We start from the raw sequence: 56252 nt of genomic DNA, 5'->3' as shown, positions 1-56252 counted from the left end.
GACAAAAGGAACGAAGTTGCATTCCCTTTTGCAACATCCTGCATGACAGTGCAAAAACTGAAAAATAATCGTTCATTTTTCTTTCAAATTCTTGCAGATCAGTAAACCGGCAGAAGGAGGGCGGAAGGCCCTGGAAGCGTATGCCTGATCATGTTGTAAGGTTTTGAAATGATATTTGAAAGTATTTGTTTCAAAATTTGAACGCTTCACCATTCTATTAAAAGTCCGGGTGCAAGTTCATGTTTTTTGTCAATTGTTTTTCAGCGCGGCCAGTCACTATAATGAAGGCAAGCTCGTATTGCGCACGGCCGGGGACCGGCCAAAAAATCTGAAAATAGCACCGCTATTTTTGCAAGAGGAGGAAGTACCTATGGCCCAGCCTGCAACCAAGGCAAAACAAAAGCGCAAGTTTGCGCTGCCGAATACCTTCGTTTTGATTTTCGGCTTCATCGTGCTTGCGGCGATCCTGACTTACGTCCTGCCCGCGGGCAGCTACCAGCCCGACCCGAACAATCCCGACCTGATCGACCCGAACTCCTTCACCTTCGTGGAGAGCTCGCCGGTCAGCCTGATGGATTTCGCGGGCTCGATCTACGGGGGGCTGGCGCGCGCCTCGTCCACCGCGTTTCTGATCCTGCTCGCCGGCGGCTTCGTGCAGGTCATCACCGACACCGGCACCTTCGACGCGGCCATCTTCGCCATCCTGCGCCGCAGCAAGGGCAAGGAGCTGATCGCCCCGGTGCTCTTCTTCATCCTGCTCTTCGTGCTGGGCGCGCTGCAGGTCATTGACAACGAGGTGGTCGTCTTCATCCCACTGGTGATGATGCTCTGTAAACGCCTCAAGCTGGACGCGATCTGCGTTTTGATGCTCACCCTCGTGGCCAACATGGCGGGCTTCTCGCCGACCCCGGTGGGGTACTGGAGCGTCGGTATTTTCCAGATCATCGCCGGGCTGCCCATCTTCTCGGGCTTCACCTTGCGCTTCGTGGTCTGCATGCTCATCGGGATCGTGACCCTCGTCTTCATGGTGCGGTATATGCGCAAGATCCGGCGCGACCCCGCGGCCTCGGTCACCGGGATCCTCAAGGAGGACGTGGCGATAGACGGCGTGCCCGAGGAGAAGGAGTTCACCCTGCGCCACGGGATCACCCTGGTGGGCTTCCTGGTGCCGTTCGGCTTCTACGTCTGGGCGGTCAACGCCTTCGACTGGGGGGTGGCCGAGCTGTCGGGGATCCTGTTCCTGCAGGCGATCTTCGCCGGACTCATCAGCCGCATGTCCCCCAACGAGATGGCCCAGTCCTTCACCCGGGGGGCCGAGGCCGTGGTCATCCCGACCATGATGGTCGGCTTCGCCAGCGCCATCTCGGTGGTGCTCGCCAAGGGGAACATCATCCATACCATCGTCTACTACCTGACCAAGCCTCTTATGGGGGTGCACGGCACCGTGTCCGCGGTCGGGATGTTCATCTTCAACTTCTTCTTTAACGCCCTCGCCCCCGCCTCCACCAGCCAGGGCTACGTCGTCATGCCGATCATGGCCCCGATGGGCGACGTGCTCGGCCTGACCCGCCAGACGGTCTGCTGGGCGGTCCAGCTCGGCGACGGCCTGTCCAACATCATCATCCCGACCGGCGGCACCACCATGGCCTGTATCGCAATGTCCGGCGTGCCCTACGGCAAGTGGGTCAAGTTCATTATCCCGCTGGTGGGAATTTGGGTGCTGATCGGAGCGGCTTCGCTGGTCTTCGCAGTGCTGACCGGCTGGGCATGATCGCGCACCTTTGGAAAGGAGGGGCTCTTTATGGAGCAAGACAGGGTATACGTAAGCCCCAGGCCGCTGCCGGGACCTCCCGGGCCGGCAGACGACATCTGGTTCGGCGGGACCATCTATACAATTGATCAGGAAAACCGCACGGCCGGAGCGCTGGCCGTCAAGGGCGGGCGGATCACCGCGGTGGGCGGCGAGGAGGAGGTCTTTGCCCTGCGGGGCGAGGGCACCCGGCTGCACGACCTTTGCGGGCACACGGTCCTGCCCGGCATGATCGACACCCATACCCACGCCCCGGGCGTGCTGGAAAAGAAAATGTTTACCATCTTCATGGGGGACGCCGAAACGAAGGAGGAGGCCGTCGCGGCCGCCCGGGACTTCATTGAGGCCCATCCCGGGATGGACCGGTATTTCGGCTTCGGCTATTCCAATAAGATCGCCGGGGACTGGCGGGGTCCGAAAAAGGAGTGGCTCGACGAGGTCTGTAAGGATAAGCCCATCGTCATCCAGGCGATGGAGGGGCACAGCTGGTGGGTCAATTCCAAGGGCTTCTCCCTGTTCGGGGTGGAGAGGGACACCGTCCCCGCGTCCGGGGTGATCCACCATGATGAAGACGGGGAGCTCTGGGGGACGATCTGTGACATCCAGGGGGTGGAGATCCCCCGCCCGCGTTTCAGCGAAGAGCAGGACATGGTCGCGCTGCGCGCCTATCAGGAGCAGATGCACCGCTTCGGCTATACCGGGATGATGTCGATGTCCGGGCAGATCACCCCGAACCCGGTCGCGGCCATGCATGAGCTCGACGGGCGCGGGGAGCTCAAGATGCGGGTGAGCGCCTCGCTGACGGTCTACCCCGAGCGGGAGATCGGTGAGCAGCTCGATTACATCGCGAGAAAGCGGGAGGAGTACCGCTCCGAGCGGCTCGATCTGCGGGTGGCCAAGTTCTTTGGCGACGGCACCACCGGCGGTGGGACCGCCTACCTCTCCGAGCCCTACAGCAATGCGGCGCCCGGCGAAGAGGCGCAGTGCGGCTACTTTTTGTGGGAGCGCGAAAAGCTCGCCGCCGCCTTTCTCGGCGCGCTGCGCCGGGGGCTGCAAATCCACATCCACTCGATCGGGGACGAGAGCACCAGCGTGGCGCTCGACTGCATCGGGCAGGCGCAGCGTGAGGCGGGCGAGGGCGACTGGCGCACCGGGGTCGCGCACCTCGACGTGACAAAGCCCCGGGACATCCCCCGGCTGGCCGCGCTTCATTGCACCGCCGCGGTGCAGACCTTCTGGCATTTCAAGGAGCCGGGGGTCTGGGAGGAGGAGCTGCTGCCCATGCTCGGGCCCGAGCGGGCAGAGCGGGTCTACCCCCTGCGCAGCTTATTCGAGGCCGGGATCGTCGTGACCAACTCCTCCGACGAGCCCTCGACCGTGGACCCGAACCCCTTCCAGGCGATCGAGGCCGGGGTGACCCGCAACCTCTATTCGCCCGAAAAATACGGGGTGGAGCCGATCACCGACGCCGATGACCCCAAATGGCTGCTGGGGCCGGATGAGCGGGTCTCGGTGCTCGAGATGGTGCGCTCCTACACCATCAACGCGGCCTACGCGATGTTTAAAGAAGATATGCTCGGCAGCCTGGAGGTCGGAAAGTACGCCGATTTTCTGGAGCTCAGTCAGGACATCTTCCACTGCGACCCGTTGATGATCGAGCGCACCAGGGTGCTGCGCACCGTCTTCGACGGCGAGATCGTTTACGAATCCAAGTGACGCGGGAGGCGGACAAATGGAGAGAGGAACCCCCATCATCACCGATATGCAGGTCATCCCGGTGGCGGGCTATGACAGCATGCTGCTGACCCTGAGCGGCGCCCACGCGCCCTTTTTCACCCGCAACATCGTTTTGCTCACCGACTCCTCGGGCAACACCGGCCTCGGGGAGGTGCACGGCGGGGACGCGATCACTGCGGCGCTCGAAGGGAGCCGGGAGCTGGTCGTGGGGCGCGCGGTCGGGGAGTATAAGGAGATTCTGCGCGACCTTGGCCGCCTGCACGAAGGGGGCGACGGCGAGGGGCTGCAGGGGCTGGACCTTAAAAAGCTGCAGTTCGTCGTCCACGCCGAAACGGCGGTGGAGAGCGCCCTGCTCGACCTGCTGGGAAAGTTTATGGGCCTGCCGGTCAGCGCCCTGCTGGGCGGGGGACGGCAGCGGGAGAAAATACAGACCCTCGGCTACCTCTTCTATGTGGCGGATAAGGGCCGCACGCCGCTGCCCTATCTGGATGAGCGCGGCAGCAATGAGCGCTGGTTTCGCCAGCGCCGCAGCAAAGCGCTCGAGCCGGAAGAAATCCTGGAGCAGGCGCATGCCGCCAAGGAGCGCTACGGCTTTGAATGCTTGAAGCTCAAGGGCGGGGTGCAAGACGGCGAGCGGGAGATGGAGACCGTGCGCCTGCTCAAAAGGGAATTCCCAGCCGCACGGATCAACATCGACCCGAACGGGGCCTGGAGCCTGCGGCGGGCAGTCGAACTCTGCCGCGGGATGCGGGGGATCCTCTCCTACTGCGAGGACCCCTGCTCGGGCGAGCAGGGCTTTTCCGGGCGGGAGATCATGGCCGAATTCAAGCGGCAGACCGGACTGCCGGTGGCCACCAACATGATCGCCACCGACTGGCGGCAGCTGCGGCACAGCGTCCTCTCCCACAGCGTGGACATTGTGCTGGCCGACCCGCATTTCTGGACGATGGAGGGGTCGGTGCGCGCCGGCCAGGTGCTCCGGGATTTCGGATTACAATGGGGCAGCCACTCGAACAACCACTTCGACATTTCGCTGGCCATCTTCGCCCAGACGGCGGCGGCCGTTCCCGGCGAAATCACCGCGATGGACACCCACTGGATCTGGCAGGACGGGCAGTACCTGACCAGGGAGCCGATGGAGATTAAAAACGGGTATATCGAACTCCCGGACCGTCCGGGACTCGGGGTAGAGGCCGACATGGACCGGATTCTGGCGGCCCATGCGCTTTACTGTAAGCTCGGGCGGCACGACCGCGACGATGCGGCGGCAATGCAGTATCTGATCCCGGGCTGGACCTTCGACCCCAAGCGGCCCTGCCTGGTCCGCTGAAAAAAGTAAAGAGCCTCGCGCCCGACCAAAAAATTTTTTGGCCGGGCGTTTTTTTTCGTCTTTTTCAGACGGAAATATAAATAATTTTCCATATAATTATGGACAAACTGTGACGGCATAAATTGAATTTACAAAATAAAATAAATTCAGTATAATAGATGGCATGCTGGTGCGGGGGAGGGCATATAATGAAAATACAAAGATAAACTATTTCGTACAAATTTAACAGTATTTTGTAAATAGAAATAGTTGATTCGCACAAAAAGCGGCGTTGCTTTTGGAATCTTTGCCACTAGCAATTCCAGAAAACCGATGATATGATGAAAGCGAAAAATACAAAATTTCGTATATTGAGCTTTCAAGCGGATGTCACAGGGAGGAAGTTCAGTGGAGAAAGGAAAACTCATTCAAAAGGTGGGGATCATCACCCAGAAGGTTGCCGCCGAGCTCATCGCGCTCGATGAAGGGGACCGCGTGCCCACGGTGGTCGAGCTCTCCGAGCGCTACGGCGTCTCGCGGGGTACGGTTCAGACCGCCTTTTCCCTGCTACGCGAGGAGGGGGCGATCACGCTCCAGCCCAGGGGGCATATGGGGACCTTTCTCACCTTTTTGGACCGGATCAAGCTGATCGAGTTCGCCGGGGTCCAGACCCTGGTGGGGGTCATGCCGCTGCCCTATTCCAAGAAGTACGAGGGGCTGGCGACCGGGATTTATGAAACATTGCAAAACAGCGGGCTCAGTGCCGTTCTCGCCTTCATGCACGGCTCCGACCACCGCCTGGAGGGCCTGGCGGAAAGAAGGTACGACTTTGCCGTCATGTCGCAGTTGACCGCGCAATATTATATCGACCGGGGCGAGCCGGTGAGGATCGTGGAAAACTTCGGCCACTACAGTTATGTCGGCAGGCATGTGCTGCTGGTGCGGGAGGACTACGACAAGACCGGGATCCACCGGGTGGGGGTAGACAACACCTCGGTGGACCAGAAAACCCTGACCCGCGCCTACTTTGGCGGCAGCGACGTGGAATACGTGCCGCTGATCTACAACCAGATCATCCATTACCTCAATACGCTCAAGATCGACGCGGCGGTCTGGAATCTGGACGACATCGACCTGGTGGGCAACCATCTGAAATACAAGCTGCTGGACGACCGGATGTTCAGCGTGGTGGACACCGAGGCGGTGGTCATCTGCCGCAGGGACAACGAACTGGTCTACCATCTTTTGCGGCGGCTGCTCGAGCGGGAGAGCGTGCTGCTCTACCAAAAAGAGGTGCTCGAGGGGAAGATCACCCCGCACTATTAAAAGGAGGAACTGTTTTGGATATCATGGAGCGGATCGACATCATGAAGGAGTGCGGCCTTTCCAGCGAACAGGAGCACAAGGACCTGTGCGCGGTGGTGCGGCTCTTCAAAGATGAATTCGGGATCGCCCTCACCGAAGAAAACGCCGGGGTGATGATCACCCATATCGGTGCCGCGCTGCGGCGGGTGCGCACCGGCGAGGCGGTCGAGCCGCTCGACCCCGAGGTGTACGCTCAGGCGGCCGAGGAACCGGAGTATGAGCGCGCGCAAAAGATCGTTGCCCGGCTGCTCGAGACCCTGACGGCGGCGCTCCCCGAGGAGGAGCGGCAGTTCTTCCTCGTACATGTTGTGCAGGTGCTCAGCCAGCTTGAAAGTTAAACGGGACGCAGGGAATTACCATCTGATAAAGGAGGAATCCATATGAAAATCGCGATCGGCGGGATGAAGAAAAACGAGATGGAAGCCGCGATCAAGAAAGCGTCGGACGGGAAGATCGAGACGGTGATCACCACCGACATCGGCGCGGTCCCCATGCTCAAGAAGGGCGAGGTGGATTACTACATAGGCGGCTGTGAGAGCGGGGGAGGCGCGGCGATTTCGATCCTCATCGGAATGATCGGCTACTCCAAATGCTGCACGGTGGCCAAAAACGGCCATGTGGCGAAAAAAGAAGAGGTGGAAAAGTTCATCAGCGATGGCAAAATCGCTTTTGGCCTGGCAGTGGATTCGATTGATGGGACCATCCCCGTCCTGGTGGAAGCGCTGCTGGAACATCAGAAATAACAGAAACTTTGGGAGGGTTAGGCAATGACAGTTGAATTTTCGGCACTGAATCTCATCGTCGTCACGCTGCTGTGCGCGGCAACCGCCCTGATGGCACATCTGGGCGTCGCGGTATTCCATGACGGAATCCGCCCGGTACTGCCGGAGTTTATCGAGGGACGCATGAAGCGTCCAGAGATGGCTTCGGTCGCCTTCGGCCTGAGCGTCGGCTTTATCGCGTCGGTCGGTATCGCCCACACCGTGGCCACCGGTATTCTCAACCCCTGGCTGCTGTTCTTGACCACCGATATCCTTGGCATCGTGGCCAACCGCAAGTGGCTCGCGGCGCTGCTTGGCGGCGCGTGGGGCGCGCTGACCGTCTCCGCGCTGGGGCTGATCAACACCGCGCTCACCTCGCTGCCGGTTGACTTCATCGGCGCGATGGGCGCCCTGAGCGACCCGGTGGTTTCCGGCTTCGCGCTCTTCCCGCTGGTCGCCATCTTCATGCAGTTCGGCGCCAAGAAGGGCGTCACCGCCACCGCGATCACCTTTATCGTGCGGATCCTGATTGTGCGCTTCACCACCATCTATGTCGAGTCCATCCAGATCTTCGTCGGCGTGCTGCTGCTCATCATCTTCGCCATCGCGAAGGATACCCAGAGCAAGCTCCCGAAGAACGAGGAGGAGGACAACGTCTTTACCGAGCGCATCGCGCGTATCCGCAAGAACGTCGTGTTCCTGATGATCGGCGGCGCCTTTATCGCGGTCGCCTGTAACATCGGCGTCTTCGCGGGCAGCGAGGTCTCGATCTACACCCTGGCCGAGGCCTACAAGACCGGCAACAACGCGCTGGTCAGCCAGGCGGCCCTGGCCGAGTTCATGCGCGGCCTCGGGTTCATCCCGCTGATCGCCACCACCGCCATCACCACCGGCGTTTACGGCGTGGCCGGCCTCACCTTCGTCTACCCGATCGGCTACCTCATGCCCAACCCGATCTTCGCGGCCATCGGCGGCGCTCTGATGATCCTCGTCGAGGTCATGCTGCTCGGCCTGATCGGCAAGTTCTTAGGAAAGTTCCCGTCCATCCGCGAGGCTTCGGACAGCATCCGCTCCTCGATGACCACCGTGATGGAGTTCGCCCTGCTCATCGGCGCGATCAACGCCGTCGTCAAGATGGGCGGCTACACCGGCTTCTTCATCGGCGCGATGATCTACTTCATCAACGAGATGACCGGCAGACGGATCATGAAGATGGCCATCGGCCCGGTCGCCGCCATTGCGACGGGTATCATTCTCAACATTCTGTGCGTGCTGGGGCTCTTCGTCCCGATCGCCTAGTATAAACGCTTCGCGTAAGGAGTATCGGTTTTCCATGATTCATACCGTAACCGGAGATATCAAGAAAGAGCAGCTCGGGGTCACCATGGCGCATGAGCACTTCGCGGTCGATCTGCGCGTGGTGCGCCACGACGACTACTCGGTGCTCGAGGACATGGGGCAGGTGGAGAGGGAGCTTTTAAAGGCCCGCGCGCTCGGCTGCCGCAGCGCCGTCGAGGTCACCACCAACGACATGGGCCGGGATGTGCTGGCTCTGCGCCGCCTCTCGGAAAAAACCGGCGTGCAGATCGTCTGCTCCACCGGCTTCTACCTCAAGGAGTACCACAGCGAGTGGGTAAAGACCGCCCCGGCACAGGAGCTTTGCGCCCTCTTTCTGCGCGAGGTCAAAGAGGGGATCGGGGAGACCGGCATTCGCGCCGGGCTGATCGCCGAGGTGGCCACCTCGGAGGAGAAAATCTATCCCTCTGAGGAAAAGGTCCTTGTGGCCGCCGGGATGGCCTCGGCCGAATGCGGCTGCGCGGTGAGCACCCATTGCCAGATGGGCAGGCTCGGCCACGAGCAGATCGAGCTGTTCCTCTCGCAGGGGATGGGGGCGGATAAGGTCATCCTCGGGCACACCGATCTCAGCCATGACGCCGAATATCAAAAGAGCCTGCTTGCGCGCGGGGTGAACCTCGCCATCGACACGGTGGGGAAGCTGTCCTACCTCAGCGACGAGGCGCGCGCCGACGACCTGCTAAAGCTGCTCGAAGCGGGGTATGAGGACCACCTGCTGCTCAGCGAGGACGTTTCAAGGCGCTCCTACCTCACCGAGGAGGGCGGCCGCGGCTACACCGCGGTGCTGCAGTACTTCCTGCCCATGCTGCGTGAGCGCGGGGTGGACGAGGGGACGCTCGACAAATTACTGTGCAAAAATCCCGCCAGGATTTTGGATATCCGGCAGGGAGAGTGACGAATCGGGCGCCGGGCGGTTCCTTTGGGAGCGCTTGGCGCCCCTTCACGAAGCCCGCGCTCATGCGGGAGGATTGGGGGATCATTCCAGATGAAGACTTACCCGCTGCACTCCGTCAGTCTCGAGGAGGCCAAACAGCTTCAGTTCCGGGTCGTGGACGCCGTCACCCGCCATTTCGACGGGCGGGCGGTCCTCTCCCTCGGCGATCTCGGCGTGTCGGAGGGGCTCAACCGCCCCGTCGCCACCCACAAGGCCGAACAGGTCATCGCAGAGGTGTTCGGCGCCGAGGATGCAACCCTGGTGCGCGGGGCCGGGACCGGGGCCATCCGTTGGGGGCTGACGAGCTTTATGCATAACGGCGGAAAGCTGCTGGTGCACAAGGCGCCCATCTATCCCACCACCAAGGTCACCATCGAGACGATGAACCTGCGGCCGGTGGAGGCGGACTATAACACCCCCGGCGAGATCGCGCGGGTGCTGCGCGGGAACCCGGATATCGGGGGGGCGCTCGTGCAGGTCACCCGCCAGAAGCCGGACGACCGGTACGACCTCGGGGCGGTGATCGGGGAGATCCACGCCGCGTGCCCCGCGCTGCCGGTGCTCACCGACGACAACTACGCCGTCATGAAGATCCCGCAGATCGGGGTGCAGTGCGGGGCGAGCCTGTCGAGCTTTTCGAGCTTCAAGCTCCTCGGCCCCGAGGGGGTCGGGGTGCTGGCCGGCTCGCATGAGCTCATTGAGCGGGTGCGCGCCTGGAATTATTCGGGCGGCAGCCAGGTGCAGGGGCACGAGGCCATGGCGGTGCTGCGCGGGCTGATCTACGCGCCGGTCGCGTTGGCGATCGAGAGCGAGGTGGCCGACGAGCTGGTGCGCCGCCTGTGTGCCGGCGAGGTGGCGGGCGTGAAGGACGCCTTTTTGGCCAACGCCCAGAGCAAGGTGCTCCTGGTCGAGTTCGACGAGGAGATCGCTCAGCAGGTGCTGAAGGCCGCCGTCGGCTGCGGCGGGGCGCCACACCCGGTGGGCTCGGAGTCAAAATACGAGTTCGTGCCGATGTTCTACCGCCTCTCGGGCACCTTCCGCCAGCAGGACCCCGCGCTCGAGCGGCGGATGATCCGGATCAATCCCATGCGGGGCGGGGCGGATACCGTGATCCGCATCCTTTCTCAGGCAATCAAAGAAGCGAAAGAGGGTTGAAGCGGCGTGTTTTTAACACAAACCATCCGGCGCAATCCCGGCCTTGTTGAGGCGGCAATCCGCCTGCACGGGGAGGGGCTGCTGCCCGACACCTATCTCATCGACATGGATGCGCTGCTCGAGAACGCCAGAAAGATCAAGCAGTGCGCGGACGCCTGCGACGTCAAGCTCTATTATATGCTCAAGCAGCTCGGGCGCAATCCCGAGATCGCCCGCCGCCTGGCGGCGCTGGGCTACGAAGGGGCGGTGACGGTGGACTTCGAGGAGGCGCAAAGCTTTATCAGGGCGGGAATCCACATCGGGCATGTGGGGCACCTGGTCCAGGTACCGAAGAGCGCGCTCGAAGAAATCCTCGCCGCCCGCCCGGACTACATGACCGTCTACTCCATCGAGAAGGCCAGGGAGGCCGACGCGGCCTGCGGGCGGCTGGGGCTGCGGCAAAGGCTGCTGCTGCGGGTGCTCGATCCCGAGGATACCCTCTATTCCGGGCAGTACGGCGGGTTCTATCTGAAAGATTTGCCCGAGGCGCTGGAGGCGCTGCGCCAGCTCCAGCACGTTACAGTGGCGGGGCTGACCACCTTCCCCTGCTTCCTCTACGATGAGGAGCTGCGAAAGATCGCCCCGACCCACAACCTGCAGACCATCCACGCGGCCAAGGGGATGCTCGAGCGCGCGGGCTTTACCGTCGAGCAGATGAACATGCCCAGCGCCACCTGCTGCCAGAGCCTGCCCTCCATCGCCGCGGCCGGGGGGACCCACGGCGAGCCGGGGCACGGCCTGAGTGGCACCACCCCGCTGCATGCGGCGGCGGACCAGGAGGAAATCCCGGCCATCGTATATCTCAGCGAGGTTTCGCACAATCTTGACGGGAAGGCTTACTGCTACGGCGGCGGGCATTACCGGCGCTCGCATGTGTCCCAGGCGCTCATCGGGGGACTGCAGAGCGGCAGGATCGTCGGGGTGACCCCTCCGACCGACGAGAGCATAGACTACCACTTCGGACTGAGCGGGGAGTGCCCGGTGTCCGAGAGCGTGGTCATGGCTTTCCGCACCCAGATTTTCGTTACCCGCAGCCGGGTGGCGCTGGTGGAGGGGATTTCACGGGGGGAACCGGCGATCAGCGGAATATACACCGCGCAGGGCCAGCCCATCGGGGGCTGACCGATAGGAAAGGGGCCAGAATTTGGGCAAATTTATTATCATCGTGCTGGACGGGTTCGGCGTCGGCCAGATGGACGACGTGCCGCAGGTGCGCCCGGCCGACACCGGCGCCAATACCTGCATGCATATCTTGGAGCGCAAGCCAAAGCTCCATCTGCCCACCCTCGAGCGGTTGGGGCTGATGAACATCGCGGGCGGGGAGACGCCGGCGATGAAGCCGATCGAGGGGGCCACCTGGGGCAAGGCGAAGCTGACCCACTTTGGGGCGGACACCTTCTTCGGCCACCAGGAGATCATGGGCACCCGCCCGAAGAAGCCCTTCGGCGAGCCGATCAAAGAAAAGATCGACGTGATCGAACGCACCCTCAAGGAGGCGGGCTACCGCGTCGAGGTCTACCGGGGCGGCGGGGAGCGGCGGCTGCTCATCGTGGAAGAAGCTCTCACCGTGGCGGACAACATCGAGTGCGACCCCGGGCAGGCCTTCAACGTCACCGCCGCGCTCGACGTGCTGGACTTTGACGAGGTTTTAAAAATCGGCAAGCTGGTGCGCGCGGTCTCGGTGGTGCCGCGGGTGATCACCTTCGGCGGGCGGGGGGTGACGATAGACAACATCCTCGCCGCCATCGAGGAGAAGGAGGACGGCTACATCGGGGTAAACGCACCTCGCTCGGGGGTGTACGACAACGACTACCACTGTATCCACCTCGGCTACGGGGTGGACCCCGAGGTGCAGGTGCCCACCATACTGGGCCGGGAGGGGATACCGGTCAAGCTGCTGGGCAAGGCGGCGGACGTGATCCAGAACCCCTTTGGGGAGAGTATCTCGATCGTGGAGACCGCCCAGGTGCTGGGCCGGACCATCGAGATTGCGAAGGGGCTTCGGCACGGCTTCATCTGCTGCAACGTGCAGGAGACCGACCTGAGCGGACACCAGGAAAATGTGGAGAAGTACGCGCACATCCTCACCATTGCAGACTCCCTGCTCCCGCAGCTGATGGAGACCATGGGGGAGGACGACATCCTGGTGGTGATGGCCGACCACGGGAACGACCCGACCATCGGGCACCCGCACCACACCCGCGAGTGCGTGCCGCTAATGATCTGGGGGCCGCGCGTGCGCGCGGGGAATATTGGCACGCGCGGTACCCTCTCGGACGTGGGGGCGACGGCGGCGGACTATTTCGGCGTTTCGGCGCCGGAAAACGGGATCAGTTTTCTGCGGGAGATTACTGGCTAAAAGGCGTGGGACACTTAAGTGTCCCACGCCTTTTCAGGATATCATCAGCTGTGCGCAGCAGAGCAGAATCAAAAGAAACACGAGGTTTACTCCCGTAAAGACCAGCAGGTATTTCCCCGGGCGGGCGCCCGGCGTTTTGCAGTAGAATTTGAAGGAGATCAAACTCGCAAGGGAGGCGATAAGCGTGCCCAGCCCGCCGATGTTGGTGCCGGCGAGAAGGGCGCGGGCGTCGCCGGTAAAGGAGGAGAGCATGACCGCCGCCGGGACGTTGCTGACCACCTGGCTGATCAGCGCGCTGGCGGGGAGCTCTCGTCCCTGCAATAGGGACGAGACGAGCGCGCGCACCGCCCCGAGCTGCCCGAGGTTTCCCACGAAGATAAAGAAGCAGACGAAGGTGCAAAGCAATCCATAGTCCACCGCCCGAAAGCGCGGGCGGTCCCACAGGAGCATGCACCCCAGGACGGCCGCCAGCGCCGCCTGGTAGGGCAGCAGACGAAAGACGCCCAGCAGACAGACGAGCGCCAGCACGCCATAGAGGAGCGCCCGCCTGCGGTCTGTCACGTTCGCTTTGGCGGCAAAGGAGATTGTTAAATGCCGCTCTTTTCCCAGCAGACAGCAGGGGACCAGCAGCAGGAGGCTCAGCCCGGTCAGCGGAAGGGTCAGCGAAAAGAAATCCCCAGGCGCCATCTCATAAAAGGAGTAGAGATAGAGGTTTTGCGGGTTGCCCACCGGAGTGAGCATGCTGCCGAGATTGGCCGCCACCGTCTGCAGCACCACCACCGGGATGAGCAGCTCCTGCTGCCCCGTCAGCCCGAGCACCCCGATGGCGAAGGGCACGAAGGTGATCAGCGCCACGTCGTTTGTAATCAGCATGGAGGAGAAAAAGCAGAGCAGCACCAAAATGAGGCTCAGCGCCCGCACGCCGTTTGCGCGCAGGCAGAGCCGCTGGGAGAGCACTTCAAATACCCCGGCCGACTGCAGTCCCGCCACCACCGCCATCAGGCAGAAGAGCAGGGAGAGCACCCGAAAGTCGAGATAGCCCCAATAGGCGGGGGAGGGCGGCACAAGCAGCATGGAAAGCAAAGCCGCCGCGGCCGAAACGCAGAGCACCGGCTCGGTTTTCAGAAAACGGACGATCCTATTCATAGAGGAAGCGCACCGCGTTGTCAAACCACTGGGAGACGGTGTGCCCATGGGGGGAGAAGGGCTCGTCGGCGCTCAGATAGTTCCCCAGCGACAGCCCATGCCCGCCGCGGGGATAGAGATGCAGCTCGCAGGCGACCCCATGCCGAAGCAGCGCCTGCGCGAAGAGCAGGGAGCCCATCGGCGGGACGCACTCGTCCTCGGCGGTGTGCCAGAGGAAGGTTTCGGGCGTCCGTTCATCGACCTGCTCGTAGAGGTCCATCTGCCGCGGCAGCGCCTGGGATGGGCTTTCCCCCAGCAGGTTTTCCATCGAGGCGCGGTGGGTATACTGCGTCCCGCCCAGCACCGGGTAGCATAAAATCAGCCGGTCCGGGCGCAGGGAGGGCCCCGTCCGGCCGAGGATCTCCTTGACAAAATCCCGGTCCCAGAAGACCCCGGCGCTCGCGGCGAGGTGGCCGCCCGCCGAGAAGCCGCAGACTGCGACCCGCTCAGGATCGATGTTCCAGAGCGCGGCGTTTTGGCGGATCAGCCGCAGGGCCGCCAGCACCTCGCACAGCGCCTGGGGAAAGCGGGCGGGCGCCACCGAATACCACAGCAAAAAGGCGCAGGCCCCGGCAGCCGCGAATTTGAGGGCCACCGGCTCCCCCTCGGTTTCGCTGGTCATGGCGTAGGCCCCGCCGGGCAACACCAGCACCGCCGGGCGCAGGCGGCCGGGGTCGATCTCCTGCGACACGTCGGGGAGATACCCTTCGAGCACCGCCGCTTGTTTTGGGTCCCGGCCGGGGGTATGGGGGACGATTTCCTGTCTGATGTATTCCATGCCGTTCACTCCTTGCCGCGGCCTTCCAGCTTGTCCGAAACGCTGAACTGCACGCCGTCTTTAAAGCCCACGCGGTAGATGGACTTCACAATCTCGTCTTCCCCGGCTACCCGCTCGGTGCGCAGGTCCCGCACGCTCTCATCCACTTCGCTGCGGGGGGAGGCGATCAGCCCCCATTCCTGTTGATCCTTTTGTTGCTTGCGCAGGGAGGTGTATACCCCTGCGATGTAGCCCTTGGCATAGCTGTTTGACAAAGCGCTGAGCTCCTGTGCCGAATAGAGGGACTTGTTGCGCCGGGTGGTGTTGGCGATCCAGCCCTTGACGCAGTCCAGCGCGTAGCGAAAGACCCTTTCGCACAGCTCGATGTCGGCGGGAAAGCCGGCGAAGCAGACCTTCCGCGTCTGCATGCCGCTGCGACGCCGGGAGAAGGCGCGGCAGCAGTAATTTTCCGCGATCACTCCGGCCAGCGCCAGGGTCCAGGAATCCCGCCGTTTGCTGAACGTGACGTCGGTTTCCCGGTGGATCACCCGGCTCTGCGGGGTGAGGTCCTCCACCGAAAGCCGGTGCTGGGTCATTAGCTCCTTGGCCTTTTGCAGCGCCAGCTGGGCCTCATGCTCGTTTGGGCTTTCGGAGAGGGCGAGCAGCTTACTGATTTTATCTTTGATATCCATTGCTAAATTCCTTTACGTTGCATAGTCCCAAATCTTATTTATTCTATCACTTTTTGCTTCTTTTTTCCAGTATACAGTCGATGGAATCAAAAGAAATTATCCTGATAAAAAGAGCCAGTGCTTTTTAAGCACTGGCTCTTTGAAAGGGTTAATTAAATTCAGGCTCCGGTGTAGGGGGTACCCTTCCTCGGCTGCGGCCGGCGCACGTCGAAGGAGGGGTTGAAGGCGTAGAAGTTGTTGCTGTCCAGATTCTCCTGGGCGATACGCAGGAGTTCGCCGAAGCGCTGATAGTGCACGACTTCGCGCTCGCGCAGGAACTTGAGGACATCCCGCACGTCCGGGTCGTCGACCAGGCGCAGGAGATTTTCATAGGTGGTCCGGGCCTTCTGCTCGGCAGCCAGGTCCTCGTTGAGGTCGGTGACCGTATCGCCGGTCGACTGAAGGGTCGAAGCGCTGAAGGGGACGCCATTGGCGTCCACCGGATAAAGCCCGGTGGTATGGTCGGTGTAATAGGCAGCAAAGCTGCTGTTTTTGATCTGTTCGGGGGTGAGGTTGCGGGTGAGCTGATGGATGATCGCGCAGATCATTTCAGCGTGGCCCATCTCCTCGGTACCAATATCGGTCAGGGTACCCTTGACCTGCGCCCAGGGGGCGGAGTAGCGCTGGCTGAGATAGCGTGTCGCGGCGCCCATTTCACCATCGGGGCCGCCGAGCTGGCTGATAATCAGCTTCGCCATGTTGGGGTTGGCAGTTTTGATCTTTACCGGATACTCCAGTTTCTTTTCATAAGTCCACATACGTCACGCCTCCCAGTTGTTTTCCCAGGGCCACGGATCTTTGATCCATTCCCAGGAGTCGCCCTTGTTGTTCTCCGCCATCAGCGGGCCGTACTTGGCCTCGAATTCATCCTTGGCGGCCTTGGCCATCTCGAGATGCTTGTTATAATAATCCAGGGCCTCCTTGCAGGTGGGGTGGGTATCCAGGAAGAGCCGCGCCTCATACAGGGCGAAATCGTACACCTGTACGCGCTTGAGCATTGCGTCGCGATTATCCACGGGGCACCGCCTCCTCTCCTAAAAAGGGCTTGTCGAGCTGTCTGAAGATGGTTCCGCGGTCAAGCCCGACCTCGTTTTCGTAAAGCATGCCCCAGGTCTGCATGGGGACATAGGCCATCGCCAGCGGCACTTCGCCGTGGAAGATGTTATCCATTTTGCTTTCGTTCAAATTGATTTCTCCTTTCGCGGATTTTGTCAGCGCCTGGCCCGGGCTGCGGCTGGATCTCACGCCCGGACGGGAAGCGCATGGACCACCGCCGTACCGTGAAGGCGCGGCGGCGCTATGTTTGTCATTGCAGCGCGCCTGCTACTAGTAGTCTATGACTCCGCCGCGGGGCGGGTTCTCTTGGCGCGTGCCTGTCCGGATGGAAAGAATTTTGAAAATGGAAAGAAAGCGCGCGCTTCGTACGCTTTGAGCCTGCTCTTTGTCCGGCGCGCGGCGCAGAAAGTTTTTCACGCCGCAGGGGAGGGCTCAAGATTTTGCAAATTTGTAAACATTTCGCTAGGCGCTTGACTTTTTATGGGACAGGCGCTATGATTAATTTAGCACTCTGAATATATGAGTGCTAAATATCAATCAATCAAGAGGTGCAGCATATATGGCCGTCAAACAATTCAAGGCGGAGTCCAAACGCCTGCTGGATCTGATGATCCACTCCATCTATACCCATCGTGAAATCTTTCTGCGGGAGCTGATCTCCAACGCGAGCGACGCGATCGACAAGCTGTATTACCAGTCGCTGGGCGAGGGGAATACCGGCCTTAACCGGGACGATTTCAGGATCGATATCAAACTGGACAAGGAGGCCCGCGTTCTGACCCTGTCGGACAACGGCTGCGGCATGAGCCGGGAGGACCTGGAAAAGGACCTGGGCACCATCGCCAAAAGCGGGTCGCTCGCCTTTAAAAAGGAGAACGAGCCCAAGGAGGAGATCGACATCATCGGCCAGTTCGGCGTGGGGTTCTACTCCGCCTTCATGGTCAGCGAGCTCGTCACGGTGCGCAGCCGGGTCTTCGGCGCCGACGAGGCGTGGGAATGGAAATCGAAGGGGGCCGAGGGGTACACCATCGAGCCCTGCGAGAAGGAAACAAACGGCACCGACATCGTCCTCAAGATCAAGGAGAACACCGACGAGGACAACTACGACGAGTTCCTCGAGCCCTACCGGATCCAGGAGCTGGTGCAGCGCTACAGCGACTATATCCGCTACCCGATCAAAATGGATATGGAGCGCAGCCGCCTCATCGAGAAGCCCGAGGAGGAGACCAAAAAAGAGGATTACAAGCCGGAATACGAGACCTATGTCGAGAACGTCACCCTCAACAGCATGGTCCCGATCTGGAAGAAGAACAAAAACGAGCTCAAGAAGGAGGACTACAACTCCTTTTATAAGGATAAGTTCCATGACTACGAGGACCCGGCGCGGGTGATCCATTCCTCCACCGAGGGCAGCGCCACCTACAACGCCCTGCTCTTCATCCCGTCGCGCGCGCCCTACAACTACTATTCCCGCGACTACGAAAAGGGGCTGCAGCTCTACGCGAGCGGCGTGCTGATCATGGACAAGTGCGCCGACCTGCTGCCCGACTGCTTCAGCTTTGTGCGGGGCCTGGTTGATTCGCAGGATCTGAGCCTCAACATCTCGCGCGAGATGCTCCAGCATGACCGGCAGCTCAAGATCATTGCTTCGAGATTGGAAAAGAAGATCAAGTCCGAGCTGCTGTCCATGCTCCAAAACGAGCGGGAGGAATACGAGAAGTTCTGGAAGAACTTCGGTCTTCAGATCAAATACGGGGTCTACGGCGACTACGGCGCGCACAAGGAGCTGCTGCAGGACCTCTTGATGTTCTATTCCTCCGCCGAAGGGAAGCTCTCCACCATCCCCGAGTACATCGGCCGGATGAAGGAGGAGCAGAAGTACATCTACTACGCCTGCGGCGAGACCGTCGAGCGGATCGCCGCCCTGCCGCAGATCGAGCTGCTCAAGGAAAAGGGCTACGAGATCCTCTATTTGACCGACGACGTGGACGAGTTCGCGCTCACCATGCTGCACGAGTATGACGGCAAGGAGTTTAAGTCCGCCTCCTCGGGCGATCTGGACCTGCAAAGCGAGGAGGAGAAGGAGCAGGCGAAGGAGCAGAGCGAGGAAAACAAGGACCTGCTCACTGCCGTCAAGGAGGCGCTGGGCGGCAAGGTCAGCGAGGTGCGCCTGTCCTCCCGGCTCAAAACCCATCCGGTCTGCCTGAGCAGCGAGGGGATGCTCTCGCTGGAGATGGAAAAGGTGCTGAGCTCGATGCCGGGCGGCGGCGAGGGGATGAAGGCCCAGCGGGTGCTGGAGCTCAACCCCTCCCACCCGGTGTTTGCGGCCCTCAAGGAGCTGTATGCCGCCGATCGGGAGAAGCTGGGCAGCTACGCGAGGCTGCTCTACGGCCAGGCGCTGCTCATCGAGGGGCTGTCCCTCGAGGACCCGGTCGCCTTCTCTAACGAAATCTGCAAGCTGATGGAAAAATAGCGGTAAATATAACGGGGGCCCGGCAGCTGATACTGCCGGGCCCCCTTGTTGTTTTATCTTCGGCACCCGCCGGTGCCGGGGTTTTGCTTCTCCTTGCCGCCGTCCCCGGCGGCCTCCTTGGCATCGCCGCCGTACCGCTCCTGCAGGCCGGACAGCAGGTAGAACACCTTGCCGCTCGGCAGCCCGTCCCCGGGCGTGATCAGGAATTCGCCCCCGTCCCACTCCACCGCGAGGCTCGCGCCCCCGTTTTCCCGCAGCGCGCGCAGCACGAAGTCGGGCAGCCGGGTGTAGCCCCCGGCCCTGGCCGTGACGGTTTCGCCGTCGCCGGCCTCCCCGATCCTTTCGGCCACCCTCCGCCAGAAGCCGGTCTCGTCTTCGCTAAAGCGGCTGGAGTCCTCGTAGGGCGCGTCCCGGCTCTCCCGCCGCCGGGCCGGGGCCGGGCCCTCGACATGCAGCCAGCTCTCGCCCGCATAGGTCCCCGTCTCCACCGCCGAGGCCTCGTCTGCCCCGGCCCAGAGGCGCATCCCCTCCGAGAGCTCGATCCCGCCGTCGAGCGCCACGGCCGGTTCTCCCGGTATGACGCTCTCCACCGTCAGGCGCCCGCCGCCGCGCAGCAGCAGGCTCCCCTCGTTCGCTATGCCTGTTGCGGGGTCTTTGGACAATATGTTCCCCTGCACCCGGTTTTCCCCCTCGAGCTCCAGCGTGCTGCGCCCGATGGGGAAAGTGATGCCCCCCAACGACGCGCCCGAGAGGGAGAGCCGCCGCGCCCCCGGCTCCCAGCGCCCGGAGCCGCCGCCCGGCGTCCTGATCCCGGTGTCGACAAAACAATTGTTCAGGGTGACCGCTTTGACGCCGTCATTGTCGATGCGCACCTCGAAATCGGGCGAGAGGATTTCGACCACCGGGCCGAAGGAGTAGATCCCCGCATACTTCCCCACGGCAAAGCCCCCGGCCCCCGGCCCGATTTTCAAACTGCCGGAGGAGCCGACCCAAATTCCATTAACATTCCCCTCGGCCTCCAGGCGGCCGCCGCGCACCTCCGAGGCCCCGCGGAACGCCAGGAGGCCGTTCACTGCTGCGCCGCGCAGCGCAAGGCGGCCGCTCTCCTGCAAAAAGCCGCCGATGCAGTACAGCCCGCCGCTCTTTCCCTCGGCGGACAGGCTCCCCGTGCCGCGCACCGTGAGGTCTCCAACTGCCCACACACCCCAGTATCCCACGCCCGAGGCCGAGATGCGGCTCTCGCCCTCGAGCACCAGCGTCGTCCCCTCGGGCAGGAGGAGGCCTCGTCTGCCGTCCACCGCAAGGTCGAGGCCGTGCAGCGTCGCCGTCCTGCTGCCCGCCTCCCAAACGAGGCTCCCGCCCCGCGCGCTCAGGTAGGTCGCGTCGCTGTTTACCCGAGACAAGCTGATCCCATCCCCGTCGGGGACGGTAACGGTGTTCCCCAACCGGGGCTGCCCGCTGCCCAGGCCGGACCTGCTTTCCACCGCGCTCCCGCCCGGGGGCAGGCTGAACCCGCCCGGCACGCCCGGAGCCGCCCCAGCCGGCAGAACGCAAAGCGCCAGCGCCGCCGCCAACACGAATGCCATGATCCTGTTCTTTCCCATTTTGTCCCGTCCTCTCTGCGCAAAGGTACGCCTTTGCCAATCCCGCATTTTTGCCGCGGCCAGCCTGAAAAACAGGCTGGTTTTTCCTGTTTTTAGGGGAAATCCCGCTCTTTCTAAAGGTGTAGGTTTCTGCAACACCTGTGTTGCTTTCATTATTCCATATCCCGGCTGAAAATGCAACAAAAACCGACGGGAAAGGGCCCGGCAGCATTAGCTGCCGGGCCCTTTCCCACTTTTTATTTTTGCTCTCCAAAAATCTGCGCGCCGCAGCGGGAACAGTAATCCCACTCGCCCGCCTCGATTTTGTTCTTGGCCCCGCAGGAAGGACAGCGCAGCGTAAGGCTTTGCCTGCCCGCGCTTTTGGGCGGGGAGGGGGAGTCCGCCCTGGCCCCGGGCCGCTCCCTTGCCGGCCGGCCGCCGACCTGCTCCCGGAATTCCTCAAACTCGGCCTCGGAGACCGGAGACTCCTCGCCGTTTTCCACCTTGAAACAGGCGGTGCTGCCGTTGACCGTCTTCTGGGTATAGGTGACGCTGACGCCGTCCACCGTTCGCTCATAGGTTTTGGTGCTGCTTTGATACGCTTTTGCCTGCTCGAAATCGAGGTCCGGCGGAAGCCCGATCGCTTCCAGCGCGGCCCGGAAGCGCTCTTCACTGGTTTGCGGCGGCTCTTTGTCTTTTTTTCTTCCAAACATATCCGTTCCCCCGCTTATTCGTAAAACTGCGGCGCGCGCCGCACCGTCTGCCAGAAATCCCAGTCGTGGGGGAAGAAAACCTTTGCGCCGTATTCCTTTTGCAGCCGCCTCACCCGCTCGATCGAGGCGAGCAGCAGCTCCCGGTCATAGGGGCTGCGCGCGGGGACGGCGGGCGGGCCGTAGTTTTCGGCGGTGTAGACCGCGTCCTGGGGGAAGAGCAGCGCGCCGGAATCCAGCTGCACGAGCATACCGAGCAGCCCCGGGGTGTGCCCGGGCAGGCTCAGAAGCTCCACCCCCGGCGCGAGGGTGTAATCCCCCTCGATGAGGTGGTATTCCTTCACCGGCTGTTCGAGGTCATTTTTGATGTAGCCGCCGTGGCGCTCTGGATCGCTGACCCGGTGGGTCTCGCTCAGCGCGTGGAGGAAATCCGCCTTGGGCGCGTAGACGTCGGCGTGCGGGAAGAGGTAGATCCCGCCCAGGTGGTCGAGATGCAGGTGGGAGATCACCACCGTTTTGATCTCCCCGGGCGTGGTATTGCACAGCGCCAGCTGGCGCTCCAGCCGCTGGGAGGGCTCCTGGGTCAGCGGGAAGGCGCGCTGCATGTTCTGCGGCCAGTAGCCCTTCATCGCGTCGGGGTGGCAGCCGGTGTCGTAGAGGATTTTCCCCTGCGGATGATCGATCAGAACGGCGGGCACGGGGAGGCGGACCGTTTCCTTGGGCGCGTCCCCGCCGCGGTAGACGATCCCGCCCTTGTCCGCCAAAAGGGTGCCGGTATCGAGCAGATAGACCTTCATCATGACCATTCCTTTCATGTCCTGGTGCGGTAGAGGTAGCTGTTTTTTTCCTTGCCCACCCGCTCGACCGCCCCGGTTTGCAGCAGCACGCTCAGCGCCTTCTGGGCGGTGGGGCGGGAGAGGACGGCGACCTTGGCGAAGTCCCGGGAGGTATAGGGCTCGGGCAGGCCGGGCGGGACCATCGAAAGCCAGCTGCCGGGGGAATCGAGCAGGAGCTCCCCCCGAAGCGAGAGCGGGATGCGCTCGAAGCGGGTGCAGCCCCGCTTGCGGTCCGCGCTCCAGCCGTTTAGGAGCCGGTACTCCTCCATATCCAGAAAGAGAAGCTGAAAGCGCAGCCCCGCGCTCCCGAGCATCGGCCGCAGCTGATAGAGCTCGTAGAAGGCGTCCCACGGCGCGCCCGTTTTGGGCGAGCGGCGCTTCTCTGTCAGGGAGCCATCCTCCTCGTTTAGCCAGTAGATCCACTTGATGCGCGCGATGGGATAGACCACCGTGACCGGCCGCTCGCGCAGGAAGCGATCGAGCTTTTCGCGCAGCCGCCCGAAGCTGCGGGTCTGGATCTCCACGATTTCGTTTTCCCGGGCAATGTCCGCGACCCGCCGGCCGATTTTCACCTCGTGCAGCGTCTCGTCGGGCTCAAGATAGCATTTTAGCACGGCGTGCAGGGTCCGCTCGCCCAGCGTGCCGATCCCGCCCGTGGGGCCCCCGCCGCCTTTGCGGTCGGCGAGCACCTGCTGGCAGACGGTAAAGAAGCGCTCCTGCTGCGCCGGGGTGGGCGGCGTTACGTCGCCGGGCGGACGGGCCATGGGCAGCTCTCCTTTTATAAAAGTGGCGGATCGCCTAAAGCGAAAGGGTCAGCAGGTCAGAGAAGCGGTCGATTTTGGCAGCGTACCCCTTGGGCTGCCCGAAGCCGTAGGAGGCGAACACGAAGGGGACGCCCGCCAGCTGGCAGGCCTCGTAGTCCCCCTGGGTGTCGCCGACGTAGAAGGCCTCGCGAAGATCGTTGCGCTCGATGATCAGGCGGATATTTTCCCCCTTGGGGCGGCCGGTGTTGCCGAAGGACTCGAAGTCGGTGATGTAAGGCTCAAAGCCGTTTTTGCGCATGAACAGCTCGATGTAGCCGCCCTGGCAGTTGGAGACGATAAAGAGCCTGCGGTCCTTCGCGAGCTGCGGGATCGTCTCCTTGACGCCTTCGTAGAGAAGGCTGCCCTCGTGCTTGGGGATAAAGATTCCCTCGTAGCGCACGCAGTCCTCCATTGCGGGGAACTGCTGCTCCAGGGGCAGCTCGCAAAAGACGCTCGCCGCGATCGCGCTCATCGTCTTGCCGAATTCCTGCTTGAGCCGGTCGGATGTGATCGTCCCCCGGTAGGGGATATGGCAGTCCTTGATCGCCTGGTTCCAGGCCTTGGCCACGACGTGGGTGGTATCCCACAGGGTGCCGTCTACATCGAAGATAATTGCTTTCATACGTCAACCTCATTTATTGTTTTCTGGCGTTGCCGGGTACTATTATAACATAAGGCATAGTCTTTCCGAAACTACCATATCGGAAGTATTGAAAGCTTTGCTTTCAATACTTTGGAAAGGGCGCAGAATCACTTTTCCGTCCGAAGAAAAGACGGGCGCCCTTTGGCTATGCCGTATTGGGAATTTTTCGGTTAGACTTCTTTAAACATCGGGGTGGAGAGGTAGCGCTCGCCGGTGTCGGGCAGCAGCACCACGATCAGCTTGCCGGCGTTCTCGTCCCGCCGGGCGAGCTGGATCCCCGCCCAGACGGCCGCGCCCGAGGAGATCCCCGCGAGCACGCCCTCCTTGCGGGCGAGCGCGCGCCCGGCGGCATAGGCGTCCCCCTCCTCCACCGGGATGATCTCGTCGTAGATCTCGGTATCCAGGTTTTTCGGCACGAAGCCCGCGCCGATGCCCTGGATTCCGTGCGCTCCCGCGGTACCCTTCGAGAGGACGGGGGAGGCGGCGGGCTCGACGGCCACCACCCGTACCGCGGGATTCTGCTCCTTCAGATAACCGCCGGCTCCGCTGAGGGTGCCACCGGTGCCCACCCCGGCGACAAACACGTCCACCTTCCCCTCGGTGTCCTTCCAGATTTCCGGCCCGGTCGAGCCGCGGTGCGCCGCCGGGTTGGCGGGGTTCTCGAACTGGCCGGGGATGAACGCGCCGGGCGTGGCGGCCGCAAGCTCCTCGGCCTTGGCGATGGCGCCCTTCATCCCCTTGGCCCCCTCGGTGAGGACGATCTCGGCCCCGTAGGCGCGCAGAAGTGCTTGGCGCTCGACGCTCATCGTCTCGGGCATGGTCAGGATCACCCGGTAGCCCCGCCTCGCCGCGATGGCGGCCAGCCCCACGCCGGTGTTGCCGCTGGTGGGCTCGATGATGACCGAGCCGGGCGTTAGGGCCCCCGCGCGTTCGGCCGCCTCAATCATCGAGAGCGCGACGCGGTCCTTGGCGCTGCCGGCGGGATTTTGCGACTCCATTTTAGCCACCAGCCGCCCTTTCAGGCTATAGGCTTCCTCGAGGCGGGAAAGCTCCAGCAGCGGGGTGGAGCCGATGAGCTCGGTAATACTTTGATGAATCATTGCAATGACCTCCTTATATGAACCAATATGGACGGATATCCAAGGTTAAATCACATGGTGCGCATGCCATTTCTCACCGCGAAAGCGCAGCATGAATACCAGCCCGCGCACCCCCCACTCGAGGTTCATCGCCGCCCAGACGCCGATGATCCCAAAGCCGAGCGTGATCCCGAAGACGTAGCCCATCACCACCCGGAAGAGCCACATCGAACACATCGAGACGACCGAGGTGAACTTCGAGTCGCCCGCCGCGCGCAGGGCCGAGGGGGTGATGAAGCTCATCGACCAGAGCAGCGGCTGCCCGATTGCGGTCATGGCCACAATGGTGAAGATGGTGGGCACGATCTCGGCGGGCGGATGGAACAGGGAGACGAGCGGGTGGAAGAGCGGCAGCATGACCGAAGCCCCCAAAATAAACGAGCAGGTGGACAGCCCGATAAAGGACTTGACGAATTTGCGCGCGTCCGCCACGTCGCGCCGGCCCATGCACTGCCCGACCACCGTGACCACGGCGAGGTTCAGCGCGTTCGAGCCGATCTGGAAGAGGTTGGTCAGCGACGAGCAGATGGCGTTGATGGTCAGCGACAGGGTGCCGAGCCCTACGATGAAGGTCTGGGTGAGCAGCTTGCCGCCGTTGAAGAACATCTGCTCGGCGGCGAAGGGCAGGCCGATGAACATGATCCGGCGTTGGATGGCGGGGTCGATTTTGAGCGCATCGCGGATATGGAAGTGCAGGGTGTGGTTGTAAAGGCTCAGATAGAGCAGCGAGATCGCCATCCCGATCAGGCGTGAGGCGATCAGCGAGATCACAAGCCCGCGCACCCCCAGGTCGAGGACGGTGATGAACAGGACGTTGAGCAGCATGTAGCCGAGGTTGGTCACCAGCGAGAGCCCGAGCGAGGACTTGGTCTCGGCCACGCCGCGCAGCGCGCCGCAGCAGGCCTCGACCACCGCGATGAAGGGGTAGGAGACGCAGCTGCCGATGAGATAGACGCGCGCGTTTGCCATCACATCCTCTTCGGCCTTGCCGAAGAGGACTCCCAGCACCGGGCCGTGGAAGATGATCAGCAGCACGCTGATGACGAGCGAGAGGATTGCCACCGCCGAGATGGCCTGCGCGGCCGAGCGCACCACCATCTCCTCGTTGCCGCTGCCGCGGTACTGGGCGACCACCACCGTGCCGCCGGTGGCCACCGCGATGAAAACCTGCAGCAGGAAGATATTGAGCGAGTCCACCATGTTGACCGCGCTGACCGCCGCCACTCCGGAGGTGCTGACCATCGCGGTATTGAGCAGGGTCAGGCAGACCACGAAGGCCTGGTCCACCAGGATGGGAATGATCAGGGCGACGATGTCCCGCACCGCAATGCCCTCGCCCGAAAAATGACGCTCCAAGAATCTGCCGGCACGCGCCGGCAGGGGGGATTTGCGCACCGTCTGCAAACCGCTCACGCCTTCCAAACTTCTCTATCCATATGGATATGGTTCCCACGACAGGCCAAGACCTGATTCGGTTTTTAGTATAGCACCCGCTTAAAGTGGTTTCAACGTTTTGCACAAAATAAAATGACCGTAAGCATAGGCTGCTTGCGGTCCCAAACGTCTGGCTTTTCGCGGGAGGGTGGAGCAAACTCTTTGCTGCCTCCCAATCTTTTCCTAATTATATCCTCCTTTGGCGGAAAATGCAAGAAAAAGGTCTTTTTTTCGTCTCTTCCCCCCGGAGGGAAGACCGCGAGCAGCCTATGCTAGCGGTCTTATTAAAGGAGGAAATATGATGACGAAACGGCTGACGGCGCTCGCCATACTGGCGCTTCTGCTGGCCCTGCGCCTCCCGGCCGGGGCCGTGGGGGAAAGCGAGTATATCATCCTGCCGGTGAGCGCCCATGACGAGGCCATCGACGGCTTTGCCGTGTCCGCCTCGGGCGGCGGGCGGACCATCGCGGCGGATGCTGCAAAGACGGAAACCGATGGGTGGCAGTATACCTATTACCTGCCCTTTGAGAACCCGCCGCAGGAGGACACCGACTTCACCATTACCGTTACCTCCAAGCCGAAGGGGCTGTTTGCCGGGCTGAGAAAGGGGGCCAGCAAGACGGTCACCATGACCTACAACGCCATCAAGAGCCTGACGCTGCAAGGCCCTCACGGGGCACTGGGGAGCGGTCCGCTGTACCTCTGGAGCGACAGCGCGCCGGGGCAAAAAAACTTTGCGCTCGCCGCCCAGAAAAACCCGGGCGCCGGGACCACGGGCTCAACGGGCCACCCTTATATGACGGTGAAAAATTACACCGCCCCGGTGTCCTGGGCTTCGAGCAACGAGGCCGTCTGCACGGTGGACGACAGCGGTTTGATCACGGCGGTGGGGCAGGGGACGGCCACCGTTACGGCGAGCGTCTATGGCGGGAAGGTGGCCGCCGCGGCTACTGTGGCGGTGGACGCCTGCCCACCGGACGACAGCGGGAACCCCATCGCGCCGGATAAGCTCGGGCAGACGGTAAGCTGGGCGGGGCGCAGCTGGTGGATGGTCGACACAGACGGCGCCGCGTACGGCGGGGAGCCAGGATCGGTGGTGCTGCTGGCCAACTTCAACGCGGCAAGCAGTATGTTCGGCGGCGACAACGCCTACAGCACGAGCGCGGTGCGCGCGAGCTGCCAGGAGTTCGCGGCAAGCCTGGGACCGTCTTGGCAGCAAAAGCTGTCCGCGCACAAGTATGTGGAGGACCTCGCTTGGCTGCCGAGCTTCTACGAAATCTATGGCTATCTCGCGGGTGTGCCGGACAGCTACCCCGAAACCAGGCAGTTCTGCCACTTTGCCGACAGCGGAGTGACGGCCAGTACCCCCTCCTTTTATACGCCGGTAGCTGTGGCGTATGCCAATGCCGGTTCCCGCGCGTGGCTGCGCTCCCCGGACTCGAGCCTTCCAGTCGCCCCGGTTTATGCCTGTACCGTCCTGCTCCCGTCGGGGGGCGTTACCAGCATGGGGCCGGTCGGCACCTCCTATTCGGTGCGCCCCGCGATCATCCTCAATCCGTAAAATCCTGGTCCTGTCCGGCGGACGGCTTGTTTCTGCGGGTTGTGCGGGGTGGTAAGAGTACAATATAGAACAATTTAGAAAATAGACACAAAAACTTGCGGATTTCTCTTGACAAAAGCGCTAGCGGAGTATATTCTATAGCCAGAACGGTTTAGCATGTTGTAACACAACATAATACAAGTAAACAGGAGGAATTTGAAATGACTCAGGAACATCTCAACCAGGTCGCCGCTGCGGTAAACGCGGTTAAGGCGAAGGGCAAAATCAACCACTTCTATCTGATCGCCTGCGGCGGTTCCAAGGCCTTCTTCGGCCCGGCCCAGTACATATTCGACATGGAGACCGAGATCCCCGCGACCATCTATTCTTCCAACGAGTTCGTGCATCGTATGCCGAAGGCGCTGGGCAAGGATTCCGTCGTGCTGACCTGCTCGCACAGCGGCAACACCCCCGAGACTGTGAAGGCCTGCGAGCTGGCCCGCGAGAAGGGCGCCACCACCATCGCGTTCTCCCACCTGGTCGATTCCCCGCTGTGGAAGGCCGGCGAGTTCGACGTGCACTACAACACCAAGGACGAGGCGGACGACTCCAACGGCCGCGACGCCATGCTCTATGCGGTTGTGTTCGGCATTCTGAACGCCATCCAGCCCAATGAGAAATACGAGCGCGCCATCAAGTGTGTAGACAACCTCCCGAAGCTGTTCGCCGCCAACAAGGAGAAATACGCCGCGCGCGCCCAGGAGTTCGGTGAGAAGTATAAGAGAGCCACCATCCTCTACACCATGGCCAGCGGCGCCAACTACGATGTCGCTTATTCCTTCGCCATCTGCCTGATGATGGAGATGCAGTGGATCAATTCCTCCGCGATCCATTCCGGCGAGTACTTCCACGGCCCGTTCGAGATCACCGATTATGACGTTCCGTTCATCATCATCAAGGGCCTCGACGAGTGCCGCCCGCTCGATGAGAGAGCGCATGCCTTCTGCAAGAAGTTCAGCAAGGAGATCACCCTCATCGACGCCGAGGAGTTCGACATGGACGGCGTCTGCGACGATCTGAAGGGCTACTTCTGCCCGCTGGTTGCCGGCGTTGTGCTGCGCGACTATGCCGACACCCTGGCCGATCACAGAGGCCATCCGATGAGCGTGCGCCGCTATATGTGGAGAATGGAGTACTAATCCATACGCTGAAAATCTGACGATTCAAAATCCAAAAATGAGGCTCGTTTCGTATCGGGCCTCATTTTTGGGGTTTATAAACCGGTTCGGAGTCATTTCCCCAATATAAAAAAAGAGGAGCTGTATCACCTATGAGAATGATTGGTCTTGGCGACAACGTATGCGATTGTTATCTCCATCAGGGCTTATACTATCCGGGCGGCAACTGCGTGAACGTCGCGGTCAACTGCAAGCGCGACGGGTTTGAGGAAGCGGCCTATATGGGCGTTTTCGGCGACGACGACAAGGCGGAGTACCTCAAGTGGGCGCTCGACCAGGAAGGGATCAGCTATGAGCGCTCCCGCGTCCTGCACGCCCCGACCGGCCAGCCGGGGGTCAACCTCAACGAGGAGGGCGATCGCATCTTCGTGGGCGGGATCGCCAAGGACACCGCGCAGCAGATCGTGAGCATGTGCCTGACCAAGGACGACCTCGCCTATCTCGGCGGGTTCGACCTTTGCCACAGCAGCTGCTACTCCCTTTTGGAGCATGAGCTGCATAAGCTCCAGGGCGTGGTCGAGCTTTCGTTCGACTTCTCCGACTACCGCGATGAGGAATACCTGCAGAAGGTCTGCCCCTACGCCAAATACGGCTTCTTCTCGGGCGCGGATCTGAGCGAAGAGGAGATCAAGAAGCTGATCGGCACCTGTCATGAGCTGGGCACCAAGATCGTCGGTGTGACGCGCGGCGGCAAAGGCGCTCTCTTCTCGATCGAGGGCAAGCTCTACGAGCAGGGGATCAAGAAGACCGAGGTGGTGGACACCATGGGCGCCGGCGACAGCTTTATCGCGGGCTTCCTGACCAAGTACACCCACACCGGCGATCCGGTCGAGTCCCTCGACTTTGCGGCGACCTGCGCGGCCAAGACCTGCACCATTCCCGGCGGATTCGGCTATCCGCACAAGCTGTAATCATTTATTTTAAAACGAGGGACCGGGCCGCCGCGCACAGAGCCGGGCGGCCCGGTTTTTCTATATGGAAGGCGGGCATACGATGCTCAATACCAACAGCTCCAAACCTCTGTATGACCAGCTCAAGCAGCTGATCAAAAACGACATAATCAGCGGGGTTTACCGCCCGGGGGAGCGCATGCCCTCCGAGGCGGAGCTCTGCGAGCGGTACGAGGTCAGCCGGGTGACGGTGCGCCGCGCGCTCAAGGAGCTGGCGGGAGAGAACCTTCTCGAGGGGCGGCAGGGCAAGGGCACCTACGTGGCCAATCAAAAACAGAAGAAGAGCATGGACAACATCCGCGGCTATTCCGACGAGATGTCCCGTTCGGGACGCACCTCCCGGCGCCTGGTGCTGGAAAAGGGGCTCGTCCCCTCCGAGGAGCCGGTCGCGCAGCGCCTGGGGGTGGCCCCGGGCGACCCGGTGATCCGGCTGCGGCGGGTGATGTACGACGGGGCCGCGCCGCTGATGCTCGACACCGCCTACTATTCGGCCTACCGCTTCCCCGAGCTGCTCACCCGGGTGCAGGACGACGTGTCGACCTACCGGCTGCTCGAGGAGGAATACGGGATCGTGCTGAGTAAGGCCTACCGGGAGTTTGACATCGAGCTGTGCTCGCTTACGGACAGCCGGGTGCTGATGTGCGCGCCGGGCGATCCGCTCTTTTCAATCTTCAAGGTCGCCTATGACCAGTACGGCGAGCCGGTCCACGCCGCGCGCAGTCTGGTGCTCTCCAGCCGTTCCACCTATGTGGTGACGGTGGATGAGAGCGCCGCCGACCTGCACATCAAGATGAAGGAATGACAAGGACAAAGAAGGCCCTCAGCATTCGCTGAGGGCCTTTCCATATATCCCGGTCTATTTCGCGCAGGCGGCGACGAACCCGTCGAAGAGGCGTTTGTATTCCGCATGGTGCTCGGACAGGTTCTCCGGATGCCACTCCACGCCCACGATAAAGCCTTCTTTCGCCTCGATGGCTTCAACCACCCCGTCCGGCGACTTGCCGGAGCAGACGAGCCCCTCGCCCAGCTTTTTGACGGCCTGGTGGTGGAAGGAATTGACCTCGATCTCGGTCTTGCCGATGAGGGAAGCCGCCTTGCTGCCCGGCACCAGCGAGACGCTGTGGAACAGCTCGCCGCGGATTTCGTTGGCCTGGCAGTGGCAGATGGTGTCCGGCAGCTGGGAGGGGAGGTCCTGATAAAGGGTTCCCCCAAAGGCCACGTTGAGCACCTGATGCCCCCGGCAGATGCCGAGGATGGGCTTATGCAGCCTGGCGGCCTCCTGGATCAGTTCGATCTCGAAGCGGTCAAAGTCGCGGCTGACATAGGTCACCCCCCTGATCGGCTCCTCCCCGTAGAGCAGGGGCGCGATGTCCCCGCCGCCGGGAACGAGCAGCCCGTCGATCGCGGCGGCGTACTGCCTGGCCTCCTCCAAAGTACCGAACGGCAGCATGAGCGGCGTGCCGCCTGAGCGGCGCACCGAATCCACATAGTCGTGGTTGGTTTTGTACAGGCTCCAGGAGTTTGTTTGTAACGCGCCGACAGCCGGTTCGAGCGCGGCGGTCATTCCGATAAGAGGTTTCATGTTATAGCCCCCAGTTAAATTGGATTCGGTAAGATGCTATAATGCTAGTATAGCATAAAACCATTTCTCATCCAAGCGGCAATCCAAGGCGGATTTCGATGATATTCGACGTTACAGATACAGCCGTTTAGTAGAATCTCGGACAAAATCGTGGTGAATTCTAATTTTCTGCTGAAATTCCCGGAAAGTAAGATATATTTTTCTATAATTGGAGTGAGATTCGTATTTCATTTTTTTCGGGAGATGGTATAATATGCGTGGAGACAGATTGGCCGATTTAAGAAAGGACAAGGGACTCACACAACAGGATTTGGCGAATGAGCTGAACATTTCCTATCATACCATTTCCTCGTACGAGACCAACCGCAGCAATCCTGACGACGAGATGAAAATCAAGATTGCGCGGATTTTCGACGTAACGCTGGATTATCTGCTCGGGTTAATCGACGAGCAGGTGTCGTTTCGGCGCGACAATCCGGTTGACCTGACGGAAGAAGGGCTCATCAGGGCAATTAGCGAGAAGCATCGGGAATTGGGCGAGTACATAGAATTGTTGCGTGAGGTCCACAAGTCCAAGGAGTAACAGCTTGGAGGGGACATCATGCGTATCGCAATTTGTGACGACGATGAAGTATTCCGGGACGAATTCAAAGGATTGCTAATCAGAATGCTGCTCGACTTCGGCGAGGAGTGCGACGTTCATGAATTTGCCAACGGCCGTGAGCTGCTGGCCAGCCGGGAGCGGTTCGAGCTGGTCTATCTTGACATCGAGATGGACGAGATCGACGGCCGGCGCGTTGCGAAGTTTTATCAGAAAAAGCGGAACGACGGCGGAGAGGTGCCGATCGTGGTCTTCACGACCGTCCACCCGGAATATTCTTACGAAGGCTATGAGCATGGAGTATTTCGTTATTTGACAAAGTCGATCCTGGCGAACAAGCTGGAAGAGAGCTATCTTTCGACGAAGGAAGAGCTTGCCCGTCTCAAGGGCGAGGAATTCACGGTGCTCTATCGGGATGGGGAAAAGAAAATCCGGTACGGCGACGTTCTGTATTTCCGGTCGAATCCCGATGGCAGAGGAATTGTCATCCATACGCGGGACGAGGACTATCTGGTCAAGAAGACCTTCAAGGTTTTGGAAAAGGAGCTCAGGGGCAGGAGCTTTTTCAAAGTCAACATCAGTTATATTGTCAATTTGAAGCACGTCGACAATTACAGTGGCAAGATGGGAAAAGTCTACATGGATGACGGCAGTGAAGCCGAATTGAGTCAAAAGGCCGCAAAACCGCTGGGCCTGGCTATGCACCAATATCTCAAGGAAGGGGTGCCGGCGTTTGCTGACTAATATTTTAATCGACTGGCTGTATGAAAGCATCGATCTATTTACCCATCTGTTTATGTTTGACACCTTCCTGACGCGCAGGTGGTCGAAGGCGAAATCGACAGCAATAGTACTCGGAATTTATCTTTTGCTGATTTGTTATGTGGATATTTTCTACTTTGACACAAAAGATAAAATTTTTCTTGATTGTGCTTGTTTGTTCAAGTAGCATAATACTGACAGCGTAAGCAACTATACGAAAACACATCTTTGAGTCATACTTTTTATAGGTGTTGAAATACCAACAAAGTATTATAAATAAAGGACTTGTAAGCATTTTCCTGTCATACTGTGCAAAGTAAGATTGAACAAATGAGTTTCGGTTTATTTGCCCTTAAATTTCTTTGTATTTTGTGGATAATCAAAACAACTTTATACTATTCTATTACTGTTTATTTTAGGGGTGTCACCAGAAGTCACCAGATAATCCAGAATGAATTTTAGGAATAAGGATATATAAAATATAGGTTAATCCATTAAAATCAATCTGGGGTTATTCTGGTTAATCTGGGGATTATATATAAAAAGGACCTCAAGAAAACATTCGGAAAAATAAGGAAAAAAGTTTATTTTGCCTATGTACTTTCAGAAAATAATGTGGTATAATATATACAGGTCGGAAAAGACCAGTTAATTTAATATTTTGAATGCTTAGAGAAGCAAAGTTACCTTTAGACGAGGTTTAACTGGCTTCTCTTTTTTGTTGCCCAAAATCAAATAGCAAATGAAAGGAACAAGGAAAATGGATAACACAACAAATAAGCATGAATTTGCGTGTAATGCTGGTAAGGTTACCGAGTACGAAGTAAAGGAACATATTGACACTATCATGGTGGGTTTTCGTGGATTCTCAAAGGAAGTGTCGATTGTAAAGTGGAACGACAAAAAGCCTGTGTTTGATATTAGAGCATGGCGAGTATCTGACAGAGACGGATTGCAATATCCTTTGCGTGGTATCACTTTCTCTAAGGAAGAGTTTATCAAGTTGAGGGAAATATTGAACAGCATTGATGTGAATTGCATTGATGAATATATGTGAGCAAAGAATGTGAGGTATTGAATATGAACGGAGCAAAGACTGACGAAAGAAATTATTATGCTGAAAGCTACATTGCTTTAATCGAAGCAATTATCAAGGAAACAGCTTCAATAATCAAAGACATAAAGAAAGCAATGGGCGAGGTGTGAAAATGGGAAAGAAAAAACTACAAGGTGCAGACGGAATCAACTTCCAAATGCAACTTACAATAAAAGGCTTGGAAACTGTAACATTTCCAAAGGAAACTCTAACTAATGAATCGGGCAAAGATATTGCATGGATTGAGTGCTTGGGTGGTAAAGTCTCTGCTTATGTAAATCTACCACACGCAGTAAGACCAAACAACATTCAACCATTTCAGTTATCTGATTGTATTCAGATAGATTTGATTAGTGATAAGGTTATCGAATACATGAAGGCATATCTAAAAAAACACATGAAAGGTAATTACTCCAACGAGATATTAAAGCAGTTGAATGTGTCAAGCATGGAGTGCAACATTACTATTAAATGTGTAGGCAAATGCAAACCGAAAGATGTAATCAATATATTTGAGAAATCAGTTGACAAAACTTTCATTGCACAGGAAGCAAGGGACAAAAAGAAAACCTTTCGCAAGGACCAAGACAGCATTATATACAGGAAAGACCATTATTACCGTTTGAAAGTTTACAACAAGTCTAAGGAACAAAATGATAAAGGAAATCCATTAGTGGAAAGCAACCTGATTCGTGTTGAGTTTGTATTCTTAGAACGAATGCTCGATAGTATGTATGCCGATAGAATGTCATTAGAAGATATTCTCACAAGAAAGTCTTTGCGAAAGCTAATTGACCAATACCAAGAAACATTTACTGATATGTGCGAAAAGAACATTAAACCTATGCTGAATGGTTGTGTGCAAGAGGTATTTGAATGTTTGACAACCTCTAACTCTGGCAAAGAAATCAGCGAGGCATTATATAAATGCAAGGAATGTATTGTTGATGTTGAGGTATTACGCAAAGCCTTGAAAAAGTGGTATGCGTTTAAGAAGCAAGCCGACAGGTCAAAACAGGTCATTGCATATTATCGTGACAATAATTTTGGTATGCCAGAAGATGTAATACGCACCATAAAGCAAATGCACAATTCGTTATAAAATGGGCTTATAAGGTACTAATAATTGGTACCCTGCAACCCCAAAATTGAGAAAGCGCAAAATGCTAAATCTATGAGTAAAACATCATTTATGACTGTGTAAAAGCCATTATTTGATGTGTTTGAGCAAATTAAGAATTTCAAAAGGTGTCTATAAAGCTGACAGAGATACAAACAGATAACAGTACATTAACAATAAGGGGGTGTTCACTAATGCAGGTAGAACGCATATCAGCAGACATTACATTGAAGCACAAACCAAGAACGGGAACACAGGCTTACAATATGCTGATTGAATCTCTCAAAGCAGAGATACAGGAAAAACAAGAGATTTTATCTCATCTCTCACAGGACAAAGTAAAACAGAAATTCATAGAGAACTGGAATCCTACAACAAGGAGCGTGAACATCTATGATATGTAGGAAGGAGTGATTTTCTATGCCTTATGCTAAAGGACAAAGCGGTAATCCAAAAGGCAGGCCAAAGCAAACCGCAGAGCAGAAATCACAAAAGGAGCAATTTCAGAGGTTGCTTAAATCTTCTACCGTTGAAGCTCTGCAAAGCATAATTCAGATTGCCAATGACAGATACAACAAGGACCGATTCAATGCTTGTAAGTACATCATTGACAAGGCTTATGGTGCAAATACTGCTTTTCTTTTAGACGGTACAGAAGATACTGCTCCTACTGTGATTAGGATTGTTCCATACGGTAAAGAAAACGAGGACTGGGACGAAGACGACTGGGAAGAAGAATGGAACAATGCACCAGATGAAAACGAGGTAGATGAATAATGGTTAAGATTACAAACGGAACAGTTACCACAGAGGTAACTAAAGGTTCGTATGATACATTCTACAAGGAGCAAGGCTTTGTGATTGTGTCAGACGAAAGCAAAAACGAAAATATCGAATGGGAGGAAGAAGAAAATGGCTAAAGTCAATACTATTGCAAACAACGGACTGACTATCGTTGAGAACTACAATAAACTGCTTGAACAGTTCAGAAAAACAAAGACCATTGATGATGTGCGTATTCTGGTCGCAAATGTCAGAGATTTTATTTCTGTGTATAAGCGTGTAGATAAGAATATGGTAAATGAAATCTATGGCAAACTCCAGAGCAAACTTCACGATATGGTTGCTGAAAATGCTTTTGTGTATGACCGTATGAATAACAGGGTTGAGGAAATCCGCAATCGTGGTTATGACTATGCAAATGAAAAGGACGATACACAGGCAGTACAGAGCAAAGCACTTCAGCTTATGTCTCAGATGCCTAAAGTGATGAACAGCAATCATGCAAACCGCATTACCAAGATTCTGAATGATTCTATCAATTCTGGTGTTATCGGTAGCAAGGCTGTTCTGGAACTGCTTAAATATCCTGCTTATGCTGATATGGTATCTGCAAAGATTAGGGAGCGTGCTTTTGAGGGTAGCAAATCTTCTGCTGAACAGGCTTTTGACAGATTGAAAGAATCTGAACTGAAAGAAGCTGAACAGGGGCTTGCTTCTGTGTATTTGCAGGGATTCCATCTTAGAAACATTCAAAAACAGGTTAATGCGTTTAAGAAGCCTTCCGCATGGAATCCAGACGAACAGACAGCGTAAAGGATAATCCCAGAATAACACAGGATAATCCAGATTGAATCAGAAGTCATAAGGTAATGTATTCCTATGGTATAGGATAAAAGTCCACCAGAAGTCAACAGAGAACATCTGGGGATAAACATAAAATTGAGAATAAAATAAATCGGTTACTAAAGAATAGTCCAGTTGTCCAGACGGAGCAAACACAAAAACATGGACAACAATACAATAGTTCAGATGAATTTGTATTCGTGTCCCTAATCGAAAGGGAGAATACAAAAATGGCAAAGAAGAATAATGCAAACAATACGAACACTTTACCAGAGCAGGAGTTTAACTTTATTGTATCAGATGTACGCATTCCTCGTATGGTGCCTTTACAGACTCTTGCAGATGAATCTGGTATTTCATATAAAGCACTTTGGCAGATGTGCAAACAGAACAAAATCGTGCATATTAAGTCCGGTAATAAGTTTCTTGTGAATGTGGATAAATTCATTGAGTTTCTCAATACCGGCGAAACGGAGGTTGAGAGCAATGACGGAGACAGCAACACAGCATAAAAACAATGTCGAATGGGGACAGGCAAAGGGATTTTCAAAGTATCTTATTTCTACTGACGGACAGGTTTACAGCCTTAAGAGTGACAGACTCTTACCGCAAGGCTTTACCCATAGAGGATATAAACAGGTTGATGTGTGCAATGATGAGGGAATCAAAAAGCACATGAGAGTTCATAGGCTTGTCTATATGGCTCATAAAGGTGTTATTCCAGAGGGTATGCAAATCAATCATAAGGACGAGAACAAAGCAAATAACTGCATTGACAATCTGGAACTTATGACAAACAAGGAAAATTGCAGTTATGGCACTCGTAATGCACGAATCAGCCAAGCAATGAAAAGATACAGAGCAAAACAGCGAGCAATGGCCGCTTGTTGATGTGGTATCAGAATTTATACTTTTTGAAACCATGCAAATGAAACCTCAAATGAGTATCAGAAAGTATGCGTAAAAACTTTTGATTATTCTCACAAAGAGTGTGTACTTTTTGAGACTTGCCTGATATGATTAAATCATAAACGAACAGATGTTCGATGTAGAAATGAGGTGTTCAGATGAACAATAAGTTTAAGAATGACAAGCTAAAGTTTGAGCTTATCAGAAACGCTGATTTGGTGTGTACGGATTGCCTATACAAATATGACGATACGAATATGCCATGCAATGTTTCTAAATGTGAGATGTACGAAGAAAAGCCCTCTACCGTTATTGATGGTGGAAACTGTGATTTATACGATAAGGGGGTGTCGGAATGAAATATGTTGCTTATCACAGGACAAGCACAAAAGACCAGCACTTAGACAGAGGAATTGCAGAACTCACCAAGTATTGTGCTGATAATGCAATTTCTCTGTATAAGGGCAAGGTCTACACAGACCAACAGACAGGAAAGAACTTCAACCGACCACGCTACACAATGCTGAAAGATGAAATTCTTGAAAGTGGTGATGTGCTGATCGTCACAGAGCTTGACCGATTAGGACGAAATAAGGAAGCCACACTAAAGGAATTACGATTCTTTAAGGACAATGGTATTCGTGTTATGGTGTTAGAATTACCCACAACATTGATTGACCTGTCAGCTATGGAAAACTCAATGGCTCGTATGATGTTAGAGACTATCAATAATATGATGATTGAGTTGTATGCAAGCATGGCACAGGCTGAGATTGAGAAAAAAGAGAAAAGACAGCGAGAAGGCATTGAACAGAAAAAGGCTCGTGGAGAATGGGACGACTATGGACGGCCAAGAATAATGAGTCTTGATGAATTTTCTACCCACTATCGCTTAGTGCAGCAAGGTAAGAAAAAGCCCTTTGAACTTATGCGTGAATTGGGTATGACAAAACCAACCTTCTATCGTTACAAAAATCAAATTGAGAAAGGGTGTTAAAATATGGCATCAGTTAAAAGAGTTGAATATAAAAGCGGTCGGGTTGTATATCGTATAGTAATTTGTATGGGTTATGATAAAAGGGGCAAGAAACTGGTTAAGAACCTTACATATTCCGTTAATCAGTCCGCTACACCCAAAAAGCAAGAAAAAGAAGCATTAAAGTATGCCATGGAAATGGAAGATAAACTAAAATATGGCTATGACTTCAATGCGGAAAAGATGTCATTTGAAGATTTTGCATACAAATGGCTTGAGAGTGTTAAAGATAACATCGCCTATGGAACATACACAGGATATAAACAGGTGTTGGAAAGTAGAATCATTCCCTACTTTAAGGGATATAAAGTTGCCTACATCAAAACACCGCATATTGAAGCCTTTTATAAAACTTTGGTGTCAGACTATTCCACAGGCACAATAAAAAGATTCGCTAATGTATTGAATCTGATATTTAAGACAGCCAAGCGTTACAGTATGATTGAGAACAATCCATGCCAAGACGCACAAAAACCAAAAAGAAAAGATGAGGACGAGGGATTAAAGTTCTTTACCCCAAAGCAAGGCTTAATGTTTATGAAATCTTTGGATATGTCATACGAGGTAACCTATAAAGGCCATAAACGAATTGACGATACAGGAAAGCCTTATTATGTGAACGATTATGTGGAGTCCTACACAGTACCGACACAATACAAAGTGTTTTTTGCCATATCTCTATTTTGTGGTTTTAGAAAAGGCGAAACGCTTGCTTTGCATTGGGGCGATATTGACTTAAAGAACAAGAAAATATCTATTTCAAAGTCAGTTGGTATGACGGAAAATGGATTTGATTATAAGGAACCCAAAACAAAACAGTCTGTAAGAACAGTAACGATTCCAGACTATATACTGCCCCTCTTAAAGCAATACCGTATGGAGTATATGCAAACACGATTCCAACATGGTACGGCATGGCGTGGGGATATGAACAACGGTGGCAACCTCTTTATTCAAGCGGACGGTAAACTAATGGGCCATACAACCCCATATCAGTATTTTACCAAGCACTTACACCGTTATAATGAATGGGTACAAAACAATCCAGATAAAGCAAAGATTGAGGGTTTAGAGGAACTGCCAATCATACCTCTTCATGGGTTGCGACATTCATGTGCTACTATGCTTAATTCGTTAGATGTGAACATCATAGCAATTTCCAAGACTTTAGGCCATTCAACCTGTTCAACGACAATGAACATCTACGCTCATAGTTTTGAGGAACAGCAAGAGGAAGTTGCAATAAAGGTAAATGAGTTCTTGCGATTGAACGCATAAAACATATTGAGAGCCAGCGGACAAAATCCAAAGGCTCTCATTTAATTGCTACGCATATTCTATTCCTCGTCTTTAAGTTCCATGTGGTCAAGTGCATACCGCAATGCCATGCTAATGAGTTCGTTTCTGGAACGGTTGGTTTTAGCCGCCAGATCATTATATTCCTCTTGTAAGGCCCTGTCTATGCGTATCGTCATTGTGACTGTTTTATCTTCTTTAGGTGTCACAATAAATTTCTCCATAATGCAATTCCTCCATTGGTTTTAATTACATTATAGTATTGACAACCCATGCAAAACTATGACACAATAATGAATTGATTTTATACTGTACTTTTGTGTTACACTCTGCTATAATGCAAATATCAACCAAACTTGGAGGTATGGGCGTTATGCAAGAGAAGAAAGACAAGAGTTCTGTAAAGAAGCCAATTTACAAAAAATGGTGGTTTTGGGTAATCATTGTTGTTATACTCGCTGCTATCTTTGGTAATATGGGCAACAATGAAGATGAGCAAGCTAATAGCGATACAACCGTCTCACAAGAAACATCTTCTGACACATTCATATCAGAGGTAAAGGAAGTTGCTCAAGGGGCAATCAACAGTGAAGATGAATCTATTACTGATGTTGTGTTAAAAGACGGAGATTTGTGTATAACGGTTGATTTGAGCAAAGCCAATCCCGAGCCACTAACAATAGAGGACTTGGCAATTTCTCGTACAGGTTCAATCACGGACGCTATACTCACACTTACTGATTATGATAGCCAATGGAATACGATAACGATTGACTTTGGTGATGTTGGTAAGATAACGAACAACAAAGATAACATTAAAGAGAATGAAGCGGGTGGCCGCTACTTCCCATCTGAGAATTTTACTTTAGAGTAATCCAGTAAAAAAGAGAGCCTTGACAGGAACACAAACCCGTCAGGCTCTTTCTTTATACTATTGTGGTACTAAACTTACGGCGTGTTAGGGAGAGATACACCGAGTTAGGGAAAGTAAAAATCTCTCAAAGGTAATACTGGTAATACTTAGGGAGAGTTATGGAGAGATAGGGTGAGTGCCTGTTAATCTTTTAATAATTATATTGCGATTGCTTGCTTGGTTATTTACCGTGATAAACTAATAAATAAACTAGGTACCATATTATTGGTTCGGATACTCTGTTATGCTTTTGAATCGTTAATCTTAGCCGGTACCATTGCTCAAGCTAACTTTGAATTAACTGAAATTTTCTTATCATCCTTACTATTAATTTTATCAAGATGTGTACTGCTGATTCCTTTATTTATTTTTATAAGGAAATTTAGAAATGGGTATACAGTACGCGGTATGATAGAAAAACTTTCGATAAAACAATCAATTGCATACAGTTTAATGTTTTTAATTTTGTTCCCTTTAACACAAATTACTATCTTGAAAACGTTTAAATATCAAAATATAACAAACTTAATATTGTTAACAGTTCTTGCTTTGGCTGTAATGGAATTTATTACAATGGCTTATATTTGTCTGAAGAAAATCTTTGAAAATAGAATGATTAACAGTCAAAGGTTTGCGCTATCCAAGCAGTTGGTTTATCAGACAGAACACAATAAGCGGATTGACGAATCAATAAATGAAACGAAAAAGATACGTCATGACATGAAAAGTAAGTTGATTACAGCCCTCTATAACGTCCAGCTTGGCAACTTGGAAAGGGCCACAAATGATTTGGAAACCTTATTGCACAAGGTTGTGAAATCGACGCCACGCTTCTTTAGCGAAAACACGGCGGCCGATGCCGTATTCCGACATTACCATGCGCTTGCCTCGGAACGGGGAATCACAATGAAGATCAACGCGATTCTGCCGGACCGGGAATTTATGCCGCCGGATGACCTCGGGTTGATTCTAAGCCATTCCTGTGAAAACGCGATCGAGGCCTGCGAAGGCCTCAAGAATTCCCTGATCGAAATAAATACCTACGTCCACAAGAATAGCTTTTGGTTTTACAGCATTCGCAATTCGGTCAAGGAAAAGGTGGAAATTGTGGACGGCGAAATCTTTACGACAAAAGAGGACAAGACCAGTCATGGTTTCGGACTGCCCGGTATCCGTGCGGCAGTAGAAAAGTACGGCGGCGTCCTGACAATGGACAGTGACGATCACTCTTTCAGCCTTGAAATTTCGTTGAAAGTTCCTGACAAAATATACGAAGAAATAAGATAATATTTGGTAATTCGACAAACTGTGCGCAAAATCGCGCATGGTTTGTAAATATTGCTGCCGGCGTTTCAAAAAATCCGTATACTGGATGCAAGCGGCGCTTTGGGGATGGGGCTATGGCCGCCGTCCCTTATTTTTTGCCGTGGTGGAGGATGTATATGGAGCCGAAAGCTGCATTGGAACTTCTGGCTCTTTGAACGGGAATATCTGCTTTATATCAAGAAACGATACCTGTTCGATCAGGTTTCTCTCAATCGGATTGATTACCTGCTTTCCATCACCCGGCATCTCGTTTCTGTCCCGCTCGAAATTCAGGAGGTATGGGACCGGATGATTCCGCTCTTCGATGTGTTTTCCCGCGAGGACATCACTCTGGCACTCATGCGGGTTGTGGGGTGCAGTCACGCGAAGAGGCTGACGGCTATCTTAATTACACTGGACAATGAAAGCACGGTCTGCGAGTGCATCGCCAGTCTGCTCGGCGAGGTGGACGAGGTTCTGGTGGTGGATATCGGGTCGTTTGACAAGACGATGGAACGGGTTCGGGCGCTGTCCATTCCCGGCGTCAGGCTGGAAAAATACAGGGCGATGGACTGTCCCGACCTCAACATCTTCATCCGCGGGCTGCTTTCGCCCGGCTGGGCTTTCTATGTCGGGCACAACGAAAGGCTGAGCGGAAACCGCGAACTGCCGCTCAAAAGCCTGGTCAACGGCTTTAATGGCCTCTCCTGTCCAGAATCTATCTGCCTGTGCCCGAGCGGCTGGAGCGGGGAGGAAACCGACAACCGAATCTTTAAATCGGAGGATTTCGACCGGTTTCACGGGAATCCGCCAAGAAAGAATGATATGCTAAATTTGACGATCGACGTGTCCTTTTGGGACTATCGGCAATTTTAATAAAAATAATATTGCGGCTTTGGAGCCCGGAGAAGCTTCGCTGAGAAAGAAGCGGGGTGTGCAAAATCAATTGAGGGATTATGCTCCTTTGGTTATTCTGGTAGGCGGTGCAATGTCTGCCCAAATACGGAATAAAAAAGGAGATCAGACAACATGGAGAAAAAGACGATTGGCCTGTTTGAGGAAATTTCCTCGAAGAAAGAGCTTGATTCGATCAATGGCGGCGGTTCTTATGTTAGAGGAACAATAAAATCTGGCCATAAATTCAAGAGTAAACCCAAGAAAACCTCTAAAGTCCGTTAGTCTGCGGCTTCTTTACATCCCTTATGAGATAGAGCCACCCCAAAGGGTGGCTCTATCTTTTTAGTGGAAAGGGGAGGGAAGCATGGCGCGCTATTACTGCATCCGGCAGCAGGATGTGACCGACTGCGGCGCGGCCTGTCTGGCAACCGTCTGCCGGCAATATGGGCTGAAGATGCCGATCGGCCGAATCCGCGAGGCCGCCTGCACCGACCGGCAGGGCACCAGCGCCGCCGGGCTGTTGGCGGCGGCAAAGGAGCTGGGCCTTTTCGCCAAGGCGGTGCGCGGGGACGCTGGAGCGCTTCGCAGCCGCTTTCCGCTCCCGGCCATCGCCCACGTCAAAACCCCGGAGGGGGTCTGGCACTATGTGGTGCTCCACCAAGTGGGGCGGCGGCATGTGCTGGTGGCCGACCCGGCGAAGGGGCTGCTGCGCCAGCCGTTGGAGGACTTTCTCGACGGGTGGAGCGGCGCGCTCATTCTGCTGGCCCCCTCGGCCGGCTTTGAGCGAGGCAACCGGGAAAAGGGCGTGTTCCGCCAGTTTTTGCGGCTGCTGGCCCCGCAGCGCAAGCTGCTCGGCCTGATCCTGCTCGCCTCGCTGCTGATCACCCTGCTTGGGATCGGCGCCTCCTTTTACTACAAATTCCTGATGGATGCGATCATCCCTTTCGGCGCGGCGCGGACGCTGCATGCGGTGTCCATCGGCATTTTGGCGCTCTACCTGTTGCGCGTTGCGCTCGAGGGCTGCCGCGGGCACCTCATGCTCTATCTCAGCCAGCGGCTGGACATCCCATTGATTCTGGGCAGCTACCAGCATGTGCTGGGCCTGCCGATGGGCTTCTTCGGCTCCCGGCGTACCGGTGAGATCATCTCGCGGCTGCAGGACACCTCAAAAATCCGCGAGGCGGTCTCGGGTGCCGCCATCACGCTGCTGCTCGACACCCTGATGGCGGCGGGCGGCGCCGTGTTGCTCTATTGGCAAAGCCCGCGCCTCTTCCTCATCTCAGTGCTGATCGTGACGCTCTATGCCGCGCTGGTGCTGGCGCTCGGCCCCGCCATGCGCCGCGCCAACGAGCAGGCGATGGAGGACAATGCCCAGCTGACCTCTTATCTCGTCGAGTCGCTCGACGGGATCGAGACTGTCAAGGCCTTCGGGGCCGAGGAGAAGGTGGCGGGGAAGACCGAGCAGAAGTTTGTGCGGATGCTGCGCAGCATCTTTCGCGCCGGGCGGTGCGAGAACCTGCAGGAAACCCTCAGCGGCGGGGTCTCCCTGGTCGGCGGGATGGTAATCCTTTGGGCCGGGTCGCTGCTGGTGCTGCAAGGGGAGATGACCTTCGGCGCGCTGCTCACCTTCGACGCGCTGCTCCTTTTCTTCTTGGAGCCGATCAAAAACCTGATCGACCTGCAGCCCGAAATGCAGGCGGCTGTGGTCGCCGCCAAACGTCTCGGGCAGCTGCTGGAAGCAACCCCCGAGCTGACCGGCGCGGACCGCCGCAAATGTGTGCCCGAAAGCCTCTGCACCGATATTTCGGTGCGTTCGCTCACCTTTGGCTACGGGCTGCGCGAGCCGGTGCTGCATGAGATCGACCTCGACATCCGCGCCGGGGAGCGGGTCGCGCTGGTGGGGGAGAGCGGCTCGGGCAAGACGACGCTTTGTAAGCTCCTGCTGGGACTTTACCCCATCGCGCAGGGGGAAATCCGCTTCGGTCAATACGACATCCGCGACCTCTCGCTCGCCGCGCTGCGCGAAAGGACCGCCTACGTCCCGCAGGACATCTTCCTCTACAGCGGCACCATCTTGGAAAACCTGCGCCTGGGCGCGCCGCAGGCGAGCCTGGAAGAGGTGATCGCCGCCTGCCGAAGATGCCGGGCGGATGAATTCATCGAGCGGCTGCCCGACCGGTACGACACCCTGCTCGAGGAGGGCGCCTCCAATCTCTCGGGCGGCCAGAAGCAGCGCCTGGCAATTGCAAGGGCGCTGCTGCGGGAGCCGGACCTCCTGATCCTGGATGAGGCCACCAGTCATCTCGATTCCATCGCCGAGCAGGCGATCGCCGGGATGCTCGCCTCGCTCCCCAAACGGGTGACCACCGTGGTCATCGCCCACCGCCTGAGCACCATCATGCATTGCGAGAGGATCTATGTCCTGGACCGGGGACGGGTGGTACAGTGCGGCACACACGACGAGTTAATGTCGGTGGAGGGCAAATACCGCGCCCTCTGGCAAAACCAGATGCTGCAGCCGGCCGGCGCGGGGGAGGGGTGAGCGCATGAAGGTGATCGAATATACGTTTGCGGAATATACCGACAGCCGCGAGCTGCTGGAGAGCCGCCCGCCGCGCGTCATCCCCTTCATGGTCCTGGCGCTGGCGCTGCTGCTGGCGGGGGCATTCGCCTACGCCTGCCTCGTGCAGGTGGAAGAGACCGTCCGGGTCCCAGGCGAACTCATGCCGAACGGACAGGTGCAGATCTATCTGCCGCAGACTGCGGTGGCGCGCGCCCACCCCCGCCAGGCGGTGACGGTGGAGTTCGATGCCTTCCCGGGCCAATCCTTTATCGGGGAGGTGGAGGACATCTCGGACGCGCCCGATGAGGAGCGCCGCTACGCCGCCGGAGTGGCCCTCGGCGGCTTGCTGCCGCAGGGCGCGCGGCAGGGGATGACATTGCAGGCGAGCCTCTCCTGCGGGCAGGAGAGCGTGCTGAGGTGGATGATTGAAAAGATGGGCTAATCTATAGTTGAAAAACGAGCAGCCACCCGGCCGGGTGGCTGCCCGTTCATTTCAGATATTCCAGAATGACCCGGTAGGCCTCCACCAGCCGCTCGAGGTCATAGTGCCGGCAGTTGGCCGGGCTGGTCGAGGGGAGGGGGATCGACTCGATCCCGCACTGCGGCGTGCAGAGCCGCCGGAACAGCCGGGTGGCGGCGCCGCCGGTGGTGAAGACCGCCTGGATGTCGGCCACCCCCAGGATCCGTCCCATGTCGTTGGGGACCGGGTCGGCGATGCTCTCGTCCGCTGCGCCTTTGATTTTGCAGGAATGCAGCACGTCCCAGAGCGCGATGTGATGGTGCAGCAGCAGCCGGCGCTTTTCCTCGTTGTCCTGCGGCGGCTCCTCCTCCAAAATGCGGCTGAGCACCTTCCAGAACCGGTTTTGCGGGTGCCCGTAGTAAAAGCCGTACTCCCGGGACTTGGGGGAAGGGAAGCTGCCGAGCATCAAAATGCGGGAGCGCGCGTCATACACCGGCTCGATGGGGTGAAGGATCGTCTCCATTTGGCCCTCCCTATAGCGTCTTTGTCATGTCCCGGTGGGGGCAGTGCTCGTCCATGTACCACTCCCCAAAGGCGGCGTAGCCCAGCCGCTCATAAAACCCCACCGCGCCCTCCTGGGCCGAGAGCTGGATCGCCTGTGCACCGAGGCTGCGCGCCAGCGCCTCGAGCTGCGCCATCAGTTCGCGGCCGGTGCCTCCCCGGCGGTATTCCTGCTCGACCGCCACCCGGCCGATCTTGTAGATCCCGTCGCGGTAGGGGAAGAGACGTCCGGTGGCGATGGGGCGCTCCCCGTCGTAGAGCACGATGTTGTGCGCCACCGGGTCAGTCTCGTCGATCACCTCGGTGAAGCCCTGCTCGTCGTGGAATACCCGCACCCGGATGGCCATCGTGTCCTCGATCCCACATAGCCCCTTTCTCACCACGCAGCGATACCTATTCATTTTTCAGCACTCCTTCCAAGTCAAACGGCGGGATATAGCAGTCACTTGCCGCGCTGCGCTGCTGCAAATATCCGTCCTCCAGAGAGCAGCAGAGGAGATAGTCCTCCACCCGCCGGTATTCCTCCTCGCTGATTGTCCGGTCGATTTCGGGGAAGCGGCCCGCCTCCCCGCAGGGGATGTACTGGCTCATCAGGCTGAAGAGCACCTCTCCCGGGGCGAAGGTCTCGTTCACCCAGTCAATCACGTCCAGGGTGTTGTCTACTGCTCCGGGCAGGACCAGGTGCCTAATCACCACCCCGCGCTGCAAAATATCCTCGTCGTCGAAGACGCAGGGGCCCACCTGGCGCACCATCTCGAGGATTGCGGCCTTGGCAACCCCGGGATAGTCCGGCGCGCCGCTGTAGCGGGCGGCCAATGCGGGGTCGAGGTACTTGAGGTCGGGCAGGTAGATCTGCACCTTGCCCGCCAGGGCGCGCAGAGTCTCCGCCCGCTCATATCCGCCGCAGTTGTAGACCACCGGGACGGGGAGCGGTTCATGCAGCGACTCGATCACGGCGTGGGCAAAGTGGGTGGGGTTCACGAGGTTGATGTTGTGCACCCCTTTTGCGATCAGCTCGAAGTAGATTTCCCGCAGCCGGGAGACGGAAACCTCGGCGCCGTACCCCCCGGCGCTGATTTGATGGTTTTGACAGAAGACGCAGCGAAGCGCGCAGCCCGAAAAGAACACCGTCCCCGAGCCGCGCGTCCCGCTGATACAGGGCTCCTCCCATTCGTGCACGCCCGCGCGCGCCAGGACCGGGAGGGTCCCCTCTCTACAAACTCCTTCCCCCGCATGTGCCGTGCGCTGCACGCCGCAGCGGCGCGGGCAGAGCGAGCAGGTAAACGTCTCCTTCATCCTTTATAATTCCCCAAAAATTCAAAGTGCCCGAGCTCCTCCTGCAATGAACAGAGCAGGTCCAGCACCGGCTTTTCACGCACCGAGCCCTCGAAGTCGAAGTAGAAGAGGAACTCAAAGTCGGTGTCCGGCAGCGGACGGCTCTCGAGCTTGGTGAGGTTTAAGGACTGTGCCGCGAACCGGCTGATCAGCCGGTAGAGCGACCCGGCGGTGTGCGGCAGGGTCAGCGACAGGCTGATCTTATTCGCTCCCGGCTCGATGATCAGCTCCCGGCTCATACAGATGAAGCGGGTAAAATTCTGCCTGGCATTTTGAAAGTCCCGCGCCGCCACCGTCAGGCCGTAGAGCCTGGCGCACTCCTCGCTGGCGATTGCGGCGGCCGTAGCGCTGCCGCTCTCGGCGACGAACTTGGCCGCGGCGGCGGTGTTGCGGTAGACGTGCACGCGCAGCTGCGGGTTCTGGCGCAAAAACTGCGAGCACTGCCCGAGCCCCTGCTCATGCGAGTAAATATCGGTCAGCTTCAAAAGATCGGTTTCCCCCGATGTGAGCAGGCAGTGGTTGACCGGCAGCTTATACGAGCGGCAGATGGTGAGCTGGTAATCCCGCAGCAGGTCGTATACCCGCGTCACGCTGCCGTTGCTGGAGTTTTCGATCGGCAGCACCCCATAGTCGCATTCCCCGCTGCGCACCGCCTCGAACACGTCCTCGAACTGCCCGCAGAAGGAAAGGTCGGGGGAGGGAAACATCTGCCGTGCCGCCTCGTGGGAATAGGCGCCCGGCACCCCCTGACAGGCGACCCTGGCCTTCTTCGGCAGGGTCGCGCCGCCTCCCAGTGCGGCGCCGATCTGCGCGCGCAGCCGGGCGCCCCGTTCGCCGCTCAGCTGGATATGCTGGTAGCTCTTGCTGATGTCCATGATGGTCTGAAAGAGCACCCCGGCGCCGGTGCCGTATTCTTTGCCGGCGCGCGCGCTGACCTTTTCGATCACCTTGCGTTCCCGTTCGGGATGGAAGACCGGCAGGCCATGTTCACTCTTGTACTGCGCCACCGCGCGCACCGTGTCCATCCGGCGGCAGAAAAGGCGCACGAGCTCGCTGTCGATCTCGTCGATCTCGCCGCGCAACGCCTCCAAATCCATCTAGAGCACCCCGCTTTCCAATAATAGGTCCAGGATCGCCAGCGCGCTTGCCGCCTCGACGCAGGGGACGGCGCGCACAGCGAGGCACGGATCGTGCCGCCCCTTGATGAGCAGGGTGGCGTCCTTCTTTTGGATGTAGTCGACCGTCTGCTGCTCCTGGCCGATCGAGGGGGTCGGCTTCATGGCGCAGCGAAAGAGGATGGGCATGCCGGAGGAAATTCCCCCCAAAATCCCGCCGTGGCGGTTGGTGCGGGTGCGCACCCATTCGCCGTCCATGTAAAACGGGTCATTGTTCTGGGAGCCGCGCAGCCTGGCGCTGCCGAAGCCCTCGCCGAACTCGACCCCCTTCATGGCGGGGATGCCGAAGAGGATCGAAGAGAGGCGGTTCTCGATCCCGCCGAACATCGGGTCGCCGAGCCCGGGCGGCAGCCCGAGGACGGCGCATTCCACCACCCCGCCCAGCGAGTCGCAGCATAGGCGCGCGCGCTCGATTTCGTCCCGCATCTGCCTGCCCCGCTCCTCGCTGAGCACCGGGAAGGGCCGCGAGCCCGGGAGCAGCAGCTCCTCCTTTTTCAGGTTTACCGGGTCGAAGGGGTCGTCTTGAATCTCCCCCGCCGCGCAGAGGTGCGCCCCCACCTCGACCCCGTAGCGGGAAAGGATCTGCTTGGCGATCCCCCCGGCGGCCACCAGCGGGGCGGTCAGGCGGCCGGAAAAGTGTCCGCCGCCCCGGATGTCGCCATAGCCCTGGTAACGAAAATAGCCGGTAAAATCGGCGTGCCCCGGCCGCGCGAGGGCGGCGGTGCGCTGATAGTCCCCCGAACGGGTGTCGGTGTTCTCGATCAGGATGCACACCGGTGTGCCGCAGGTGGTGTCCTCCAATATCCCGCTCAGAAAGCGGGGGAGGTCCTGCTCCCGCCGCGGGGTGGAGGTCAAATCCTTCCCCGGCGCGCGGCGGGCGGTGAAGGCCAACAGCTCGTCCATGTCGATATGCTCCCCGGCGGGCAGCCCGTCGAGCACCGCGCCGATCCCCGGCCCGTGCGACTCCCCAAAAATGGACAGCTTCAGCTTGTTTCCCCAGCTAGAGGACATCAATTTTCCCTCCTAAATTTCGATAATGGGTGAAGAAATCCGGATAGCTCTTTTCCACCGCCTGCGCTCCCCGGATGGTCACGGGTCCTTCGCAGCGGGTGGCGGCGATGGCGCAGGCCATCACGATCCGGTGGTCCCCCCAGCCGCTGACCTCGCCCCCGCGCAGGGCGGGAGCGCCACTGATCCGCAGATAGTCGGGCCCCTCGCACACCTTCGCGCCCAGCCTGGTCAGGCAGTCGGCCATCGCCGCGAGGCGGTCGCATTCCTTGATCCGCAGCCGCCCGGCGTTTTCGATGAGGGTTTCCCCTTCGCTCAGCGCCGCGACCACCGCCAGGATGGGCACCAGGTCGGGTACCTGCGAGGCGTCGATTCTGCATGCGTGCAGCCGGCCGCCTTGCACCGAGAGGGGATCGTCCCCCCCGGCCGTTGCCCCGAAGCCTTGAAGCAGCCTCACGATCGCCCGGTCCCCCTGAGGGCTGTCCGGGTCCAGCCCGGCGCACGCGACAGGGGAGCCCAGCGCCCCGGCGCTCAGCCAGAAGGCGGCGTTCGAGTAGTCCGCCTCGATGGTCTCCTCCCGCTTGTGGTAGCGCTGGCGGCCGGGGATGTGCCAGCCGTAGGGCCGCGCCTCGATGTCGACCCCGAAGCGGCGCAGGGCGGCGACGGTCATCTCCACGTATCCGGCGGACTGCAGGGGAGTGCTCAAGGCGATGTCGCTGCCGCGCTCCAGCAGCGGAAGGGCGAAGAGGAGCCCCGAGACGTACTGCGAGCTGACGTCGCCCGGCAGCTCGTACCAGCCCGGGCGCAGCCGCCCGATGACCGAGAAGGGCATGCCGCTGCTGCGTGAAAAGGCGGCGCCGTGCCGCTCCATCTGTCCCGCCAGCAGGGAATAGGGCCGCTGCGGGAGGTTGCCCGCGCCAAGGAAGGTGGCGTTTACCCCGAGCGCCCCCGCCACGGGCAGCAGAAAGCGCAGGGTCGAGCCGCTCTCGCGGCAGTCGCAGGCGGCGCCCTGCGGCGGGGAAATGATCCCCGTCACCCGGGCCGTACCGCCGCAAAGGTCGATCTTTGCCCCCAGCGCGCGCAGTACCCCCAGGGTGGCGAGGATGTCCTGCGAAGGGGAGAGACCGTGCAGCACGCTTTCCCCTTCCCGGCAGAGCGCGGCGCAGATCAGCGCGCGGTGGGCCGCCGACTTGGAGGGCGGCGCTTCGAGCGTCCCCCTAAGGCGGTGCGGGGTGATGGTTATATCCATATGTTTTGTTCCCCCTATGCCCCGATGAACGGGCCGATCTCGGACACCGGGACCGGGTGCAGCCTGGCCCGCCCGATTTTATCGAGCAGGATGAAGGTAAGGCTCGCGCCGTGGCGCTTCTTGTCGCCCAGCATGGCCGGCACGAGGTCGCAGAGGTTCCCGTCGTACCGGTCGGCCATCCCGTAGGCGGCCAGCGCCCGCTCGATTTTGGCGGCGCTGCCGGGCGCGGTGAGGCCCAGCGCCTCGCTGCGCCGGGTGATCTCGGCCATCCCGATCCCGACCGCGCGCCCATGGCTGACGGCGTAGCCGCTCTGCCTTTCGATGGCGTGTCCCAGGGTGTGTCCAAAGTTTAAAAGCTGCCGCAGCCCGGTGTCCCGCTCGTCGCGTTCGACCGTCTCGCGCTTGAGGTCCACGCAGCGGCAGATGACCTGCTCCAGATGCTCCTTCACCGCTCCCGAAGCCAACAGGCCGAAAAGAGCTTCGTCGAAGATGGCCCCGTATTTGATGGCCTCGGCCACCCCGTCGCAGAAGTTTTCCTGCGGCAGGGTGGAGAGGGTGGCGCTGTCGCAGAGCACCAGGACCGGCTGCCAGAAGGCGCCGACCAGGTTTTTCCCCTCGGCGGTGTCCACCCCGGTCTTGCCGCCCACCGAGGAGTCGATCATCGCGAGGAAGGTGGTGGGGATCTGCACGAAGTCGATCCCCCGCAGCCAGCTGGCTGCCGCGAAGCCGGTCACATCCCCGACCACCCCGCCGCCCAGGGCGATGAGAAGGTCGCTCCTGGTGATTCCGCTTTCATTCAGGAAGCGGTAGATATCCTGCATGGTGGAAAGGTTCTTGCTGCCCTCGCCGTTCGGGAAGGCGAATTTAACCGCCTCGATCCCGGCGCTTTCCAGCGACCGGATCAGTGCCGCTCCGTAGAGGCCGTCGACCCGATCGTCGGTGATGACCGCGGCCTTGGCCTTCGGGCGCAGGGCGCGGATGCGCGCCCCGGCGCTTAGCAGCAGCCCCTGGCCGATCAAAATATCATAGGGGGCGGCGGTATGGACGGTGATGGTTGGCATAGGGGGTTCACTCCTTACTTAGTCGGCCATTTTCTTGCCCATGAAACTTACCATCGACTTGATTTTGGGCATGAGCTCGTCGAACTGGTCGGGGGTCAGCGACTGCGGGCCGTCCGAGAGGGCGTGCTGCGGGTCGTTGTGCACCTCGATGATCAGGCCGTCCGCGCCGGCCGCGATGGCGGCCATCGAAAGGGGCTCGACCATCCAGTTGATCCCGGCCGCATGGCTGGGGTCGACCACCACCGGCAGGTGGCTGAGCTTCTTGAGCATGGGAACCGCCGAGATGTCCAGGGTGTTGCGCGTGGCCGTCTCGAAGGTGCGGATCCCCCGCTCGCAGAGGATGACGTTCATGTTGCCCCCGGCCATGATGTATTCGGCGCTCATGAGGAGCTCCTCCATGGTGTTGGCCAGCCCCCGCTTTAAGAGGATGGGCTTTCTCAGCTTCCCGAGCTCCTTGAGCAGCTCGAAGTTCTGCATGTTGCGCGCGCCGACCTGGATGACGTCGACGTCCTCGAACAGCGGCAGGTGCGAGGCGCTCATGACCTCGGTGACGATCGGCATGCCGGTCTTTCTCCTGGCCGCGTGCAGCAGCTCGATCCCCTCGGCGCGCAGGCCCTGGAAGGCATAGGGCGAGGTGCGGGGCTTGAAGGCGCCGCCGCGCACCAGGCGTGCGCCGGCCTTGTGCACCCGGTCGGCCACCTCGGTGATCTGCGCCTCGCTCTCCACCGAGCAGGGGCCGCTGATCACCTGGAAGTTGCCCCCGCCGATCTTGAGCTCCCCGATCTGTACGACCGTATCCAGCGGATGGAATTTGCGGTTGGCATTCTTGTAGGGCTCCTGTATCCGGATGGCGTCCTCGACGATGCTCACCGCCTTGATGGTGTCAAGGTCGAGCTTTGCAGTATCGCCCACCAGCCCCAGGATGGTGGTGTGCAGCCCCTTGGTCGGGCGCGCCTCGATCCCCTGATCGCTCAGCCATTGGATAAAATTGTCGAGCTTGTCCTGCTGTATGTTATTTTTGAGAATGACGACCATGATAGTTTCCTCCAAACAGTTTACTATATTTTTGAGCCTTTCGCCACCGGTTAGCAAAAAGCTGCAAAGACAAACAAAAAGGCCGGTACTTTTGCTACCAAAAGTACCGGCCTGTGTGCACGGGTGGTTCCTGCTGCCCCTTAGGCGGGCAGTGAAGCGGTCTTTGGCAGTTTATTTAATTTGTCGCAGCAAAAAAAGCCGGCGCTAAAGAAATAGCCCTGGCTAAAGTAAAAGAAAAATTTGTTGTTTGCTGCACAAGTAACTGCCATACTGGAAAACTCCTCGCATGATGAGTGTTCTGATTTATGGTGCTTATCATACCTTAACCACCCTTTGGCTGTCAAGGGGAGTGAAGCGTTTTTCGTCAGATTGATCAGAAATTTCTTATTTTACTAAAAACTAAGATGGATTTTGCTCGGTCTGCGCCTGCTGCAGCAGGGGCTCGAGTTCCTTCCCGCAGAGGACCAGGACGTCCCCCTCGCGGATGGTGGTCGAACCCTTGGGGATGATCACCTCGCCCCCGCGCTTGATCATCACCACCAGGATTTCCTGCGGGATGTCCGCCTCCATCAGAGTCTGGTCCTTCCAGCGGCTGCCGTGCTTCACCTCATACTCCAGCAGCTGGGTGGAGCCCTCCTCCTCATAGTCGTTGAAGGTTTTGAGCACTGAGCTCTCGGCCTCCACCAATCCGAGGCGCTTTGCCACCCAGGGGATCAGGGTGCCCTGTACGCTGACCGAGAAGAGGGCGACGAAAAAGACCATATGGAAAATGTCGGTGCCGAGGCTCAGCCCCATCGAGGCCGCATAGATGGCGAACACGATCGAGGCCGCGCCGCGCAGCCCCACCCAGGAGACCAGGAGCTGCTGCCGCAGCGGGATTTTGAACCAGGAGAGGATCGAAAAGGTGGCGAGCGGCCGCGCGACGAAGATCATAAACAGGGAGAGCAACACCCCGGGCAGGATGACCGAGGGCAGCTGAGAGGGGAAGGAGAGCAGCCCCAGGGTAAAGAAGAGGATGATCTGCATGATCCAGGAAACCCCGTCGAAGAAGTGCACCAGAGAGCGCTTATGCAAAATCTTGTTGTTCCCGGCGATCAGCCCGATGAGGTAGACGCAGAGATACCCGTTCCCGCCCAGCGTTTCGCACAGCGCATAGCCGAGCAGCACCACCCCCACCACGAAGATGGGATAGAGCCCGTCGATCTCGAAGTTGATCCGGCGCAGCACGAACACCGCCGCCAGCCCCAGAAGGCCCCCCAGCGCCAGGCCGAAGGCGAGCTGGCGCACCAGCATGAGGGTGATCCCGCCGCCGCTGCCCTCGCCGGTCAGGAAGGTGATCATGACCATGGTGAGCATATAGGAGAAGGGGTCGTTGCTCCCGCTTTCGATCTCGAGCAGGGAAGCGAGGCCCCCCTTGAGCCCCAGCTTGCGCGAGCGCAGGATGGCAAAGACCGACGCCGCATCGGTCGAGGCGACGACCGAGCCGATGAGCAGGCTCTGCCAGATGTTCCCCCCGAAGAGGAAGTGGCAGAACCATCCGGTGAGCAGCGCCGTGAGCACCACCCCGAGGGTGGACATCGCGACCGCGGGGCCGATCACTGGGCGCGCGGCCTTCCAGTTGGTGCCGAAGCCCCCGTAGAACATGATGAAGATCAGCCCGATCGAGCAAAGCTGGCGGGAGAGCTCGAAATCCGAAAACCAGATCCCCCCGATCCCGTCCGAGCCGAAGAGCATCCCCAGCACCAGGAAGATCAGCAGGCTGGGCACGCCTAGGCGGTAGAAGAGCTTGCTGGATGCGACGCAGAGCAGGAGCACCACTGCGCCGCCGATTAAAATCTGTTGCATATCGGCCTCCTTCTGATGTGTCAGTCTCGGGCGGAACAGGACATATATCATTATTTTACAGGAAAAAGCGCGCACAGACAATCAAAAAATGAGGAGCCGATTCAAAAAAACATAAAAATGTGGTATCCTTATGGGGAACAATGGATATTTAAGCCTTGACGCCAATCCCGGAGAAAGGAGGAGCGGTGGATGAGGGAGCCGTTTGACAGGCCTTTGCGGGTCGCACTGGTCCAGCGCCGCGCGGTGCGGGGGGACTCCTACGCAAACCTGCAGCTGGGGCTGGAGTGCTGCCGGGCGGCCGGGCAGAAGAAGGCCGACCTCGTGGTGTTCCCCGAAATCTGGTCCAGCGGCTATGAGGTCCCGTTCGGCCGCCCGCTCTTGGAGCATGGGGCGTATATGCGCTCCTTCCAGGAGGAGGCGCGGCGCCTCGGGCTCGGGATCGTGGCGACCTGCCTCTCGAAGGGGAAGAAGCTGCCGCAGGACACGGCGGTCGTCATCTCCCCCACGGGGGAAATCCTCATGCGCTACGCCAAGGTGCATACCTGCGATTTTTCCGCCGAGCGCACGCTCGAGCCGGGGGAGGGGTTTGCCGTCTGCGACTTCCCCTTCGAGGGGGGCCGGGTGCGCCTGGGGGTGATGACCGGATTCGACCGGGAGTACCCCGAGAGCGCAAGGGAGCTCATGCTTAAGGGGGCCGAGCTGATCGTGGTGCCCAACGCCGGGGCGATGGATCCGCTGCGGCTCGGCCAGCTGCGCACCCGCGCGTTTGAAAACATGGTCGGGGTGGCGATGGCCAATTATCCCGGCCTCGGCTGGGGATGCTCCTGCGCCTTCAGCCCGATAGTTTACAGCGAAACCGGGCATTATATAGACAATACCCTCGCCATGGCCGGGGAGCGTGCCGAGGGGCTGGT

At 57.9% G+C, this 56252-nt stretch carries 60 protein-coding genes (1 of these 60 cut by a window edge); 36 read left to right on the top strand and 24 right to left on the bottom strand.

Translation table 11 applies throughout. The features are described 5' to 3' along the window. Window positions 1-370: 370 nt before the first annotated feature. The 11 genes from B5477_RS10270 (at window position 371) to B5477_RS10220 (ending at window position 12825) form a co-directional block, all read left to right on the top strand. On the top strand, window positions 371-1771 hold the full coding sequence (locus tag B5477_RS10270; protein ID WP_079699602.1) for a YfcC family protein: 1401 nt from the start codon (window positions 371-373) through the stop codon (window positions 1769-1771). A 30-nt stretch (window positions 1772-1801) separates the two neighbouring features. Then, window positions 1802-3526: an amidohydrolase gene (locus tag B5477_RS10265; protein ID WP_079699601.1), complete on the top strand. Its 1725-nt coding sequence runs from the start codon at window positions 1802-1804 to the stop codon at window positions 3524-3526. A 16-nt stretch (window positions 3527-3542) separates the two neighbouring features. Next, entirely contained in the window at window positions 3543-4877 is a 1335-nt protein-coding gene (locus B5477_RS10260; protein WP_079699600.1) for an enolase C-terminal domain-like protein, read from the top strand. A 387-nt stretch (window positions 4878-5264) separates the two neighbouring features. Further along, window positions 5265-6182: a GntR family transcriptional regulator YhfZ gene (yhfZ, locus tag B5477_RS10255; RefSeq protein ID WP_159449002.1), complete on the top strand. Its 918-nt coding sequence runs from the start codon at window positions 5265-5267 to the stop codon at window positions 6180-6182. Between the two features lie 23 nt (window positions 6183-6205). After that, window positions 6206-6559, top strand: coding sequence for a PRD domain-containing protein (locus B5477_RS10250; RefSeq protein WP_242942223.1), 354 nt, complete (start codon window positions 6206-6208; stop codon window positions 6557-6559). A 42-nt stretch (window positions 6560-6601) separates the two neighbouring features. Then, window positions 6602-6964 carry a DUF2620 family protein gene (locus B5477_RS10245; protein ID WP_079699597.1) on the top strand — a complete coding sequence of 121 codons (363 nt, stop codon included), beginning with the start codon at window positions 6602-6604 and terminating at the stop codon, window positions 6962-6964. Window positions 6965-6988: 24 nt separating this feature from the next. Continuing rightward, entirely contained in the window at window positions 6989-8281 is a 1293-nt protein-coding gene (locus tag B5477_RS10240; RefSeq protein ID WP_079699596.1) for a YhfT family protein, read from the top strand. A 34-nt stretch (window positions 8282-8315) separates the two neighbouring features. Beyond that, entirely contained in the window at window positions 8316-9233 is a 918-nt protein-coding gene (locus tag B5477_RS10235) for a phosphotriesterase family protein (RefSeq protein ID WP_079699595.1), read from the top strand. A gap of 90 nt (window positions 9234-9323) precedes the next feature. After that, window positions 9324-10427 carry an aminotransferase class V-fold PLP-dependent enzyme gene (locus B5477_RS10230; protein WP_079699594.1) on the top strand — a complete coding sequence of 368 codons (1104 nt, stop codon included), beginning with the start codon at window positions 9324-9326 and terminating at the stop codon, window positions 10425-10427. A 6-nt stretch (window positions 10428-10433) separates the two neighbouring features. After that, window positions 10434-11588, top strand: coding sequence for an alanine racemase (locus B5477_RS10225; RefSeq protein WP_079699593.1), 1155 nt, complete (start codon window positions 10434-10436; stop codon window positions 11586-11588). 22 nt (window positions 11589-11610) lie between these two features. Next, entirely contained in the window at window positions 11611-12825 is a 1215-nt protein-coding gene (locus B5477_RS10220) for a phosphopentomutase (protein WP_079699592.1), read from the top strand. A gap of 33 nt (window positions 12826-12858) precedes the next feature. Here B5477_RS10220 and B5477_RS10215 read toward each other — a convergent pair whose 3' ends face one another. The 6 genes from B5477_RS10215 to B5477_RS10190 form a co-directional block, all read right to left on the bottom strand. Beyond that, on the bottom strand, window positions 12859-13971 hold the full coding sequence (locus B5477_RS10215; RefSeq protein ID WP_079699591.1) for an SLC13 family permease: 1113 nt from the start codon (window positions 13969-13971) through the stop codon (window positions 12859-12861). Next, complete coding sequence (locus B5477_RS10210; protein ID WP_143533586.1) at window positions 13964-14788, bottom strand: alpha/beta hydrolase; 825 nt, start codon at window positions 14786-14788, stop codon at window positions 13964-13966. Before B5477_RS10210 ends, B5477_RS10215 begins: the two co-directional genes overlap by 8 nt. Before the next feature lie 5 nt (window positions 14789-14793). After that, window positions 14794-15459 (bottom strand): DUF2786 domain-containing protein, encoded by a 666-nt coding sequence (locus B5477_RS10205; RefSeq protein ID WP_079699589.1) that lies wholly within the window; start codon window positions 15457-15459, stop codon window positions 14794-14796. Window positions 15460-15617: 158 nt separating this feature from the next. Further along, window positions 15618-16256, bottom strand: coding sequence for a manganese catalase family protein (locus B5477_RS10200; protein ID WP_079699588.1), 639 nt, complete (start codon window positions 16254-16256; stop codon window positions 15618-15620). A 3-nt stretch (window positions 16257-16259) separates the two neighbouring features. Beyond that, entirely contained in the window at window positions 16260-16514 is a 255-nt protein-coding gene (locus tag B5477_RS10195) for a spore coat protein CotJB (protein WP_132084398.1), read from the bottom strand. Then, a complete protein-coding gene (locus tag B5477_RS10190) occupies window positions 16507-16683 on the bottom strand; it encodes a spore coat associated protein CotJA (RefSeq protein WP_242942183.1) in 177 nt (58 codons plus the stop codon). The genes B5477_RS10195 and B5477_RS10190 overlap by 8 nt, the downstream gene beginning before the upstream one ends. Window positions 16684-17113: 430 nt before the next feature. On the opposite strand from B5477_RS10190, the gene htpG reads away from it, so the two are divergent. After that, window positions 17114-19027 (top strand): molecular chaperone HtpG, encoded by a 1914-nt coding sequence (htpG, locus tag B5477_RS10180; protein WP_079699585.1) that lies wholly within the window; start codon window positions 17114-17116, stop codon window positions 19025-19027. Between the two features lie 53 nt (window positions 19028-19080). Here htpG and B5477_RS10175 read toward each other — a convergent pair whose 3' ends face one another. The 7 genes from B5477_RS10175 to B5477_RS10145 form a co-directional block, all read right to left on the bottom strand. Continuing rightward, window positions 19081-20631, bottom strand: a complete 1551-nt coding sequence (locus B5477_RS10175; RefSeq protein ID WP_079699584.1) for a hypothetical protein — start codon at window positions 20629-20631, stop codon at window positions 19081-19083. Between the two features lie 236 nt (window positions 20632-20867). Next, complete coding sequence (locus tag B5477_RS10170; RefSeq protein ID WP_079699583.1) at window positions 20868-21323, bottom strand: lipocalin/fatty acid-binding family protein; 456 nt, start codon at window positions 21321-21323, stop codon at window positions 20868-20870. A 14-nt stretch (window positions 21324-21337) separates the two neighbouring features. Next, on the bottom strand, window positions 21338-22117 hold the full coding sequence (locus B5477_RS10165) for an N-acyl homoserine lactonase family protein (protein ID WP_079700461.1): 780 nt from the start codon (window positions 22115-22117) through the stop codon (window positions 21338-21340). Window positions 22118-22131: 14 nt separating this feature from the next. After that, window positions 22132-22920 carry a DUF8091 domain-containing protein gene (locus B5477_RS10160; protein ID WP_242942182.1) on the bottom strand — a complete coding sequence of 263 codons (789 nt, stop codon included), beginning with the start codon at window positions 22918-22920 and terminating at the stop codon, window positions 22132-22134. A 34-nt stretch (window positions 22921-22954) separates the two neighbouring features. After that, on the bottom strand, window positions 22955-23581 hold the full coding sequence (locus tag B5477_RS10155) for an HAD family hydrolase (RefSeq protein WP_079699582.1): 627 nt from the start codon (window positions 23579-23581) through the stop codon (window positions 22955-22957). 191 nt (window positions 23582-23772) lie between these two features. After that, window positions 23773-24708 (bottom strand): cysteine synthase A, encoded by a 936-nt coding sequence (gene cysK / locus B5477_RS10150; protein WP_079699581.1) that lies wholly within the window; start codon window positions 24706-24708, stop codon window positions 23773-23775. A 39-nt stretch (window positions 24709-24747) separates the two neighbouring features. Next, the gene (locus B5477_RS10145; protein ID WP_242942181.1) at window positions 24748-26097 is read right to left on the bottom strand and encodes an MATE family efflux transporter; all 1350 of its coding nucleotides are present in this window, start codon (window positions 26095-26097) and stop codon (window positions 24748-24750) included. Window positions 26098-26476: 379 nt separating this feature from the next. Between B5477_RS10145 and B5477_RS15225 the strand changes: the two genes are divergently transcribed. From B5477_RS15225 to B5477_RS10125, 4 genes are all read left to right on the top strand, one after another. Further along, entirely contained in the window at window positions 26477-27736 is a 1260-nt protein-coding gene (locus tag B5477_RS15225; protein ID WP_200806047.1) for an Ig-like domain-containing protein, read from the top strand. A 200-nt stretch (window positions 27737-27936) separates the two neighbouring features. Then, the gene (locus B5477_RS10135) at window positions 27937-28914 is read left to right on the top strand and encodes an SIS domain-containing protein (RefSeq protein ID WP_079699579.1); all 978 of its coding nucleotides are present in this window, start codon (window positions 27937-27939) and stop codon (window positions 28912-28914) included. Between the two features lie 131 nt (window positions 28915-29045). Further along, the gene (locus tag B5477_RS10130; protein WP_079699578.1) at window positions 29046-29864 is read left to right on the top strand and encodes a PfkB family carbohydrate kinase; all 819 of its coding nucleotides are present in this window, start codon (window positions 29046-29048) and stop codon (window positions 29862-29864) included. 82 nt (window positions 29865-29946) lie between these two features. Further along, window positions 29947-30705, top strand: coding sequence for a GntR family transcriptional regulator (locus B5477_RS10125; protein ID WP_159449001.1), 759 nt, complete (start codon window positions 29947-29949; stop codon window positions 30703-30705). A 54-nt stretch (window positions 30706-30759) separates the two neighbouring features. On the opposite strand, the gene B5477_RS10120 is transcribed toward B5477_RS10125, so the two are convergent. Beyond that, window positions 30760-31485, bottom strand: coding sequence for a gamma-glutamyl-gamma-aminobutyrate hydrolase family protein (locus B5477_RS10120; RefSeq protein ID WP_079699576.1), 726 nt, complete (start codon window positions 31483-31485; stop codon window positions 30760-30762). Window positions 31486-31738: 253 nt separating this feature from the next. Between B5477_RS10120 and B5477_RS10115 the strand changes: the two genes are divergently transcribed. From B5477_RS10115 to B5477_RS10060, 13 genes are all read left to right on the top strand, one after another. Next, window positions 31739-32068, top strand: coding sequence for a helix-turn-helix domain-containing protein (locus B5477_RS10115; protein ID WP_079699575.1), 330 nt, complete (start codon window positions 31739-31741; stop codon window positions 32066-32068). 18 nt (window positions 32069-32086) lie between these two features. Next, a complete protein-coding gene (locus tag B5477_RS10110) occupies window positions 32087-32830 on the top strand; it encodes a LytR/AlgR family response regulator transcription factor (RefSeq protein ID WP_079699574.1) in 744 nt (247 codons plus the stop codon). 778 nt (window positions 32831-33608) lie between these two features. After that, the gene (locus B5477_RS10100) at window positions 33609-33905 is read left to right on the top strand and encodes a PC4/YdbC family ssDNA-binding protein (protein ID WP_200806046.1); all 297 of its coding nucleotides are present in this window, start codon (window positions 33609-33611) and stop codon (window positions 33903-33905) included. 23 nt (window positions 33906-33928) lie between these two features. Then, a complete protein-coding gene (locus B5477_RS15425) occupies window positions 33929-34054 on the top strand; it encodes a hypothetical protein (protein WP_256184603.1) in 126 nt (41 codons plus the stop codon). A 2-nt stretch (window positions 34055-34056) separates the two neighbouring features. Beyond that, the gene (locus B5477_RS10095; RefSeq protein WP_079699571.1) at window positions 34057-35046 is read left to right on the top strand and encodes a hypothetical protein; all 990 of its coding nucleotides are present in this window, start codon (window positions 34057-34059) and stop codon (window positions 35044-35046) included. Window positions 35047-35258: 212 nt separating this feature from the next. Beyond that, entirely contained in the window at window positions 35259-35468 is a 210-nt protein-coding gene (locus B5477_RS10090) for a hypothetical protein (protein ID WP_066866683.1), read from the top strand. A 16-nt stretch (window positions 35469-35484) separates the two neighbouring features. Further along, on the top strand, window positions 35485-35841 hold the full coding sequence (locus B5477_RS10085; RefSeq protein ID WP_079699570.1) for a DUF5681 domain-containing protein: 357 nt from the start codon (window positions 35485-35487) through the stop codon (window positions 35839-35841). Beyond that, window positions 35841-35984 (top strand): hypothetical protein, encoded by a 144-nt coding sequence (locus tag B5477_RS15085; protein WP_159449000.1) that lies wholly within the window; start codon window positions 35841-35843, stop codon window positions 35982-35984. Before B5477_RS10085 ends, B5477_RS15085 begins: the two co-directional genes overlap by 1 nt. Continuing rightward, the gene (locus tag B5477_RS10080; RefSeq protein WP_079699569.1) at window positions 35977-36660 is read left to right on the top strand and encodes a hypothetical protein; all 684 of its coding nucleotides are present in this window, start codon (window positions 35977-35979) and stop codon (window positions 36658-36660) included. Before B5477_RS15085 ends, B5477_RS10080 begins: the two co-directional genes overlap by 8 nt. Before the next feature lie 260 nt (window positions 36661-36920). Beyond that, on the top strand, window positions 36921-37202 hold the full coding sequence (locus tag B5477_RS15080) for a hypothetical protein (protein WP_147322434.1): 282 nt from the start codon (window positions 36921-36923) through the stop codon (window positions 37200-37202). Continuing rightward, the gene (locus B5477_RS10075) at window positions 37177-37581 is read left to right on the top strand and encodes an HNH endonuclease signature motif containing protein (RefSeq protein ID WP_159448999.1); all 405 of its coding nucleotides are present in this window, start codon (window positions 37177-37179) and stop codon (window positions 37579-37581) included. Before B5477_RS15080 ends, B5477_RS10075 begins: the two co-directional genes overlap by 26 nt. Before the next feature lie 373 nt (window positions 37582-37954). Then, entirely contained in the window at window positions 37955-38596 is a 642-nt protein-coding gene (locus B5477_RS10065; protein WP_079699566.1) for a recombinase family protein, read from the top strand. A gap of 3 nt (window positions 38597-38599) precedes the next feature. Then, window positions 38600-39913, top strand: coding sequence for a site-specific integrase (locus B5477_RS10060; protein WP_079699565.1), 1314 nt, complete (start codon window positions 38600-38602; stop codon window positions 39911-39913). Window positions 39914-39972: 59 nt separating this feature from the next. Here the strand turns inward: B5477_RS10060 and B5477_RS10055 are convergent, their stop codons facing one another. Beyond that, window positions 39973-40155 carry a CopG family transcriptional regulator gene (locus B5477_RS10055; protein WP_079699564.1) on the bottom strand — a complete coding sequence of 61 codons (183 nt, stop codon included), beginning with the start codon at window positions 40153-40155 and terminating at the stop codon, window positions 39973-39975. A gap of 149 nt (window positions 40156-40304) precedes the next feature. Between B5477_RS10055 and B5477_RS10050 the strand changes: the two genes are divergently transcribed. The 6 genes from B5477_RS10050 to B5477_RS10030 all read left to right on the top strand — a co-directional run bounded on the left by B5477_RS10050 (window position 40305) and on the right by B5477_RS10030 (window position 46051). Continuing rightward, window positions 40305-40805: a hypothetical protein gene (locus B5477_RS10050; RefSeq protein ID WP_079699563.1), complete on the top strand. Its 501-nt coding sequence runs from the start codon at window positions 40305-40307 to the stop codon at window positions 40803-40805. A 447-nt stretch (window positions 40806-41252) separates the two neighbouring features. After that, on the top strand, window positions 41253-42131 hold the full coding sequence (locus B5477_RS10045; protein ID WP_079699562.1) for an ATP-binding protein: 879 nt from the start codon (window positions 41253-41255) through the stop codon (window positions 42129-42131). A gap of 327 nt (window positions 42132-42458) precedes the next feature. Further along, a complete protein-coding gene (locus B5477_RS10040) occupies window positions 42459-43025 on the top strand; it encodes a glycosyltransferase family protein (protein ID WP_079699561.1) in 567 nt (188 codons plus the stop codon). 153 nt (window positions 43026-43178) lie between these two features. Next, window positions 43179-43328: a hypothetical protein gene (locus B5477_RS15075; RefSeq protein WP_159448998.1), complete on the top strand. Its 150-nt coding sequence runs from the start codon at window positions 43179-43181 to the stop codon at window positions 43326-43328. 82 nt (window positions 43329-43410) lie between these two features. Then, window positions 43411-45588 carry a peptidase domain-containing ABC transporter gene (locus tag B5477_RS10035; RefSeq protein ID WP_079699560.1) on the top strand — a complete coding sequence of 726 codons (2178 nt, stop codon included), beginning with the start codon at window positions 43411-43413 and terminating at the stop codon, window positions 45586-45588. 4 nt (window positions 45589-45592) lie between these two features. Beyond that, the gene (locus tag B5477_RS10030) at window positions 45593-46051 is read left to right on the top strand and encodes an HlyD family secretion protein (RefSeq protein WP_079699559.1); all 459 of its coding nucleotides are present in this window, start codon (window positions 45593-45595) and stop codon (window positions 46049-46051) included. 46 nt (window positions 46052-46097) lie between these two features. On the opposite strand, the gene B5477_RS10025 is transcribed toward B5477_RS10030, so the two are convergent. From B5477_RS10025 to B5477_RS09985, 9 genes are all read right to left on the bottom strand, one after another. After that, window positions 46098-46592 (bottom strand): DNA-deoxyinosine glycosylase, encoded by a 495-nt coding sequence (locus tag B5477_RS10025; protein WP_079699558.1) that lies wholly within the window; start codon window positions 46590-46592, stop codon window positions 46098-46100. A 10-nt stretch (window positions 46593-46602) separates the two neighbouring features. Then, the gene (locus tag B5477_RS10020) at window positions 46603-47031 is read right to left on the bottom strand and encodes a GNAT family N-acetyltransferase (RefSeq protein WP_079699557.1); all 429 of its coding nucleotides are present in this window, start codon (window positions 47029-47031) and stop codon (window positions 46603-46605) included. Continuing rightward, window positions 47024-47926, bottom strand: coding sequence for a radical SAM protein (locus B5477_RS10015; RefSeq protein ID WP_079699556.1), 903 nt, complete (start codon window positions 47924-47926; stop codon window positions 47024-47026). Before B5477_RS10015 ends, B5477_RS10020 begins: the two co-directional genes overlap by 8 nt. After that, window positions 47923-49062, bottom strand: a complete 1140-nt coding sequence (locus B5477_RS10010; protein WP_079699555.1) for a bifunctional chorismate mutase/prephenate dehydratase — start codon at window positions 49060-49062, stop codon at window positions 47923-47925. Before B5477_RS10010 ends, B5477_RS10015 begins: the two co-directional genes overlap by 4 nt. After that, a complete protein-coding gene (aroC, locus tag B5477_RS10005) occupies window positions 49063-50151 on the bottom strand; it encodes a chorismate synthase (RefSeq protein ID WP_079699554.1) in 1089 nt (362 codons plus the stop codon). After that, on the bottom strand, window positions 50141-51397 hold the full coding sequence (aroA, locus tag B5477_RS10000; protein WP_079699553.1) for a 3-phosphoshikimate 1-carboxyvinyltransferase: 1257 nt from the start codon (window positions 51395-51397) through the stop codon (window positions 50141-50143). Before aroA ends, aroC begins: the two co-directional genes overlap by 11 nt. 14 nt (window positions 51398-51411) lie before the next feature. Next, window positions 51412-52458 (bottom strand): 3-dehydroquinate synthase, encoded by a 1047-nt coding sequence (aroB, locus tag B5477_RS09995; RefSeq protein ID WP_079699552.1) that lies wholly within the window; start codon window positions 52456-52458, stop codon window positions 51412-51414. Between the two features lie 18 nt (window positions 52459-52476). Continuing rightward, window positions 52477-53493: a 3-deoxy-7-phosphoheptulonate synthase gene (gene aroF, locus B5477_RS09990; RefSeq protein WP_079699551.1), complete on the bottom strand. Its 1017-nt coding sequence runs from the start codon at window positions 53491-53493 to the stop codon at window positions 52477-52479. A 399-nt stretch (window positions 53494-53892) separates the two neighbouring features. Next, entirely contained in the window at window positions 53893-55338 is a 1446-nt protein-coding gene (locus B5477_RS09985; protein WP_079699550.1) for a potassium/proton antiporter, read from the bottom strand. Window positions 55339-55527: 189 nt separating this feature from the next. On the opposite strand from B5477_RS09985, the gene B5477_RS09980 reads away from it, so the two are divergent. After that, a protein-coding gene (locus B5477_RS09980) for a carbon-nitrogen hydrolase family protein (RefSeq protein WP_079699549.1) crosses the window boundary here: on the top strand, window positions 55528-56252 show its 5' portion. 154 nt of this gene lie beyond the right edge of the window; only the first 725 of its 879 coding nucleotides appear in the window; its start codon is at window positions 55528-55530; the stop codon falls past the right edge of the window.

This window comes from Provencibacterium massiliense, from assembly GCF_900169495.1.
GTDB lineage: Bacteria > Bacillota > Clostridia > Oscillospirales > Ruminococcaceae > Harryflintia > Harryflintia acetispora.
The sequence above is the reverse complement of the archived record's forward strand: the minus strand, read 5'-3'. Positions and strand labels throughout refer to the sequence as shown.

Excerpts from the sequence above, each read along its gene's own strand:
- B5477_RS10270 (WP_079699602.1), top strand. The coding sequence starts at position 371 with ATGGCCCAGCCTGCAACCAAGGCAAAACAAAAGCGCAAGTTTGCGCTG.
- B5477_RS10265 (WP_079699601.1), top strand. The coding sequence starts at position 1,802 with ATGGAGCAAGACAGGGTATACGTAAGCCCCAGGCCGCTGCCGGGACCT.
- B5477_RS10260 (WP_079699600.1), top strand. The coding sequence starts at position 3,543 with ATGGAGAGAGGAACCCCCATCATCACCGATATGCAGGTCATCCCGGTG.
- B5477_RS10250 (WP_242942223.1), top strand. The coding sequence starts at position 6,206 with ATGGAGCGGATCGACATCATGAAGGAGTGCGGCCTTTCCAGCGAACAG.
- B5477_RS10245 (WP_079699597.1), top strand. The coding sequence starts at position 6,602 with ATGAAAATCGCGATCGGCGGGATGAAGAAAAACGAGATGGAAGCCGCG.
- B5477_RS10240 (WP_079699596.1), top strand. The coding sequence starts at position 6,989 with ATGACAGTTGAATTTTCGGCACTGAATCTCATCGTCGTCACGCTGCTG.
- B5477_RS10235 (WP_079699595.1), top strand. The coding sequence starts at position 8,316 with ATGATTCATACCGTAACCGGAGATATCAAGAAAGAGCAGCTCGGGGTC.
- B5477_RS10230 (WP_079699594.1), top strand. The coding sequence starts at position 9,324 with ATGAAGACTTACCCGCTGCACTCCGTCAGTCTCGAGGAGGCCAAACAG.
- B5477_RS10215 (WP_079699591.1), bottom strand. The coding sequence starts at position 13,971 with ATGAATAGGATCGTCCGTTTTCTGAAAACCGAGCCGGTGCTCTGCGTT.
- B5477_RS10210 (WP_143533586.1), bottom strand. The coding sequence starts at position 14,788 with ATGGAATACATCAGACAGGAAATCGTCCCCCATACCCCCGGCCGGGAC.
- B5477_RS10205 (WP_079699589.1), bottom strand. The coding sequence starts at position 15,459 with ATGGATATCAAAGATAAAATCAGTAAGCTGCTCGCCCTCTCCGAAAGC.
- B5477_RS10200 (WP_079699588.1), bottom strand. The coding sequence starts at position 16,256 with ATGTGGACTTATGAAAAGAAACTGGAGTATCCGGTAAAGATCAAAACT.
- htpG (WP_079699585.1), top strand. The coding sequence starts at position 17,114 with ATGGCCGTCAAACAATTCAAGGCGGAGTCCAAACGCCTGCTGGATCTG.
- B5477_RS10175 (WP_079699584.1), bottom strand. The coding sequence starts at position 20,631 with ATGGGAAAGAACAGGATCATGGCATTCGTGTTGGCGGCGGCGCTGGCG.
- B5477_RS10170 (WP_079699583.1), bottom strand. The coding sequence starts at position 21,323 with ATGTTTGGAAGAAAAAAAGACAAAGAGCCGCCGCAAACCAGTGAAGAG.
- B5477_RS10165 (WP_079700461.1), bottom strand. The coding sequence starts at position 22,117 with ATGAAGGTCTATCTGCTCGATACCGGCACCCTTTTGGCGGACAAGGGC.
- B5477_RS10160 (WP_242942182.1), bottom strand. The coding sequence starts at position 22,920 with ATGGCCCGTCCGCCCGGCGACGTAACGCCGCCCACCCCGGCGCAGCAG.
- B5477_RS10155 (WP_079699582.1), bottom strand. The coding sequence starts at position 23,581 with ATGAAAGCAATTATCTTCGATGTAGACGGCACCCTGTGGGATACCACC.
- B5477_RS15225 (WP_200806047.1), top strand. The coding sequence starts at position 26,477 with ATGACGAAACGGCTGACGGCGCTCGCCATACTGGCGCTTCTGCTGGCC.
- B5477_RS10135 (WP_079699579.1), top strand. The coding sequence starts at position 27,937 with ATGACTCAGGAACATCTCAACCAGGTCGCCGCTGCGGTAAACGCGGTT.
- B5477_RS10130 (WP_079699578.1), top strand. The coding sequence starts at position 29,046 with ATGAGAATGATTGGTCTTGGCGACAACGTATGCGATTGTTATCTCCAT.
- B5477_RS10125 (WP_159449001.1), top strand. The coding sequence starts at position 29,947 with ATGCTCAATACCAACAGCTCCAAACCTCTGTATGACCAGCTCAAGCAG.
- B5477_RS10120 (WP_079699576.1), bottom strand. The coding sequence starts at position 31,485 with ATGAAACCTCTTATCGGAATGACCGCCGCGCTCGAACCGGCTGTCGGC.
- B5477_RS10115 (WP_079699575.1), top strand. The coding sequence starts at position 31,739 with ATGCGTGGAGACAGATTGGCCGATTTAAGAAAGGACAAGGGACTCACA.
- B5477_RS10110 (WP_079699574.1), top strand. The coding sequence starts at position 32,087 with ATGCGTATCGCAATTTGTGACGACGATGAAGTATTCCGGGACGAATTC.
- B5477_RS10100 (WP_200806046.1), top strand. The coding sequence starts at position 33,609 with ATGGATAACACAACAAATAAGCATGAATTTGCGTGTAATGCTGGTAAG.
- B5477_RS15425 (WP_256184603.1), top strand. The coding sequence starts at position 33,929 with ATGAACGGAGCAAAGACTGACGAAAGAAATTATTATGCTGAAAGCTAC.
- B5477_RS10095 (WP_079699571.1), top strand. The coding sequence starts at position 34,057 with ATGGGAAAGAAAAAACTACAAGGTGCAGACGGAATCAACTTCCAAATG.
- B5477_RS10090 (WP_066866683.1), top strand. The coding sequence starts at position 35,259 with ATGCAGGTAGAACGCATATCAGCAGACATTACATTGAAGCACAAACCA.
- B5477_RS10085 (WP_079699570.1), top strand. The coding sequence starts at position 35,485 with ATGCCTTATGCTAAAGGACAAAGCGGTAATCCAAAAGGCAGGCCAAAG.
- B5477_RS15085 (WP_159449000.1), top strand. The coding sequence starts at position 35,841 with ATGGTTAAGATTACAAACGGAACAGTTACCACAGAGGTAACTAAAGGT.
- B5477_RS10080 (WP_079699569.1), top strand. The coding sequence starts at position 35,977 with ATGGCTAAAGTCAATACTATTGCAAACAACGGACTGACTATCGTTGAG.
- B5477_RS15080 (WP_147322434.1), top strand. The coding sequence starts at position 36,921 with ATGGCAAAGAAGAATAATGCAAACAATACGAACACTTTACCAGAGCAG.
- B5477_RS10075 (WP_159448999.1), top strand. The coding sequence starts at position 37,177 with ATGACGGAGACAGCAACACAGCATAAAAACAATGTCGAATGGGGACAG.
- B5477_RS10065 (WP_079699566.1), top strand. The coding sequence starts at position 37,955 with ATGAAATATGTTGCTTATCACAGGACAAGCACAAAAGACCAGCACTTA.
- B5477_RS10060 (WP_079699565.1), top strand. The coding sequence starts at position 38,600 with ATGGCATCAGTTAAAAGAGTTGAATATAAAAGCGGTCGGGTTGTATAT.
- B5477_RS10055 (WP_079699564.1), bottom strand. The coding sequence starts at position 40,155 with ATGGAGAAATTTATTGTGACACCTAAAGAAGATAAAACAGTCACAATG.
- B5477_RS10050 (WP_079699563.1), top strand. The coding sequence starts at position 40,305 with ATGCAAGAGAAGAAAGACAAGAGTTCTGTAAAGAAGCCAATTTACAAA.
- B5477_RS10045 (WP_079699562.1), top strand. The coding sequence starts at position 41,253 with ATGATAGAAAAACTTTCGATAAAACAATCAATTGCATACAGTTTAATG.
- B5477_RS10040 (WP_079699561.1), top strand. The coding sequence starts at position 42,459 with ATGATTCCGCTCTTCGATGTGTTTTCCCGCGAGGACATCACTCTGGCA.
- B5477_RS15075 (WP_159448998.1), top strand. The coding sequence starts at position 43,179 with ATGGAGAAAAAGACGATTGGCCTGTTTGAGGAAATTTCCTCGAAGAAA.
- B5477_RS10035 (WP_079699560.1), top strand. The coding sequence starts at position 43,411 with ATGGCGCGCTATTACTGCATCCGGCAGCAGGATGTGACCGACTGCGGC.
- B5477_RS10030 (WP_079699559.1), top strand. The coding sequence starts at position 45,593 with ATGAAGGTGATCGAATATACGTTTGCGGAATATACCGACAGCCGCGAG.
- B5477_RS10025 (WP_079699558.1), bottom strand. The coding sequence starts at position 46,592 with ATGGAGACGATCCTTCACCCCATCGAGCCGGTGTATGACGCGCGCTCC.
- B5477_RS10020 (WP_079699557.1), bottom strand. The coding sequence starts at position 47,031 with ATGAATAGGTATCGCTGCGTGGTGAGAAAGGGGCTATGTGGGATCGAG.
- B5477_RS10015 (WP_079699556.1), bottom strand. The coding sequence starts at position 47,926 with ATGAAGGAGACGTTTACCTGCTCGCTCTGCCCGCGCCGCTGCGGCGTG.
- B5477_RS10010 (WP_079699555.1), bottom strand. The coding sequence starts at position 49,062 with ATGGATTTGGAGGCGTTGCGCGGCGAGATCGACGAGATCGACAGCGAG.
- aroC (WP_079699554.1), bottom strand. The coding sequence starts at position 50,151 with ATGTCCTCTAGCTGGGGAAACAAGCTGAAGCTGTCCATTTTTGGGGAG.
- aroA (WP_079699553.1), bottom strand. The coding sequence starts at position 51,397 with ATGGATATAACCATCACCCCGCACCGCCTTAGGGGGACGCTCGAAGCG.
- aroB (WP_079699552.1), bottom strand. The coding sequence starts at position 52,458 with ATGCCAACCATCACCGTCCATACCGCCGCCCCCTATGATATTTTGATC.
- aroF (WP_079699551.1), bottom strand. The coding sequence starts at position 53,493 with ATGGTCGTCATTCTCAAAAATAACATACAGCAGGACAAGCTCGACAAT.
- B5477_RS09985 (WP_079699550.1), bottom strand. The coding sequence starts at position 55,338 with ATGCAACAGATTTTAATCGGCGGCGCAGTGGTGCTCCTGCTCTGCGTC.